Source organism: Streptomyces sp. Ru73 (assembly GCF_002920575.1).
GTDB lineage: Bacteria > Actinomycetota > Actinomycetes > Streptomycetales > Streptomycetaceae > Streptomyces.
This window is the reverse complement of sequence record NZ_PQSQ01000037.1, coordinates 1-56,137: the sequence shown is the minus strand read 5'-3', so window position 1 is coordinate 56,137 and position 56,137 is coordinate 1. Positions and strand designations below refer to the sequence as shown.

The window sequence follows — 56,137 nt, the reverse complement described above, 5'->3', positions numbered from 1 at the left end:
GCGCTGCCGAGCCCGAGGTTCTGCTCGCTGCCGAGCGCGAGGTAGTACAGGTAGACCAGCGGCGGCCGGGCGTACGGCGGATAGCCGCGCGAGTCCGAGAGCAGGTTGTAGAACTCGTCGAACGCCTGGAAGGCGTTGATGACGAGGAGCAGCACCACCGCCACGGACGTGGCCCGCAGCTGCGGGAAGGTGATGTGCCGGAAGGTCTGCCAGCCGGGCCTCGCCCCGTCCACCGCGGCCGCCTCGTACAGCCGCGGCGAGATCCGCTGCAGCCCGGCCAGGAAGAGGATCATGTAGAAGCCGGCCTGGAGCCAGAGCCGCACGGTGACGATCACCAGCCAGTACCAGGGCGGATGGGTCGTCGACAGCCACGCCGTCTGGTCAGCGCCGAACCAGCCCAGCACCGTGTTGGCCAGCCCGAACCGCACCCCGTTGAACACCGACAGCTTCCACACCAGCGACGCGACGACGTAACTGCACGCGGTCGGCAGGAAGAAGACCGACCGGAAGAACGCCTGCGCGAACCGCACCCGGTTCACCATCAGGGCCAGTCCCAGCGACAGCACGTACGTCGCGGGCACGATGAACGCCGAGAACAGCAGGAAGGTGCCCAGGCTGCGCAGGAACGCGTCGTCGCCGAGCATCGTGGCGTAGTTGTCCAGCCCGACGAAGTCCGTCGGCGTGACGGTGTTGTGCGCGTCGAAGAAGCTGAGCCAGAGGCTCCACAGCAGCGGTACGTACGTGAAGAGGGCCAGCCCCACCGCGAACGGGCCGACGAACACCCAGAACCACAGGTTGCGGTTCTGGGGGCCCAGCAGCGTGCGGATCACTTCTTCTTTACCCGTTCCAGCTCCGCGTTGGTCTTGCGCACGACCGTGCGCAGCTCCGACTCCGGGTGCGCGCCGTCCTTGATGATCCGGCTGACCGCGTCCTGGTAGGCGGTCTTCGCCGCGGTGGTCCACAGCAGCGGTTCGGCGTACCCCAGGTCGGTGGCGTACGCGACGGCCTCGGCCGCGGGACCGGAGCGCAGCTCCTTCGCCTTCTTCGCGAGCGGGACGCGGGCCGGGATGTGGAAGCCGTAGGAGAGCGCGAAGTCCCGCTGGTAGTCGGTGCGGTCGATCCACAGCCACTTCGCGAAGGCCGCCGCCTCCTTCTTGTGCTTGCTGCGCGCGCTGACCGCGGAGCCGTACGCGCCGACCGGCACGGCGTCCTTGCCGCCGGAGCCGTCCTTGGGGAACGGCAGCACCCCGAAGTCGTCCCCCAGCGCCTTCTTCACCTGCGGCAGCACCCACAGCCCCGACCACTGCATCGCGGTCAGGCCCTGGGTGAAGGCGGCCGGGTCGGACCAGTCGGTGGGCGCGCCGAGGAGCAGCGACTTGTCGGCGTACAGCTCATGGATCTTCCCGAGGGCGCGGGCCGCTGCCGGGTCGTCGAAGCCGACCTTGCCGTCGTCGGTGACGATCTCCAGTCCGGCCGCGTGCAGCGGGGTGCCGCCGAGCGCGCCCGCGCCGCCGTCGTTCCCCAGGAACAGGCCCTTGACCTTGTTCTTCTTGCCCTTGGCGGTCAGTTCGCGTGCCGCGTCGACCAGTTCGTCCAGCGTCTTCGGCGGCGCCACCCCGGCGTCCTTCAGCATGCTCTTGCGGTAGTAGAGCAGCTGCATGTCGATGACCTGGGGGATGGCCCAGATCTTGTCCTGCCAGATCTTCGGCGCGAGGACGGCCTGGTTGAAGTCGTCCTTGACGGGCTCGACGGCGGCGGTCAGGTCGACGACCTGACCGCCGCGGATCTGGTCCAGCGTCGGCCCGTTGACCTCGAAGACGTCCGGGCCCGAGCCGGTCAGCAGGGCAGCGGCGGTCTGCCGGTCGTAGTCGCCCGGCCGCCACTGGACGGTGACGCGGGCCTCGTCGTAGGCATCGGCGTACCGTTTCACCGCCTGTTCGGTGCCGGCCTCGCCGTACTGGTGGTACCACTGGCTCAGCGCGGGCCCCGAACCGCCGCCGCCCCGCCCGGTGTTGGAGCCGCAGGCCGCCAGGGCGCCGGTGAGCGCGATACCGCCGCCGGCCGCCAGCAGCCGCCGTCTGCCGATGTCCGTCATGCCTGCTGTCCCCCAGCGTTCGTCAGAAGATCACCCGGTGCGGCGACCACTCTGCCGCACCGGTGTGATGCACGCATGGCAACAACGTGAAACGCGCGGGGGATCATTCCGGCCGGGGCCGCCGCACCCCGCCGCGCACGGGTCACTCCAGTTCGGCCAGCACGTCCTGCGCGATGCCGAACGCGGCGTTGGCGGCCGGGACTCCGCAGTAGATGCCGCTCTGCAGCAGCACCTCGCCGATCTCCTCGGGCGTGAGGCCGTTGCGCACCGCTGCCCTGATGTGCATGGCCAGTTCGGCGTGGTGGCCGTGTGCGATCAGCGCGGTGAGCGTGATGCAGCTGCGGGTCCGGCGGTCCAGCGCGTCCCCGGTCCAGATCTCGCCCCAGGCGTACCGGGTGATGAAGTCCTGGAAGCGGGCGGTGAACCGGGTCTTCTTCGCCTCGGCCCGGTCCACGTGCGCATTGCCCAGCACGGCGCGGCGGACGGCCATTCCGGCGGCGCGGCGGCCCGCGTCGTCGGACGGCTGTGCGGCCGCGTCGGCAGCGGCGTCCGGCTCGGGCGCGAAGTGCGCGGCGAGCGCGGCGGTCACCGGGCCGGGCCGGTCCACGCCCGCGAGGTGGTACGCGCCGCCGACCTCGGTCAGGCTCGCGCCGGGGATGCCGTCGGCGATCTCCCGGGCGTGCGCGGGCGGCGTCGCCGGGTCCTCGCGGCCCGCGACCACCAGCGTCGGCACCGTGATTCCGGCGAGCCGGTCCCGGACGTCGTACGCCGCCAGCGCCTCGCAGCAGGCCGCGTACCCGGCCGGATCGGTGTCCAGCAGGTCCTTGATGAGCGCCTGGCCGCGCGGCGCAGCGGCGCACTCGGGCGCGAACCAGGTGCCCGGCCGGCTCGCCGCCATCGACTCCGTGCCGTCCGCGCGGACCAGCGCGGCCCGCTCCCGCCAGGTGTCCGCGCCGCCGAAGTGGGCCGAGGAGCAGACCACGGCCAGCCGGGTCAGCCGCTCGGGGTGATCGGCGGCCAGGGTCAGGCCGACCGCGCCGCCGATCGAGATCCCCGCGTACGCGAACGTGTCCCAGCCCTGCGCGTCGGCCAGCCCGAGCACGAGGCGGGCCAGGTCGGCCATGGTCGCCTCGGCGGGCACCAGCCCGGCCGCGGAACCGCCGTGCCCGGGCAGGTCCCAGCGCAGCACGCGGTGCGTCCGGGTCAGGGCCGCCAGCTGCGGCTCCCAGACGTCGAGCGAAGTGCCGAGGGACGGGCCGAGGATCAGCGGCGGGGCATCCTGCGGTCCGTCGAGCCGGTGGTGGGGGAGCTCGGTCATGTGGGGGCCTCCTCGGGGGAGTTGCGGGTACGGGCGGGGAGCGGGTGCCCGGCGGTGCGCCGGTCAGGCCCGGACGGCGGCGGCGTCCGGGCCCGTGGGCGCCGTTACGCGGCCGGGCCCGGGCGGCGCAGCGCCCGGTCGGTGAGGACGGCGGCGGAGCCGGTGTACGCGGCCGGGTCGGCGAGTTCCGCCAGTGCGTCCGGGGGCAGGGCGGCGGACACCTCCGGGTCGGCGCGCAGCACCTCGGCCAGCGTGCGGTCCTCCTCGACGGCGGCGCGGGAGGCACGGGTCAGCGCCTCCTTGGCCGCCTGCCGGCCCAGCACCGGCGCCAGCGCGGCCGACAGCCGCTCGGCGGCCATCAGGCCCTTGGTACGCAGGAGGTTCGCGCGCATCCGGTCCGGAAAGACGCGCAGCCCCCCGGCCAGCCCGGCGGCCTGCTCGGCGGCGCCGCCGGCCAGCCGCAGCAGGTCGCGCAGCGGCTGCCACTCGGCGTGCCAGGCGCCGGCCGGGCGCTCGTCCTCGGCGGCCAGCGAGGCCAGTACGGTCGCGGCCAGGTGCGGTGCCTGCCGGGCAGCGGCGGCGAGCAGCGTCGCGCGTACCGGGTTGGCCTTGTGCGGCATGGCGGAGGAGCCCCCGCCGCTGCCCTCGGCGACCTCGCCGCACTCGGTGCGGGAGAGCACCAGCACGTCGGCTGCGATCTTGCCGAGCGCGCCGGTGGTGAACGCCAGGGCCGACGCCAGGTCCGCGACGGGCGTGCGCAGCGTGTGCCAAGGCAGCACCGGCTCGGCGAGCCCGGTCTCGGCCGCGTACGCGGCGATCAGCCGCTCCCCGTCCTCGGGCGCGAACGTCTCCGACAGCGCGCCGAACGCGGCCAGCGTGCCGGCCGCGCCGCCCAGCTGGACCGGCAGCCGGACCGCCGCCAGCCGCTCGTACGCGTCCAGGACCAGCGCCCGCCAGCCCGCCGCCTTCAGCCCGAAGGTGGTGGGCACGGCGTGCTGGGTGAGGGTGCGCCCCGGCATCACCGTCTCCCGGTGCGCGTCCGCCAGCCCGTACAGCGCCTCCGCCGTACGGGCGAGACCGTCCAGCACCAGCGCCACCGTCCGCCGCGCGACCAGCATCGTGGCGGTGTCCCAGATGTCCTGGCTGGTGGCGCCGCGGTGGACGTACCCGGCGGCGTCCAGCGCGCTCTCCTTCACCGCGGCGGTGAGGTCGGCGACCAGCGGGATCACCGGGTTGCCGCCGGAGCGGGCGCGCAGCGCCAGGTCACGGACGTCGAACCGGCCCGCGTCGGCCGCTGCCGTCACGGCGTCGGCCGCGTCCGCCGGGGCCTCGCCGAGCGCGGCCTGCGCCCGGGTGAGCGCGGCCTCCGCGTCCAGCATGGCCTGGAGGAAGGCGGTGTCCCCGGTCGCGGCCTCGGCGGCCGTGCCGGCCCGGACGGGGGCGAGCAGCCCCACGTCCTCCGGCGCGGCCGTGGGTGCGGCGGGGTCAGTCGAAGGCAAGGAAGACCGTCTCCTTGTCGCCCTGGAGGTGGATGTCGAAGCGGTACGTGCGGTGCTTGTCCGCCTCGGCCCTGGCGAGAAGAGTCTCCCGCCGCGCGGGCTCCAGACCCGACAGCAGCGTGTCGCCGGCGGGTTCGGCGAGATAGGCGCGGGTGAAGAGGTGGTGCAGCAGGCCGCGCGCGAAGACGCAGACGGAAATGTACGGCGCGCCGCCGGGCGGCAGCGTGCGGACCGCGTAATGCCCGTCGGCGTCGGTCGGCACCCGCCCGAAGCCGGTGAAGTCCACGCCGTTGCGGCCGTAGAAGCCGCCGGTGACCGGGTCGCGGCGGAGCGAGCCCGGCTTCCCGGCGAGCGAGCCGGACGGGTCCGCCTGCCAGAACTCCAGCAGCGCGTCCGGGATCGGCTCACCGGCGCCGTCGTACACGTATCCGTGCAGGGTGATGGTGTCCGGGTGGCCCACGGGGGCGATCTCGCCGCCGTCGGGGAAGGGCAGCGCGTACCCGTAGAACGGGCCCACGGTGTGCGAGGGCGTGGGGGCCAGCGCGGTGGTCTGCTCGGTCATCAGCGGCCTTCCTCGATCCAGGTGGCGGACGGGCCGTCCAGGACGATGTCCCAGCGGTAGCCCAGCGAGAACTCCGGCTGGGACAGGTCGTGGTCGTAGGTGGCGATCAGCCGCTGCCGGGCCGGCTCGTCGGTCACCGAGCGCAGGATCGGGTCGTACGGGAAGAGCGGGTCGTTCGGGAAGTACATCTGCGTCACCAGGCGCTGGGTGAACGCGTCGCCGAACAGCGAGAAGTGGATGTGGGCCGGGCGCCAGGCGTTGGTGTGGTTCCGCCAGGGGTAGGCGCCGGGCTTGATGGTGGTGAAGGTGTAGCTGCCGTCGTCCCCGGTCAGCACGCGGCCCACGCCGGTGAAGTTGGGGTCCAGCGGCGCGGGGTGGTCGTCGCGCTGGTGGGCGTACCGGCCGGAGGCGTTGGCCTGCCAGATCTCGACCAGCTGGCCGCGCACGGGGCGGCCCCGGCCGTCCAGGACGCGCCCGGAGACGGTGATCCGCTCGCCGAGGGGCTCGCCGTGGTGCTGCTTGGTGAGGTCGTTGTCGAGCGCGGTGACGTCGGTGTGCCCGAAGGCGGGACCGGACAGCTCGACGGTCTCGGGGTCGCCGTGCACGGCGACCAGCGGCTGCTTGGGGTGGCGCAGCGTGCTGGAGCGGTAGGGGGCGTAGTCGCGCGGCGGGTGGTGCGCGGCGGGCGCGCCGCCGGCCAGCGCCTTGTCGTACGCGTCCTGCAGCTCGCTGACCTCGCGGTCGATGTCGGCCTGTGTGAGTGCCATGGTGGTCTCCTACCTCTTCCCTGCTGCCTTGAGTGCGCGCAGCGCGGCCAGCTCCCCGGCGGTGGGCGGCGCGGTGGTGCCGACCTCGTCCGCGACCCGCAGCTCCCAGCCGGTGGCTTCCCGCACCTGCTCGACGGTGACGCCGGGGTGCAGCTCCGAGAGGACCAGTTCGGCGGTCAGCGGGTCGGGCCGCAGCACGCCGAGGTCGGTGATGACGGCGGTCGGCCCGGCGCCCGGCATGCCCAGCGCGGCGCGGTCCTCGGGCCCGGAGCCGTGGCCGAGCGTGGTGACGAAGTCCAGCGCGCGGACGAAGTTGCGCGTCGAGTGGCGCAGCACCATCAGCACCCGGCCGCAGTTGGACGCGATCTCGGGCGCGCCGCCCGCACCGGGGAGGCGGCCCTCGGGCTTGCCCCCGCCCCGGCTGACGACCGTGGTGTTGATGTTGGCGTACCGGTCGACCTGGGCCGCGCCGAGGAAGCCGACGTCGATCCGGCCGCCCTGCAGCCAGTAGTTGAACATCTCGGGGACCGGCACCACCGCGTCGGCGGTGTCGGCCAGTTCGCCGTCGCCGATGGACAGCGGCAGCGCCGTCGGCTTGGAACCGATCGTGCCGGACTCGTAGATGAGGACCAGGTCCGGGTTGACGGTGGCGCGGGCGAGGTTGGCCGCCGTGCTGGGCAGGCCGATGCCGACGAAGCAGGTCTTCGCGCCGGCCAGCGCGCGGGCCGCGTTGACCTCCATCAGCTCGTCGCGGCTGAACTCCGCCTCGGGAGAGGGGGCTTCGGACATCAGGCGTTCGCTCCTTCGGCCGTACGGGCGGCGGACCCGGCCCCGCGTACGTGCGTCTCGATCCACTGCGTGAAGGCGTCGCGGTCCCGTGCGATGGGGTCCCACGCCTGGTAGAAGGCGTTGTCACGGACGGAGTAGCCGGTGGCGTACGAGGGGTGGGCGCCGCCGGGCACGTGGGCGACCGCGTCCAGCACCCAGGTGGGCAGGACGACGCCGCCGGGGCGCGGCTCCAGCTCGTCCACGACCTCCTCGACCGTGACCAGCACCCGGTTCGCCGCCAGCGCGGCCTCCTTCTGCACGCCGGTCAGGCCCCACAGCTGCACGTTGCCGGCGCGGTCGGCCTGCTGGGCGTGGATGACGGTGACGTCGGGGTTGAGCGCCGCGACGGCCGCCAGCTTCTCGCCGGTGAACGGGCAGGTCACGGTCGAGACGGTGTCCGTACGGCTGGGAATGTCGCTGCCGCGGTAGCCGCGCAGGACGGCGAACGGGAGCTTGGAGGCACCCGCGACGTAGCGGTTGGCCATGCCGGCGTGGCTGTGCTCGTCCAGCTCCAGCGGGCGCGGCCAGCCGTTCTCGACGGCGTCGCGGAAGCGGTGCAGCGAGCCGACGCCGGGATTGCCGCCCCACGAGAAGATCAGCTTCTTCACCAGTCCCGCGCCGATCAGCTGGTCGTAGATGACGTCCGGCGTCATCCGGGCGAGGGTCAGGTCGGTGATGCCCTGGCGGATGATCTCGTGCGCCGCTGCGAACGGGATCAGGTGGGTGAAGCCCTCCATGGCGACGGTGTCCCCGTCGTGGATGAGGTCCGCCACGGCGTCGTGGAGGCTGCGAATCTCGGCCATCGTCACTCCGCGTGTGTAGGTCCAAAGAACGTACGACGGTGAGCCGCGCACTGCCGAAGAAATGCTCAGTGCACTGATTAATTCGTCGATGGGCCGTAGACTTCCACCCAGTTCCTCATTCGTCAATGGGAGGCCACATGGCCGCGGTCGATCTCAGCACCCATCCCGGGCACCTGGCCCGGCGCCTGCAGCAGGCGCACTCGCTGCTGTGGGGCGCGATGGTGTCCGAGGAGACCACCTCCCCGCAGTTCGCCGTGCTCAACGCGCTGGTGGAGAAGCCGGACATCGACCAGCGCACGCTGAGCGAGCATGTGCACCTGGACCGCTCGACCATCGCCGACGTGGTCGCCCGGCTGGTCCGCCGCGGCCTCGTGGAGCGGGTCCGGGACCCGCGCGACGGCCGCCGCAACGTCCTGAAGCTCTCCGCGGAGGGCGCCCGGCACCACCGCAAGCTCGTCACGCGCACGGCCCGCATGAACCGGGTCTTCCTCGCGCCGCTGGACGAGGGCGAACAGGAGACGCTGCTCCGCCTGATCGCCCGGGTCGCGGACGCGGCGGAGGAGCTGCGCGGCTAGCGCTCGCGGCGGAGGAGCTGTGGGATAGCGGCTCCGCAGGCCGGGGCCGCCGTACGACGGCTCCCGGCCTGTGGCTCAGCCCGTGAGCGGCAGCCCGCCGGCCACCGTGCGGGCCGCCGCCGTCAGCGAGGCGACGAAGCGCGGCACCCGCTCGGCGGTGAAGCGCGCGGACGGGCCCCCGAAGGACAGCGTGGCGACCACCTCGCCGCCGCGCGAGCGCACCGGCACGGCCACCGACGACAGCCCCTCCTCGTGCTCGCCGTGGCTGACCGCGTACCCCGCGCGCGCCGCCTCCGCAGCCCACTCGGTCAGGGTGCGGGCGTGCCCGGCGCCGTGCGGGGAGCGGCGCGCGATCCGCTCGACCAGCGCCGCGTCCGCGCCGATCAGCAGTACGTTGGACGGTCCGCCGGCCCACAGCGGCAGCTCGTCGCCGACGCGTACGACGTGCCGCAGCGCCTGCGGCCCCTCCTCCTGCGCGATGCAGATCCGGTGCACGTCGCGCCGTACGTACAGGTGCACCGTCTCCCGGTGCTCGGCGGCCAGCTCGCGCAGCGCGCGCCGGGCGGTGGCCGGGAGGCGCCAGCCCTGGTCCGCCAGCCGGACCCAGCGCAGGAAGGTCGGGCCCGCGGTGTAGCGGCCGTGCTCGTCCAGCCAGAGCAGGCCGTTCATGCGGAGCGTCTGGAGCAGGCGGAGCGCGGTGGTCTTGGGCAGGCCGCTGCCCTCGACGATCTCGCGCAGGGTCAGCGCCGGCCGCTCCTCGCCGAAGAGTCCCAGGAGGTCGATGGCCCGCTGGACCGTCCGCATGCCGCCGCGCTCGCTCTCGCTCATGGCGACCAGTATGGGTCGAGGTCCGCTGCGCGGACCAGGGGCGGGCAATCCTGCGGTTACTCGCCGGCAACCTCTTGTAGATAGTCAGCACACGTTCTATCGTCGCCGCAGCTCGGACCGAGTGGTCCGTACAGCGGACCAGATCCGTACCGCGGACCCCGATCCGTGCAGCGGACCAGACGAAGGAGTCCCCGCATGAGTGCGACCCTGCGCCCCGCCTCGCCCCCGCCCGCCGTCCCCGACGCCGCGCGCCCCGCGCTCAGCCGCGCCCGCTACGGGCTGCTGGCCTGCCTCTTCGTCATCACGGCGATCAACTACCTGGACCGTACGAACCTCTCGGTCGCCCTGCCGCACATCAAGGAGGAGCTGCACCTCTCCGGCACCCAGCAGGGCCTGCTGCTCTCCTCCTTCGGCTGGGCGTACCTGCTCCTCCAGGTGCCGGCCGGGCGGCTCATCGACCGGATCGGCGCCAAGCTCGCCTTCGGGTACGCGCTGGTCGGCTGGTCGCTGGCGACGATCGTGGTCGCGGCGGCACGCAGCTTCGTGCCGCTGGTCGGCATCCGCGTGGCGCTCGGCGCCTTCGAGGCGCCCGCCTTCCCGTCCAACAACCGCCTGGTCGTGAACTGGTTCCCGGGCCGGGAGCGCGGCCGCGCCACCGCCACGTACACCGCGGGCGAGTACATCGGGCTGGCCGTCGCCGCGCCCGTCCTGTCGCTGCTGACGGTGCACTTCGGCTGGCGCTCGGTCTTCCTCCTCACCGGCGTCGTCGGCCTGCTCTTCTCGGTGGTGTGGTTCGCCAAGGTGTACGACCGGCCCGAGCACAGCCCGAAGGTGAGCGCGGTGGAGCTGGCGCACATCCGGCAGGCGGACGAACTGGAGTCCGCCGAGGAGATCGCGGCGGCCAAGGAACAGGCGGCCGTACTGGACTCCAGCGTCTGGTCCGACCTGCGCGTCCTGCTGAGCAACCGGCGGCTGTGGGGCATGTACATCGGCCAGTTCGCCAGCACCTCGGTGCTGTTCTTCTTCCTCACCTGGTTCCCCAGCTACCTGGTCGAGGAGAAGCACCTGGGCATCATCAAGGCCGGCTTCTGGGCCTCGGCGCCGTACCTCGCCGCGCTGGTGGGCACGCTGGCCGGCGGCGCGTGGTCGGACCGGATGCTGAACTCCGGCCGGCTCTCCCGCACGTTCGCCCGCAAGGCGCCGGTGATGATCGGTTTCGTACTCGCCTCGATCATCGTCTGTGCGAACTTCACCAACTCCGTTCCACTGGTGATCACTTTCATGTCCATCGCGTTCTTCGCACAGGGCCTGATGCAGAACAGCTGGGCGCTCTTCTCCGACGTCGTGCCGCGCCGGCTCACCGGTACCGGCGGTGGCGTCTTCAGCTTCGCCGCGAACGCCGGCGGCGTGCTGACCCCGCTGGTCATCGGCGTCATCGTGGACCGCACCGGGTCCTTCGCCTGGGCGCTCGGCTACATCGCCCTCGTCGTCCTGGCGGGGCTGCTCGCCTATGCCCTGCTCATCGACAAGGTGGAGCGGGTCGGGGGCTGAGCCGGCGCGGCCGCTTGTCATGACCCCCGTTTCTGTCGGCAGTCCGGCTCGTTGGGTGAAAGAGCGGGTCCGGGGCCTCGCCGTCCCGGCCGCGCGAGCGACATGGCAACTGACAGGCGACGGAAAGAGCCATAGTGCTTCAGGTACCCATCGAGGACGTGGAGATCGCCCCGGGACACGTCTTCGAGTGGTCGGTGGAGACCGCGCGCATGCGTGCCGCCGCCGACCCCTCGCAGCCGCGCGACGCCACCACGTACAACCAGGCGAAACACTTCGCGGTGGCCCACGAGACGCGCGATGACGACGACGCCGTCTCCGCCTACGTCGCCGGGACGTTCGAGATCTCCGGGCCGGTCGACCGGGCGGCGCTGGAGGCGGCACTGCTGTACTTCGTCCGCCGCCACGAAGTGCTGCGCTGCACGTTCCAGCAGCTCTCCGGCGACCTGTCCTGCGACGCCCTGGCCCCGGAGGACATCGAGCTGAAGTGCGTCGACGCCGGGCCGGCCGGTTCCGCCGACGAGGTCCGGGACTACCTGCACCGGTTCTTCCGGCGGGTCGACACGCTCTCCTGGCCGCTGATCATCATGGGCGCCGTGGTCAGGGACGAGTCCACCACGGTGTTCTTCGCCTGCGACCACCTGGTCACCGACGGCCTCTCGACGCCGATCGCGGTGAACGACATCGCCACCGCCTACGCGGCGTACGCACGCGGCGAGGAGCCGGACCTCCCCGAGGCGGGCAGCTACCTCGACTTCAGCCGCGAGCAGCGCCGGATCAACGAGTCGCTGGACGCCGAGGACCGCCGGCTGGACCACTGGAAGGAGTTCATCGCGCGCGGCGACTGCTTCTTCCCGCCGTTCCCGCTGGACCTGGGCGTCGAGCCGGGCCGGCTGTACCCCACGGTCAACGTCACGGAAACGCTTCTGCAGGCAGGCGAGACCGACGAACTGGCCGCCCGCTGCGAGGCCGCCGGCGGCCGCCTCTTCATGGGCGTACTGGCCGCCGTCGGGGTGTCCCTCCGCAAGGAGGGCGGGCCGGACGTCTACCGGGGCCTCATGCCGGTCAACGAGCGCGGCCGCGGCCCGCTCGCGCACACCATGGGCTGGTTCATCAACACGATGCCCATCGAATTCCCGGTCTCCGAGGACCAGGGGTTCGCGGACGTGATGGCGGGGGTGCGGGGCGCCTTCGCGGAGATGCAGCGCCACGCCGACGTGCCCTTCGTGAAGGCGTGGCACCTGCTCGCGCCGGGGGACTACACCGCGCTGCGCTACTGGCCCTACGCGGTCAACTTCTTCTCGTACCTGGACTTCCGGAAGTCGCCCGGCGCCGAGCACCACGTGGCACGGAACGCGCAGAAGCACCTCTGGGTGTCCCGCAGCAACGGCATCTGCTTCTGGTTCCACCGGAACGAGGCCGGGCTGCACATGAACGCCATCTACGTGGACACCCCGCAGGCCCGCGAGACCGCGGCAGGACTCGGCGGCACGCTCGCGCGCACCCTCACGAACATGAGGACGGCCGGGACCTTCTGAGGGCCGGGCGGCCGTCGCGGTCCGGTGCCCCGGCGGCCGACAGGTCCGCTCAGCGGACCAAGAGGCCCGTCGCGCGGTCCGGCGTCGCTAGGCTGTTCCCATGGCCCTGACACCGGAACTCCCCGCCGCCACGGCCGGCGACTGGTGGGTCACCACCGACCAGTCGCTGGCCCTCGTCCAGCAGCACGGCGCCGCCGCGCGCACCGCTCCCGACCTGTCGGCCACCCTCGCCGAGATCGGCCGCGTACGGACCGCCGCCGATGCCGCGCTCGGCGCCGCCGTACGCGCCCTGCTGGCCTCCGGGCACGACTGGGACGGGATCGCCGCCGCGCTCGGCCTGCCGGACGCGGCCGCGGCCCGCCGCGCCACCGCCGACGCGGTCCGCCGAGCGGACCAGGCACTGGAGCAGCGCCTCGGCCCGCGCGGCTGAGCCGGACCGCTTCCCCTTCCACCCCTCGCCCGCTGACCGGTGATTCGGTCGGCGGGCTCATTGACAGGCCCGTTCCAGGCTCCGAATACTGACTCACGATTCAGTAAGGTGCCGTCGTTCCCGCGTCCGGCGCGGCCGGCGCATCCGGAGAGGGAGAGCCCATGTCAGAGCTGCCCACCGAGCTGGTCCCGCTGAGCCCCGAACAACGGGACATCGTCGGCCTCACCCGCGCCTTCGCCCGCGACGAGATCCGGCCCCGGGCCCGCGAGGTGGACGAGGCCGACACCCGCACCCCCTGGGACCTGTGGCGCAAGGCCGCCGAGGTGGGCATCACCGGCTTCATGCTCCCCGCCGAGTACGGGGGCGGCGGCTTCACCGACGTCTTCACCCAGGCGCTCGTACAGGAGGAGCTGTGCGCCGGTGACCTCGGCATCGGCAACCTCCTCTGCTCCAACGGCTTCTTCGCCGACCCCGTGCTGGAGCTAGGCACCGAGGAGCAGAAGCGCATCTGGCTCACCCCGCTCACCGGCCCCGACACGCCCATGACCGCGCTCGCCACCACCGAGCCCGGCGCCGGCTCGGACGCCGCGTCGATCACCACCACAGCGTCCCGCACCGCGGGCGGCTACCTGCTCAACGGCCAGAAAGCCTGGATCTCCAACGCCGGCGAGGCCGACCGGTACGTCGTCTTCGCCAAGACCGACCCGGCCCAGCGCGCCCGCGGCGTCACCGCCTTCCTGCTGCGCAAGGACACCCCCGGCGTCGCATTCGGCGCTCCCATGCGGAAGATGGGGCAGCGCGCGATCGTCTGCCGGGAGATCTTCTTCCACGACGCGTTCGTACCGGAGGAGAACCGGCTCGGCGCCGAGGGCCAGGGATTCCACGGCCTCATGCGGACGTTCGACATCTCGCGCACGATCCTCGGCGCAGCCGCCACCGGCATCGCCCGCGCCGCCTACGAGTACGCCCGCGACTACGCCGCCACCCGGCAGCAGTTCGGCAAGCCGGTCATCGAGCACCAGGCCGTCGCCTTCCGCCTCGCGGACATGCGCACCCGCGTCGAGCAGGCCCGGCTGATGACCTGGCGCGCCGCCAAGCGGCTGGACGCCGGGCTGGACGCGACCTCCGAGGCCGCGATGGCCAAGCTCACCGCCTCGGAGACCGCCGCGTACTGCACGTGGGCCGCGGTCCAGACGCTCGGCGGCTGGGGCTACTCGCGCGAGTACCCGGTCGAGCAGTGGATGCGCGACGCCAAGCTGGAGGAGATCGAGGAAGGCACCTCGGACATCATGCGCCTCGTCATCGCGCGGGGCATGTGATGGCGGACCTGACGGGCGGCCAAGCCCTCGTCCGGGCGCTGGCGGCACACGGGGTGACGCAGGCGTTCGGCATCCCCGGCACGCACAACCTGGAGATCTACCGGCACCTGGCCGCGTACGGCATCGCGCACCTCAACCCGCGGCACGAGCAGGGCGCGGGCTACGCGGCCGACGCGTACGCGCGCGTCACCGGCCGCCCCGGCGTCGCGCTCACCACCACGGGCCCCGCGCTCCTCAACATCGCGGCGGCGGTCGGCCAGGCGTACTCCGACAGCGTCCCGCTGCTCGTCGTCTCGCCCGGCATGCCGCTGCGCCACCCGCGCCAGCCGACCGGCCTGCTGCACGAGATGCGCAGCCAGACGGACGCGCTGCGCGCGGTGGCGGCGTTCAGCCACCGGGTGTCGACGGTCGAGGAGATCGGCGCCGCGGTCGCACGTGCCTTCACCCTCTTCCGTACGGGGCGGCCGCGTCCGGCGCACATCGAGGTGCCGCTCGACCTGCTCACCGAGGCGGCGGAGGCCGGGCCCGTGCCCCTCGCGCCGCCCGCGCCATGGGCCGCACCGGACGCCGGAGCGCTCGCGGCAGCGGCCGCCGCGCTCCGGGACGCCCGCCGCCCGGCCCTCGTGCTCGGCGGCGGCGCACGCGCCGCAGCGCCCGAATGCCGGGAGCTGGCCGAGCAGTTGGGTGCCGTCGTGCTCACCACCGCCAACGGCAAGGGCACCGTCGCCGAGACGCACCCCCTCGCGCTCGGCGTCTCCCTGCACAGCCCGGCGGTCCGCGACTGGCTGGCGCACGAGTGCGACGCGCTGCTGGCCGTCGGCACGGAACTCGCCGAGTCGGACACCTGGACCACCGAACCGCTCGCCGTCGCGGGCCCGTTGATCCGCGCCGACATCGACCCGGCCCAGACGTACGCGGGCCGGCCGGCCGACATCGCGCTGGTCGGGTCGGCCCGGGAGACCGTTCGGGCGCTGCTCGGGGAGACGGCGGCGGCCGCGCGGGACACGGGTGCGGCCGTGCGGGGCACGGCGGCGGCCGCGGGCACGGTCGCGGCGCTGCGTGCCGGGCGGGACGCCGAGACGGCCGACCGGGACGCCCGCTGGCTCCCGTACCTGCGGGCACTCCGCGCGGAGCTGGCGGCCGACGCCGTGCTCACCTCCGACAGCGCCCAGTGCTGCTACTACGGCGCGCTCCCGCACCTCCCCCTCGGCCCCGAGGGCCGCTACCTGCACCCCACCGGCTTCGGCACCCTCGGATACGCGCTGCCCGCCGCCATCGGGGCCAAGACGGCGGCCCCGGAACGCCAGGTGGTCGCGCTGAGCGGCGACGGCGGGCTGCAGTTCTCCGTGCAGGAGCTGGCCACCGCCGTACAGCTGCGGCTGCCGCTGCCCGTCGTCGTGTTCGACAACGGCGGATACGGCGAGATCCGCGACGAGATGACGGCACGCGGCGACACACCGACCGCCGTCGACCTGCCACCGCCCGGCGTGCCGCCCGTCGACCTCGCCGCGCTGGCCCGCGCGTACGGCGGCCACGGCGCACGCGCCGGCACCCCGGCGGAACTCGCCGACGCGCTCCACAAGGCGCTGCGCACGCCCGGCCCCACCGTCATCACCGTCCCCGAGGAGCCCGCCCGATGAGCCCGCACGCTGCCCCTGCCCCCGCCCCCCTGACGTCCCTCACCTGGACCGATCACGAGACCGGTCACCAGGGCTTCCTGGTCATCGACCGGCTCGTGCGCGGCGTGGCCAGCGGCGGGCTGCGGATGCGGGCCGGCTGCACCCTCGAAGAGGTCACCGGGCTCGCCCGCGGCATGACCATGAAGGAAGCGCTGCACTACAACCCGGAGGGCCGGTACGTGCCGCTGGGCGGTGCGAAGGGCGGCATCGACTGCGACCCGCGCGCGCCGGAGGCGTACGGCGTCCTCGTGCGCTATCTGCGCGCCATGCGCCCGTACATCGAGCACTTCTGGACCACCGGCGAGGACCTCGGCCTCACCCAGGACCTGGTCGACAAGGCAGCGGCCGAGGCCGGCCTGGTCTCCTCCATCCAGGCCGTCTATCCGCTCCTCGACGACGAGACGGCCGCCCGGCAGCGGCTCGCCGACGCCTTCGCCCTCGACGTGGACGGGATCGGGCTGGACGAACTGGTGGGCGGCTGCGGCGTCGCGGAGGCCGCGCTCGCCGCGCTGGACCGCGCCGGCGTTCCGTACGCGGGCACCCGGGTGGCCCTCCAGGGCCTGGGCACCATGGGCGGCGCGACCGCCCGCTTCCTCGCCCGCGCCGGGCTGCGCGTCGTGGCCGTCGCCGACATCAAGGGCACGCTCGCCAACCCGGACGGGCTGGACGTCGAGGCGCTGCTCGCGGCGCGCGACGCGCACGGCACCGTTGACCGCGCCGCGCTGCGCCCCGGAGACCGCGAACTGCCCGGCCCCGCCTGGCTGTCGGCGGACGCGGAGATCCTGATACCGGCCGCGGTCTCGTACGCCATCGACGCCGGGAACCAGGCGGACATCACCGCGCGTTGGGTGGTCGAGGCGGCGAACATGCCGGTACGGGAGGAGGCCGAGGAGCTGCTCACCGCCCGCGGGGTGACGGTCCTGCCCGACGTGGTGGTCAACTCCGGTACGAACGCCTGGTGGTGGTGGACGCTCTTCGGGGACATCGGTGCCGACGCGGACGAGGCGTTCGCCTACACCCGGCGGTCGATGCGCGCCCTGGTCGACCGGATGCTGGCGCGCGCCGAAGCCTCCGGCTGCACGCCGCGCGCCGCCGCCCACGCCCTCGTCGCCGACCGGCTGCCGGTGATCGCGGAGCGGTTCGGGTGGTACCGGTGACGCCTGAACAGGACTTGAACTCGCTCTTCGACCCCCGGTCCGTGGCCGTGGTCGGCGCCTCGGCCAGCCCCGAGAAGTGGGGGTACTGGCTCGCGTCCGGGGCGCTCGCCGGACGCGAGCGCCGCACGGTGCACCTGGTGAACCGGCGCGGCGGTGCGCTGGACGGCGTGCCCTTCCTCCCGGACCTCGGCGCGCTGCCGGACCCGCCGGAGCACGTGGTCGTGGCCGTGCCGCCACCCCACGTGCGGGCCGTCGTCACCGAGGGCCTGGCGGCCGGCGCGCGCTGCTTCACCGTGATCACCTCCGGCGGCACGGACGCCGAAGCGGAACGCTCGCTGGCGTCCCTGATCCGGGCACACGGCGCCCGCCTCCTCGGCCCGAACTGCATGGGCGTCGTCGACACCACCAGCGCCCTCCGTCTGAGCTGGGGTGACTTCCCGGCCGGAGAGGTCGGCCTGATCTCCCAGAGCGGCAATCTCGCGCTGGAGATCGGCCGCCTGCTGGCCCGCGCGGGCCAGGGCTTCTCCCGCTTCGTCTCCCTCGGCAACCAGCGCGACATCGACGCCACGGACGCGCTGGAGGCGCTGGTGCGCCACGAGCCGACGCGCGCCATCGCCGCATACGTGGAGGACTTCCGCGACGGCCGCCGGCTGGCCCGCGCGCTCGCCGCTGCCCACGCGGCGGGCAAGCCGGTGCTGCTGCTGACCGTCGGCCGCAGCGCCGCGTCGGGCCGCGCCGCGGCCTCCCATACGGGCGCCCTGGTCAGCGCACGCGCCACGGTCGAGGCGGTCTGCCGCGACGCGGGCGCGCTGCTGCTGGACACGGCGGGGGAGGTGGTCGACACGGCGCTGTGCCTGCTGGCCGCGCGCGGTCGCGCCGCAGGGGCAGCCCCTGATTCACCGCCGGCGGCTTCCCCGCCGTCGCGGCCGGTCGCGCAGTTCTCCGCGCCCCTGAAGGGCGGCCGCCCCCGCGTCGCCGTCCTCGCCGACAGCGGCGGCCAGGGCGCCCTCGCCGCCGACGCCTTCGCGGCCCGCGGCCTCGACGTACCGGCGCTCTCCGCGACCACCACAGCGGCCGTCGCCGCGCTCCTCCCGCCCGGCGCAGGCTGCGGCAACCCCGTGGACCTGGCCGGCGCGGGCGAAGCCGACCTCACCACCTACGCACGCCTCACCCGTACGCTCCTGACCTGCGGCGAAGCCGACGCCGTCGTCCTCACCGGCTACTTCGGCGACTACGCCACCGACAACCCGGCCCAGGCGGCCCACGAGACGGAGATGGCCAGGGAACTGGCCGTGGCCGCCACGGCGTCCGGCCGCGCCCTGCTCGTCCACACCATGGCCCGCGACACCCCGGCCCTCACCGTCCTGCGGCAGCACGGCGTCCCGGTCTACGAACGCATCGAACAGGCCGCGGGCGCACTTGCCCATGCCGCACGCCTGCACACGGCGGTACTCCGCCCGCCCCCGCCCCTGCCCCGGTCCGCCGCCCACCGCGTCCCCGACGGCGGCTACGAAACCACCCGTGACCTGCTCTCCTCCTACGGCATCGGCTTCCCCGCAGCGGAGTTCGTCCGCACCGCCGATGAGGCGGCAGCCGCAGCCCACCGCGTCGGCTTCCCGCTCGCCCTCAAGGCCATGGGACTGGCTCACAAGACGGAGGCCGGCGGGGTCGCACTCGGCCTCGCCGACGAGGCGGCGCTGCGGACCGCGTTCGCCCGGATGACCGCGGCGACCGGCGCGGCCCGGTACGCCGTCGAGGCCATGGCCACGCCCCCGTACGCGGTCGAACTGATCGCCGGCGTACGCCGCGACCCCGCCTTCGGCCCCGTCCTGATGACCGGCATCGGCGGCGTACGCGCCGAACTCCTCGCCGACACCGCCCTCGCCCTCGCCCCCCTCACCCCGGACCACGCCCGCGCCCTGCTCCTCTCCCTCCGCCACGCCCCCCTCCTGACCGGCTGGCGCGGCGCACCCGCCGTCGACCTCACCGCAGCCGCCACCGCCCTCTGCGCCCTCTCCCACTGCGCCGCCGAACACCCCGAACTCACCGACCTGGAAATCAACCCCCTCCTGACCCACCCGGGCGGCGCGATCGCCCTGGACGCGGCGGCGGTGCGCAGCCCGTAACGGCACGGAGCCCGCAGTCGTACGGGGGCCGTGCCGCTACGCGTGCCTGGCCGTACTGCTCAGCCCTTCGCCCGCCGGGTCTTCGTGCCCAGGGCGTAGAAGGCCGCGCCGATGGCGAGGAAGAGGAGCAGGGGGACGACCTGGCTGAGGGTGTAGGCCAGGCGCTGGCCGGCGAAGGACGGCGGGAGGGAGTCCGCCGCCGAGCCGGCCGTGCCGAACCAGCCCACGCCGAAGCCCGGCCAGATCAGCACCACGACCGTGAACGCGACGAAGGCCGTGGCCAGTCCGGTGACCAGCCAGGCGCCCGCCCGGCCGCCCGGTACCGCGTACGGCCGCGGCGTGTCCGGGTACTTGCGGCGCAGCACGACCAGGCTCGGAAAGGTGATCACGTACGAGATGAACGTCGTACTGATCGTCAGCCCGAGCCCCGCCGCGAAGTACTTCTCACCATCTCCCTCGGTCAGGTTGAGCGCGAGTACGAAGAGGACGGACGCGATCACCGCGGAGAGCAGGTTCACGCGGGCCGGCGTGCCGTGCCTTTCGTCGATCTTGCCGAGCCACGCGGGACCCGCGCCGTCCGCGCAGGCCACGGCCTCGGCCCGGTGCGCGCCCATCGCCCAGGTGACGCCGCTGGTCAGCAGCCCGACGATCAGACCCGCCGCGGCGATGCCGCCGAAGACCGCGCCGGCGCCGCTCAGCGTGACCGTCCCGTCCGCCGCGATATGGCCGCCGTACACGGTGAAGACCGCCTTGCAGGCGTCGATGAATCCGCCGAGGCTGCCGATCTCCTTCCCCGGCAGCACGAACAGAATGCCGAGAATGGGCCCGCCGTAGAGCACCAGCGACGCCAGTCCCGACCGCAGGATCGACAGCGGAATGTCCCGCCGCGGATTGGTCATCTCCTCCGCCGCCGAACTCGGCAGTTCGAAGCCGACGTAATTGAAGATGAGCACGGGCACGAGCGCGATGAATCCGGCGTACGTCGGCGCGAATTCCCGTACCGGCAGCGGGTGGACGCCGTGCTCCACCGCGAAGACGACCACCGACACCAGGAAGAATCCCAGCAGCACGATCCGCGCGACGGCCCCCGCGATCGGCACCCACTTCCCGATGCGTACGGACTGCACGACGGCGAGCGCGCCGCCCCAGATGAACACCAGCCCGGCCAGGTACTTCCACGCGCCCGGCAGCGGCGTGAAGAATTCCTCCCACGTCGTCAGCGCGATGATGCACAGGCTGCCGCCGACCCACACCGGATTGGATATCCAGTACAGAATCTGGTTCAGCCCGGCCGTCAGCCGCCCGAAGGCGAGCCGCGTCCAGACGTACGGCCCGCCCTGTACGGGAAAGGCCGAGCCCAGTTCCGCGACGAGCAGTCCGTACGGCAGGAAGAAGACGACCGCGAGGACCGCCATCCACGTCAGGCCCTGCGGTCCCTGCGCCGCGACCGACCCGATCGTGTCGAGCCCGACCAGCGTGCAGATCAGGAAGAAGAGCACGTCCAGGCGACGCAGGTCCTTGCGCAGCCGGCCCCGTTGCTCTCCCCACCCCTCGGAGAGGTCGGGGGAGTCCGGCCCGCCGCGGAGGGCGTGGTCGGCCGGTGGTGCGGACGATGACGGCGGTGTCTCTGTCTCTCTCACGGCTGACTCCCTGCGCGACGGCGACTCGTACGAAGACGTGTCCGGCGTGCTCCAACTAACTGAACGGACAGTCAGTAATGCGAAGGGACTGTGGCCCCGTCGCCGCCCGGTGTCAAGGGTTCGCGCACGCTCCCGGTTGTAGGCTGACCGCGTGGCAAGAGTCCGGTTGAACGTGGCGGAGCGGCGCGAGGAGCTGCTGCGCGCCGCCATCGAACAGATCGAGGCGCGCGGCGCCGCGGCCGTCCGCGTCTCCGACGTGGCCTCGGCGCTGGGGGTCTCCAACGCCCTGGTCCTGTACCACTTCTCGACGAAGGAGAAGCTGGTCGCGGCGGCCTTCGCGCACGCCGCCGAGGCGGACCTCGCCCATCTGCGGCGCCTCCTCGGCCGCCGCACGACCGCGGTGCGTCGGCTGCGCGCGGCGGTGCGCTGGTACGCCCCGACCGGCCAGGCCAAGGGCTGGCGCCTGTGGATCGAGGGCTGGGCGGCCGCCCTCCGCGACCCGGTCCTGCGGGAGACGGCCGGCGGCCTGGACCAGGAGTGGAAGACCGCCCTCGCGGACGTGATGGCCGAGGGCGCGGCAGCCGGCGAGTTCGACTGCCCCGACCCCACGACGGCGGCCTGGCGCCTCACCGCCCTGCTGGACGGCCTCGCCGTCCAGATGACCTCCTACGGGGGCCCGTTGTCCCGCACCACCATGCTGCAATGGGCGGAAGAGGCCCTGGCCCGCGAGCTGAACCTGCCACGGGAATCCCTCACGGGCACTTCGGGGCCCTGACCGGACGCCAACGAAGGGAGCGGCTGATGGGTTCGGACCGGCCCACGCCCGAAGTGCGCGACTGGCTGACCGGAAACGGCTGGCATCCGGGGCGCGACATCGGCGAACGCGCCGACGAACTGATCCGCGTACGCGTGGACGACGCCGACCGGCAGGGAGCGCCCCTGACGCCGCCGCCGTCCGCGGTGCGCATCATCCGGACGTACGGGACGCTGCACCTCAGCCACCCCACGGTGCGGAACCGTGGCTGGGACATGGAGCCGACCGCCGGATATGACGGCGATGCGGAAGACATCCGGGAAATGGCGACCGGGCTCGATACGCGCCTCTTCCCCGTCGGCTACGAAACGTCCGAGTATGCGCTCCTCCTGGTGGACGAGAAAGGGCGGTTCTTCTACCTCCACCACACCGGTGGGTATTACCGGGGGGAGAACGAGTTCGACGCCTTCGACCGGTTCTTGCGGGGCGTCCACGCGCCGGACGTGGAAGACCTCCCCGAGTGGCGAGACCCCCCGTGCGGTTGCTGCCCCACTGACGGCAGCTAGTGTTCTGCAAAGCCTTTCGGAATCAGGTGGGGGGGGGAGACGCTGTGCCCAGTGTCAGATTCTCCTTCCACGCGGGATCGGGCGGAGTCCTGTGGGCCATGACGCCGGAGGACCGCGACGAGTGGGGCTACCCGGTGGATCTGCGCCGGCTGCCGGTCGGCGAGCCCACGAAGCCCCGGACCTCGATCGTTACCTGACCGACCCGGCCGGCTTCGTGTGCACCTGAAGGCAGTGAACCTCATCCATCCGTTCCGCGTCTTCCCTCATGATCAGCGCCGCGCACACGGGGGAACGGGTCATGAAGCACGAGGAAGCCGAGCGGAGCTACGACGACGCCCCCTGGTGGGCCGGGTTCGGCCCGGTGGGGGCCGTCGGTCTGATCGTCCTCGGGGCGGTCGTGGCGGTCTGGGTCTTCTTCCGCCTCCCCGGCACGCCGGAGAACCTGGCGGGCGGCTACTACGGCGCGGCGAAGATCATCGCCATCGGGCTGGTGGTCGCGGGCGGTGCGCTGTGGGGACGCAGCCGACGCTAAAGCGCGGCGGCCCCCGGCGCGGCCTGCACGCTGTACGCGACGAACGCGCGCCACGCGGGGGCGCCGACGGTGAGCCGCGGCCCGGCCTTGTCCTTGGAGTCCCGGACGTGGACGGTGTCGGGGCAGGCGGCCACCTCGACGCAGTCGTCGCCCTGCGAGCCGCTGTACGTGGACTTCCGCCAGGAGAGGGCGACTTCGACGCAGCTGTCGCCCTGGGAGCCGCTGTAGCTGCTCTTGAACCAGCCCAGTTCGTCGGTGCTCATAGCGCTCCTCGCATTCCTGCCCCGGTCGCCCGTCACCGTACGTATGTCCACGCAGCGGTTCAGTTCCACGCCCCGAGGGGCTCGATTGGCGCGCCTTCTGGCCGAGCGGCGGCTCGGCGAGGGGGCGTCCCGCGCGGCAGCGACGCCTCGTTCGCCACGCCTCTCCGGAAGCACCGAAGGGCGTTCAGGGCATTCACCGGCGGGCGGTCGTCTGCCCTCCCGTCGGGTGCGGTGACAGTGCGGACGGGCGCGCGCGGAGGTCGGGCGGAAATCGGTATGCGGCGGGGATTGCCGGGGGGTGAGGGCGGCGGCACGGTGGCGGCAAGGGCCGGGGCTCGGGAGCTGGGCTTTGGCCAAAGGTGCGATGCCATGGGGGCCGCCATGGACACCGAAACTCTCGACAGGCTCAGGAACGCGGTGCGGGGGCCGGTCATCGGGCCGGAGGACGCCCGGTACGACGAGGCCCGGAAGGTCTACAACGGGATGCTGGACAAGCGGCCGGCTGCCGTCGTGCCGTGCCGGGACGTCGCGGACGTGCGGGACGTGCTGGCGTTCGCGCGCGGGGAGGGCGTGGACCTCGCCGTGCGGGGCGGAGGGCACAGCGCGCCCGGGCTGGGGGTGGTGGACGGCGGGGTCACGCTCGACCTGGCGCCGATGCGGTGGGTGCGGGTCGATCCCCGGGCCCGTACCGTGCAGGCCGGCGGCGGGAGCCTGCTCGGCGACCTGGACCACGCGACGCACGCGTTCGGGATGGCCGTGCCCACCGGCATCAATTCGACGACCGGCATCGGCGGGCTGACGCTGGGCGGCGGGCACGGGTACCTCACCCGCAAGTACGGCCTGACGCTGGACAGCCTGATCGCGGCGGACGTGGTGCTGGCGGACGGCACCTTCGTCACCGCGAGCGAACGGGAGAACGCCGAGCTGTTCTGGGCGCTGCGCGGCGGCGGGGGGAACTTCGGCGTCGTGACGGCGTACACGTACCGGCTGCACCCCGTGGACACGGTCGGCGTCGGGGTCACCGTGTGGCCCGTGGAGCGCACGCCCGAAGTGCTGGCCTGGTACCGGGAGTTCCTGCCGCAGGCCGAGGAGGACGTGTACGGCTTCTTCGCGGTGCTGGCCGTGCCGCCGGGGCCGCCGTTCCCCGAGGAGCTGCACGGGCGGAAGATGTGCGGCGTCGTCTGGTGCTGGACGGGCGACCCGGCGCGCACCAGCCGGGTACTGGAGGTGGTGCGCGAGCCGGGCAGGCCGGCCTTCCACTTCACCACGCCGATGCCGTACCCGCAGTTGCAGCGCATGTTCGACGAGCTGCTGCCGGCGGGGCTCCAGTGGTACTGGCGCGGGGACTTCTTCGACCGGATCCCGGACGAGGCGCTGGAGATCCACCGGCGGTTCGGCGAGGACCTGCCGAGCGGACTGTCGACCATGCACCTGTATCCGGTGGACCGGGCCGTGCACCAGGTGGGCAAGGACATGACCGCGTGGGGCTACCGGGACGCGCTGTGGTCGGCGGTGTACGCCGGGATCGACCCGGACCCGGCCAACGCGAAGTCGCTGCGCGAGTGGTGCGTGGGGTACTGGGAGGCGCTGCACCCGTACTCCATGGGCGGCTCCTACGTGAACTTCCTCGGCGAGGGCGAGGGGGAGGACCGGGTCCGGGCCACCTACCGGGAGAACTACGACCGGCTGGCACGGGTCAAGCGCGCGTACGACCCGGACAACTTCTTCCACGTGAACCAGAACGTCAGGCCGGCGGCCAGGACGTGAACCCGCAGTCCACGCCCGCACCGGTCAGGTGACGGTGCAGCTCACGCCCGCGTCTGCGCCTGCGGCGTGAAGTCGTACGTGACGCCCGTCATTTCCTCCGAGGCGGTCCACAGCAGCTCCGACGTGACGTCGTTCCGGGTCCAGGGGGCGCGGAACGACGGAGCCGGGGCGCCGCGGAGGCCGCCCTGGGGGCCGAGGAACGCGTCGGGCTTCATGTGCGGTGCCGTCGCCGCGCAGAGCGTGGGCAGCGCACCGGCCTCGGCGGGCTGCGCGAAGATCCGGTTGCCGAGGCCGACGAGCTGCTCGGCGCGGCTGCGGCCCTCCATGCGTACGCCGGCCGTCTGGAGGTTGGTGGCGGCGTAACCGGGGTGCGCGGCGACGGCCAGGACGTCGGCGCCGGCCCGGGCGAGGCGGGCGGACAGCTCGTGCGTGAAGAGGAGGTTGGCGGACTTGGAGCGGCCGTAGGCGATCCAGCGGCGGTACCGGTGGCTCGCGTAGTGCGGATCGGTGAGGTTCACGTCGGCGAGGGCGTGGAGGCCGCTGGAGACCGTGACGACCCGGGAGCCGGGGGTGGCGAGCAGCGCGGGCAGGAGCAGGCCGGTCAGCGCGAAGTGGCCGAGGTGGTTGGTGCCGAACTGCATCTCGAAGCCGTCGGCGGTGCGGCGGTACGGGAGCGCCATCACGCCCGCGTTGTTGATGAGCAGGTCGAGGCGGTCGGGGGCCAGGTCCTCGGCGAAGGCGCGGACGGAGGCCAGGTCGGCGAGGTCGAGCGTGCGCAGCTCGACGTCCGAGGCGGGGAGTTCGGAGTGCAGCCGGGCGACGGCAGCGGCGCCGCGGTCCTTGTCGCGGCAGGCGAGGACGACCCGTGCGCCGCGGCGGGCCAGCTCGCGCGCGGTGACGTAGCCGAGACCGCTGTTGGCGCCGGTGACGACGGCCAGCCGGCCGGTCTGGTCGGGGATGTGGGACGTGTTCCAGCGGCGGGCCATTGCCTGAACCTTTCGGTACGCGGGACTCGGCACGTGTCAGTACGCGGTACCTCTGCCCGGCCGAGTACGCGGTACGTCCGTACCCGCCAGTACTCGCCGGTAGAGCGCTGTGGCCAGCGTACGCCGCCGGGGGTGACGGGCCGTACGCGACCGCCCCGCCGCGCGCCGGACAGGGCAGGGCAGGCGCGGACGGGGCGGCCGGGCTGCAGGGGCGGCCGGGGCCGTCGACACCACCGAGGCGCCGACGCCACCAGGGCTGCCGGGGCGGGGTCAGGCGGCCGCCGCCTCCGTGGCCTCCGCGGCCAGCCGCGTCTCGTACACCGGGACCGACACCGCCGCGTCGTCCAGGCATGCGCCCGTCGCCAGGTCGAAGCGCTGCTTCAGGAGCGGGGACGCCACGTACGGACGGCCGTCGGCGGAGCCGGTGAGGCCGCGGGAGAGGACGTAGGCGCCGGTGAACGGGTCGCGGTTGCCGATCGCGTACGGACGGCCCGCGCGGTCCAGGAAGAGCGCCGCCTGTCCGCCGTCGGGCAGGAGCACGGCCACCCCGCGCCCGGGGATCAGCCAGGCGGAGTCGCAGACGGGCAGCCAGCCGCGGTCCGTGCGCAGTTCGACGGTGCCGGTGGTCAGCGGACGCTCAAGAGTCTCGGTCATCGGGCGACAGTCCCTTCGAGGGTGCGTACGGGGAGGGTGGGGCCGGCCAGCAGGTCCAGGTCGGGCTTCATCTGGTCCCGCTCGGGCACGAAGCGGACGGACGGATCGGGGGCCTCGGGCGCGTTGACGAAGGAGACGAAGCGGGCCAGCCGCTCCGGGTCGTCCAGGGTCTCCGCCCACTCGTCGCGGTAGTGGGCCACGTGGTCGGCCATCAGGGACTCCAGCTCGGCGCAGAGGCCGAGGGAGTCGTGGACGACGACGTCGCGTACGTGGTCCAGGCCGCCCTCGATCCGCTCCAGCCAGGCGGAGGTGCGCTCCAGCCGGTCGGCGGTGCGGATGTAGAACATCAGGAAGCGGTCGATGAGACGGACCAGTTCGGCGTCGGACAGGTCCTGGGCGAGCAGGTCCGCGTGGCGGGGGTCGGCGCCGCCGTTGCCGCCGACGTAGAGGTTCCAGCCGTTGGAGGTGGCGATGACGCCGAAGTCCTTGCCGCGGGCCTCGGCGCACTCGCGGGCGCAGCCGGAGACCGCGGACTTGAGCTTGTGCGGGGAGCGCAGGCCCCGGTAGCGCAGCTCCAGGTCGATGGCCATGCGGACGGAGTCCTGCACGCCGTAGCGGCACCAGGTCCGGCCCACGCAGGACTTCACCGTGCGCAGGGCCTTGCCGTACGCGTGACCGGACTCGAACCCGGCGTCGACCAGCCGGGCCCAGATCTTCGGCAGCTGGTCCACCCGCGCGCCGAACAGGTCGATCCGCTGGCCGCCGGTGATCTTCGTGTAGAGGCCGAAGTCCCGGGCCACCTCGCCGATCACGATCAGCTTCTCGGGGGTGATCTCGCCGCCGGGAATGCGGGGCACGACCGAGTACGAGCCGTTGCGCTGGAGGTTGGCGAGGAAGTGATCGTTGGTGTCCTGCAGGGCCGCCTGCTCGCCGTCCAGGACGTAGCCGCTGGCCCCGAGGGTGGGTGCCAGCGAGGCGATGATCGAGCCGACGGCCGGCTTGCAGATCTCGCAGCCGTCGCCGTTCTTCGCCTCCTCGCGGCCGTGCGAGGCGAGCAGCTGCTCGTACGAGGTGAGGCGCAGGGTGCGGACGACCTCGTACAGCTCGGCGCGGGTGTGCGGGAAACAGCCGCACAGGCCCTTGTCGACGGTGACGCCGTTCAGCTCCAGCTCGTCGTTGACCAGGGTGGTCAGCGCCTTCACGCAGGAGCCGCAGCCGGTGCCGGCCTTGGTGCACTTCTTGACCTCGGGGACCGTGCCGCAGGAGTGCTCGGTGACGGCCGCGCGGATGGTGCCCTTGGTGACGTTGTGGCAGTTGCAGATGACCGCTTCGTCGGGGAGCGCGGACGGGCCGAGCGCGACGGGGGCGCCGGCGCCGGCCGGGAGGACCAGCTGCTCCGGGGCGACGGGCGGCACGGTGCCGGTGAGCGGGCGCAGCGTGCCGTACGCCTCGGCGTCGCCGACCAGGACGCCGCCCAGCAGCGTGCCGTCGGCGCCGATGACCAGCTTCTTGTAGACGCCGGAGCGGGAGTCGGCGTACACCACGTCCAGACAGCCCTCGGCGGTGCCGTGCGCGTCGCCGAAGGACGCCACGTCCACGCCGAGCAGCTTGAGCTTGGTGGAGGTGTCGGCGCCGGTGAAGCCGGGCGTCTCCTGCGCCGCGATGGCGGCGGCGGCCGTCTCGGCCATCTCGTAGCCGGGCGCGACCAGGCCGTACACCCGGCCGTCGGCGGCGAGCGCGCACTCGCCGATCGCGAAGACGGCCGGGTCGGTCGCGGTACGGCACTGCTCGTCGACCTTGATGCCGCCGCGCTCGCCGACCTCCAGGCCGCACTCGCGGGCCAGCTGGTCGCGCGGCCGGACCCCGGCCGAGAAGATCACCAGGTCGGTGTCGATGCGGGAGCCGTCGGACAGCTCCATGCCGGTCACCGTGCCGTCCGCGCCCGCGGTGATCTCCTTGCCGCCGACGCCGGTGTGCACGGTGACGCCCATGCCCTCGATGGTGCGGCGCAGCGCCTCGCCGCCGCCGTCGTCGACCTGGACGGGCATCAGCCGCGGCGCGAACTCCACGACGTGCGTGTCCAGCCCCAGGCCCGTGAGCGCGCCCGCGGCCTCCAGGCCGAGCAGGCCGCCGCCGACGACAGCGCCGGAGCGGGAGTTCTTGGCGTACTCCTCGATGGCGAGCAGGTCCTCGATCGTGCGGTAGACGAAGCAGCCCTCGCTGTCCTTGCCGGGGACCGGCGGCACGAAGGGGTACGAGCCGGTGGCCAGCACGAGCGTGTCGTACCGCACGGTGAGCCCGGACCGTGCGGTCACCGTGCGGGCCGCGCGGTCGACGGTCTCGGCGGGGTCGCCCAGGTGCAGTTCGATGCCGTGCCGCGCCATGAAGTCCGCGTCCACCAGGGACAGGTCCTCGGGGGTGCGCCCGGAGAAGTACGAGGTCAGCTGGACCCGGTCGTAGGCCGGGCGGGGCTCCTCGCAGAGCACGACGACGCGTGCCGACCCGGTCACGCCCCGGTCCGCGAGGGCCTCCAGGAAGCGCTGGCCGACCATTCCGTGGCCGACGAGCACGATCGTGGGCGTGTCGGTCGTGGCTGCGGTGTTCGCCTCGGCAGTCATGGTCAGGAGCCTCCATTGGTGAGCAGGTGGAGCACGGGAGCGGCGGGCAGCGGTTCGTCGCCCTCCCAGGTACGGGCGAGCGCGCCGACGGTGCCGAGATCGCCGAGGAGAATGCCGCCGACCAGCCGGTCCCCGCGGACCACGACCCGGCGGTACGCGCCGCGGGTGGCGTCGCTGAGCCGGACGACGTCGTCGCCGGGGGCCGGGGCCGGCTCGCCGAAGGCGGCGAGGTCGAAGGCGGGGCCGGGGCCGGGCCCGGTGCCGGTCAGGGTCAGCCGGGTGAGCGCCCGCGTGCCGCGGTAGCCGCGCGCCGCGTCGTCCAGCAACCGCGCGGCCAGCAGGTCGGCCTGTTCCAGCGCGGGCCCGGCCAGTCCGTACGTCACGCCGTCGTGCTCGGCGCAGTCGCCGATCGCGAAGACGCGGGGGTCGTCGGTGCGCAGCGCGTCGTCGACGACGACGCCGCGGCGGACGGTGAGCCCGGCGGCCGCCGCCAGGCCCGTACGGGGGCGTACCCCGCAGGCCAGGACGACCAGGTCGGCGTCGAGCGCGTAGCCGTCGGCCAGTTCGACGGCCCGGACCGCGCCGTCCTCGGTGCGCAGGCCGCGGACGCGGCACTCGGTGTGCACCTCGACGCCGAGCTGTTGCAGGTACGAGCGGAGGAGGGCGCCCGCCTCCGGGTCGAGCTGGCGCTCCATCAGGTGCTCGCCCTGGTGCGCCAGGACGACCTGGGCGCCGCGGCCGGCGAGCGCGCGGGCTGCCGAGACGCCGAGCAGCCCGCCGCCGATGACGACCGCGCGGCGGCCCCCGGCGGCGGCCAGCGCCCGGCAGTCGTCCAGCGTGCGGAATGGGTGGACGCCGCGCGGCAGGCCGTCGGCGCCGGGCGTGAAGAGGCCGCGCAGCGGAGGCAGTACGGGGTTGGAGCCGGTGGCGAGGACGAGGACGTCGTAGGGGAGGGAGCGGCCGTCGGCGCAGTGCACCCGGCGGTCAGCGCGGTCGACGCGGACCGCGCGCACGCCGCTCAGCCACCGGGCCCCGGGGACCGCGGGCAGCGCGATCACCTCGGGGGCGTAGCGGCCGGCCAGCACCTCGGCGAGCAGGACACGGTTGTACGGGGCGTGCGGCTCCTCGCCGAGCACCGTGACCGCGTACCGCGCGGCCCCCGGTCCGTCACCGAGCCGGCGCGCGAGCCGGGCGGCGGCCATCCCGCCGCCGATCACCACCACGCGCTGTTTCGAGGTCATGCAAGAAGCCTGCGGGGCGGCTGTTACCCGTCCGCATCCCGGTCGTTTCGACGGGGGAACGCTGCTCTCCTCACACGGTGGGGTGCCGTGTGAGGAGAGCGGAAGGCGTTATGCGGCCTTGGCGAGGCGGCGGGCGGCCAGCTCCGCGTAGACCGCGGCGCCGTCCGCGAGGACCGCGTCGTCGAAGGCCGCGAGCGGGGAGTGGTTGTTGGGGGAGGTCTCCGGGTCGGCGCCGGGGGGCGGGGAGCCGAGCGTCAGCATCGCGCCCGGTACCTCGGCGATCACCCGCGAGAAGTCCTCCGAGCCGTGCAGCGGCTGCGGCAGCGGCGCGTAGAACTCCTCGCCCAGCGCCTCCCGCACGGTGTGCGCCACGAAGTCCGCCTCGGCGTGGTCGTTGACGGTCACCGGGTACTGCTCGACGAACTCCGCGTCCACCTCGACCCCGTACGCCTGGGCGATGCCCCGGCAGACCTCCGGCGAGCCCTCCCTGACCCTGCGTTGCGCGGCGGGCGAGAAGCTGCGGACGGTCGCGTGGAAGGTCGCGGTGTCCGGGATGACGTTCTGCTGGGTGCCGGCGTGGAAGGTGCCCACGGTCAGCACGACCGGGTCGAAGACGTCGAAGGTGCGGGTGATCCACGCCTGCAGCGCGGTGACCATGGCGCACGCGGCCTGCACCGGGTCCTTGGCACGGTGCGGCATCGAGCCGTGCCCGCCCTCGCCGTTCACGGTCACCTTCAGCACGTTGGACGCGGCCAGCGCGGGGCCGCCACGGGTGCCGAACACGCCGCTCCGCAGGCCCGCCGACATCACGTGGATCGCGTACGCGGCGTCCGGGCGGCGGCCGGAGGCGTCCAGCACCCCTTCGGCCAGCATCTGCCCGGCGCCGTCGAAGCCCTCCTCGCCCGGCTGGAACATGAAGACCACGTCGCCAGCGAGGCGGTCGCGGTGCGCGGAGAGCAGCTTCGCTGCGCCCGCGAGCATCGAGGTGTGCAGGTCGTGGCCGCAGGCGTGCATCCGCCCGGTGTCGGCGGCGAAGTCCAGGCCGGTCTTCTCGGTGACCGGCAGCGCGTCCATGTCACCGCGCAGCAGCACGGTCGGGCCCTCCTGCGCCCCGCGCAGCACGGCCGTCACCGAGCTGAGGCCGGTGCCCGTGCTGACCTCCAGCGGAAGGCCGTCCAGCGCGGCGAGCACCGTCTCCTGGGTACGCGGCAGGTCGAGGCCGACCTCGGGGATGCGGTGCAGCGTGCGGCGCAGCTGCACGAGGTCGCCGGAGAGGGAGCGGGCGTCGTCCCGCAGGTTCATGTGTGCTCCTTCGGAGAGGGGGGTGGCAGCAACGAGAGGACCGCACCGCGGGGGCTGCCACAAGAGGGCCTACGCGGCGGGAGGGATCAGCCCCCGGACGTCCTCGGCGCGCGGATCAGGAAGGTCCCGGCGAGCGAGACGGCCGCGGCGCCCGCGGCCCACCAGGGCACCAGCGTCAGGTGCCCGGCCTTCGCCATGGCCTGCGCGAGCAGCGGGAACGTGCCGCCGAACAGCCCGATCGCGATCGTGTACGGCACGCCCATCGCGACGACCCGCACCGAGACCGGGAACTGCTGCGCGAACAGCACGTTGGTGAGCCCGATGGGCGCCGCGATCAGCGCCAGGTACACCACGGTGACCAGCCACATCGGGACGGCGCCGTGCGCCAGCGCCAGCATCAGCGGCACGGTGGCCAGGGCCAGCAGGGCGAGCCCGGCGCGCAGCGTGCGCAGGGCGCCCAGCCGGTCGGCGAGCCGGCCGACCACGACCATCGCCACGACCAGCAGCACCAGCGGGCCCAGCATCGAGGCGGCCGACTCGGTCCCGGAGACGACGCCGAGCTGCTGCGCGTACTGGGGCAGGTAGGTGGTGCCGTAGTAGTACCCGACCGTGGCGCCCACCGAGATCAGGAAGACGGCCGCCATGCCGCGCAGGTTCGACCGGTACAGCGCGCGCCGCTCGGCGCCCTTCGGGCCGTCGGCGCCGGCCTCGGCGAACTCCGCGCTCTCCCGCACGCCGCGCCGGATCCACAGCGCCAGCAGGCCGAGGGCCGCCGCGACCAGGAAGCCGATCCGCCAGCCGCCGCCGCGCACCCCGTCCTCGCCCAGCGCCACCAGCAGCAGCGTCAGCACGCCGAAGGAGAGGATGTTGCCGATCACCACGCCCGAGTACGAGATCGAGCTGTACAGGAAGCGCAGGTGGCGCGGGGCGGTCTCGGTGACGTAAGCGGCGGCGCTGGGGTTCTCGCCGCCCATCGAGAGGCCCTGGACCAGCCGCAGCAGGATGAGCAGCACGGGCGCCGCCGTGCCGATCACCGCCGCGGTCGGCAGCACCGCGATCAGCACGCTGGCGCCGGAGATCACCGTCATGCTGAGGGTGAGCGCGAACCGGCGGCCGCGCGAGTCGGCGAACCGGCCCACCACGTAGCTGCCGAAGGGCCGTACGACGAAGCCGACGGCGAAGCCCAGGTAGGCCGCGAGCAGCTTGGTCACCGGGTCGTCCCCGGGGAACATCGCGGCCGCGAAGTACGGGGCGAGTACGGCGTAGATGGCCCAGTCGAAGGACTCCACGACCCCGCCGACGGTGGCGGCGAGCAGTGCCTTGCGCCCGTTGCCGTGCGCGGTGCGCGGGGTGTCCGCGGTTCTCGCCGTGACCGCTGATGTCATCGCCAACCTCGTCTCGTAGGCCCGGACGACCGAACGTCCGGTTCTGGGCGGTGCCGGAATGGCTCGAATGGATCGCCATGCTGGCCAGCGGCCGAACGGAGAGAAACGAATTACTCTCAGGACGCAGGAAAGCGTCAAGGAGGCGTTGATCATGCAGGAAAACGTGCCCACGAGCCTGCAGGGGCTCGACGCGCAGCTGATTCACGCCCTGCAGATCGCGCCGCGCGCCTCGTGGCAGACCATCGCCCCGGTGCTCGGCATCGACCCGGTCACCGCGGCCCGCCGCTGGAGCCGCCTGGAGCGCGCCGGGCTCGCCTGGGTCACCGCCTATCCGGGCGCCCGGCGGCTGGACCGGATGTGCGTCGCGTTCGTCGAGATCGACTGCGTGGCCGGCAGCGTCGAGACGGTCACCCGAACGCTCGTGAGCCTGCCGCAGGTGGCCACCGTCGAGCACATGGCCGGCGGCCGGGACCTGGTCATCACCGTCTTCGTACCGGGCCTGGAAGCGCTCTCCGGGCTGCTGCTGCGGCGGATCGCCGAGCTGCCGGGCGTCACCGCCACCCGCGCCGCCATCGCCACCCGCGTCTACGGCGAGGGCAGCCGCTGGCGGCTGCGCGCGCTGGACGCCCGCCAGCGCGAGGCGCTGCGCACGGCCGAGGCCCCGGCGGGCGCTGCCGGGCCGCTGGACGCGCAGGACCGGGCGCTGATCACCGAGGTGTCCCGGGCCGGGCGGGGCAGCGCCGTGGAGATCGGGCGCGCGGTCGGGCTGAGCGCTCCCACGGTGCGGCGCCGCCTCGGCCGGCTGCTCGCCGACCGGGACATCGCACTCCGCTGCGAGGTGGCCCGCGAGCTGACCGAGTGGCCGATCTCGGCGACCCTGTGGGCCAGCGTCCCCGCCACCCACCTCGCCGAGACGGCGCGCGTCCTGCTGGGCCTGCCGGAGGTGCGGCTGTGCGCCGCCGTCACCGGGCGGCAGAACCTGCTCTTCACGCTCTGGCTGCAGTCCATCCAGGACGTGCAGCGGCTGGAGATCCAGCTCGGCGAGCGGCTGCCGCACCTCCAGCTGCAGGACCGGGCGATCATCCTGAAGCAGTCCAAGCTGATGGGGCGCGCGCTGGACGACCGGGGCCGGGCCGTGGACGTCGTACCGGTGGACCCGTGGGCGGTCTGAGGCGTCCGGGGCGGCAGGGGTGGTACGGGCGGCCCGGGGCGGCCGGTTCCGTACGGACGGCCGCCCCGGCAGCCGTCAGCGGTCCGCCGCTGCAGCCCGTCAGCGGTCCGCCGCGTCCCCCAACAGCTTCATGTCCGCCGCGCTCAGCTCGAGTTCCGCGGCGGCGAGGTTCTCCTCCAGGTGCGCGAGCGAGCCGGTGCCGGGCGTGGGCAGCAGCACGGGGGAGCGGTGCAGCAGCCAGGCCAGCGCGATCTGCCCGTGGCGCGCGCCGTGCCGCTCCGCGACGAGGTCCAGGGCGCGGGCCGCGCCGCCGGTCAGCCCGCCGTTGCCGAGCGGGAACCACGGCAGGAAGGCGATGCCCTGCCGCTCGCACGCCGTCAGCAGCTCCTCGGCGCCGCGGTCCAGCAGGTTGTAGCGGTTCTGCACGGACGCGATGGGGGCCAGTGCCAGCGCGGCGGTGAGGTCGGCCGGGCCGATGCTGTCCAGGCCGAGGTACCGGATCTTGCCGGCGTCCCGCAGCTCCAGCAGCGTGCCCAGCTGGTCGGCGAGCGGCACCTTCGGGTCCAGCCGGTGCAGCTGGTACAGGTCGATGGTGTCCCGGCGCAGCCGCCGCAGGCTCGCGTCGCACATGGCGCGCAGCGACTCGGGCCGCCCGTCGATGTGCCAGGCGTCCGGGCTCGTCCGGACCACGCCGCCCTTGGTGGCGATCACCAGGTCCTCGGGGTACGGGTGCAGCGCCTCGGCGATCAGCTCCTCGGCCACCGCGGGACCGTAGTTGTCGGCGGTGTCGAGGAGGTTCACGCCGCGCTCCACGGCGCGCCGCAGCACCGCCACCGCGTCCCGTGGATCGGCGTGCCGCGGCCCCCAGTAGCCGGGCCCCGCCAGCTGTGCCGTGCCGTAACCGAGCCGCCGTACCGGCAGCGCGCCTCCTAAGGCGAAGATCTCGGAGTCCATAACTGCCCACCCTAGGGCGGCCGGTGCTCCCTAAGATCACCTGGTGCCTGACATATCCCTGACGACCCTGCTCCTGCTCTGCCTGGCCGCGCTGGCGGCCGGCTGGATCGACGCCGTGGTGGGCGGCGGCGGGCTGATCCTGCTGCCCGCGCTGCTCGTCGGCCTCCCGCACGTGCCGGCCGCCTTCGTGCTCGGCACCAACAAGTCGGCGGCGGTGGTGGGCACGACGGGCGCGGCCGTCACCTACGTCCGCAAGACGCCGCTGGACGTACCGGCAGCGGTCCGCATCGGGCTGGCGGCGGCGGGCGGTTCGCTGGGCGGCGCATTCCTCGCGGCCGGGCTGGACAGCGCGGTGCTGCGCCCGCTGATCATGATCGTGCTGGTCGGCGTGCTGGCGTTCGTGCTGCTCCGGCCGTCCTTCGGGACCGCGCCCGCGCCCTCCGGCCCGGTCACCCGGCAGCGGGTGCTCGCGGCCGTGCTGATCGCCGGGCTCGGCATCGGCTTCTACGACGGGCTGATCGGGCCCGGCACCGGCGCGTTCCTGGTCATCGCGCTGGCGGCGATCCTGCACATGGACCTGGTGACCGCCTCGGCGACCGCCAAGGTCGTCAACGTGTGCACCAACATCGGCGCCCTGGCGATGTTCTCGTACCAGGGCACCGTGCTGTGGGGGCTGGGCGCGCTGCTCGCGGCGTTCAACCTGGCGGGCAGCACGGCCGGCGCCCGGATGGCGCTGAAGCGGGGCGCCGGCTTCGTGCGCGGCGTGCTGGTGGTGGTCGTGGCGGGGCTGCTGTGCTCGATGGCGTACGACCAGTGGCTGGCCTGAGCGCCCGGGAGCCGGACGCGGCCCCGCGGGCGGCTCAGAGCTTGGAGAGCGCCTGCCGGAGCGTGGCCTTGAAGGCCGGCACCGGTGCCTGCGCGAAGGTGCCCATCTCGCCCCACCGCACGACCGTGACCGTGCGGCCCGAGCGGCCCACGCCGAAGAGGTGCACGCCCGGCTCGGACTCCGGGAGCGAGGTGTGCACGCCGTACACCCGGCCGCCGTCCGCCGCGGTGACCGTGCCGTAGTCCTTCCAGGACGCGGTGCCGCCGGGCTGCTCGTGCAGCCAGTCGCCGGCGCAGCGCGCGACCTTCTCGCGCAGCCGCTCGGCCAGCCGGCGCGCGCTGTCCTCACCGGAGGTCACCACGCTGACCTGTACGGCGTTGGTGTCGTACTCGGTGTGGAAGTCGCGGTGGTATGTCCCGTCGCCGCTCGGCACGGCCCCGCCGTCGAGGCAGAACGGCTCCGGGTCCGGCAGCCCCGGGGTGACCTTCGAGGCGTACCAGGGCGAGGACGCGTGCGGCGGCAGCTCGCCGGGCGCGAGGAAGCGCGGCGGCGTGGTGGCCGGTGCCGTCGTGGCCGGGGCAGCGGCCGCCGCTGTGGTGCCGGCGGCGGTGGCGGCCAGCACGGCAGCGGCGGCGAGCGCGGTACGGCGGCGTACGGAACGGTGGCGTACGGAACGAGCGGGCATGGACGAGACCTTTCCCCCGTAGTACGACGTAGCGGAATTCTCGTCAGTGAGACCGCCGCGCCGGGGCGAAGGTTGTACCGCCCGTGCCGCTCACATGCCGTCGACGTGCGTCACCGAGGTCAGCAGCAGCGCGGAGTTCTCCACGGCCGTCACCCCGTGCTTCTCGCGCGGGATCGTGGCGACCTGGCCCGCGATCATGTCCTGCTCGCCGTGGTCCGTCGTGATCCGCACGTGGCCGTGCAGGATCTGCAGGCTGCCCGCCGGGGGCGAGACGTGCTCGTCCAGCGCGGCGCCGCCGACCAGCGCGATCACGGTCTGGCGCAGCGGCCCGTCGTGCAGGAAGAGGCGGGCGCTGCGGCCGTGCGGGTCGGCCTTGGCGTCGTCGAGCTGCTGGCGGGCGAGGGCGGTGAGGTCGTCCATGGTGAAGGGGCCCTTCGGTCGCGGATGCCGGCGGTCCGGTGGCGCGGTCCTGTTCCCCATCCTCGCGGGTGCGCGGGGCGCCGCAAGTCATCGGCGCGCCGTGGTACCCGTGGATGCGGAAGGATCAGGTACCCGTCCGTCCGCGACCTAACGTCCCCGATGCAGAAGGACCCGTTCCCGTGACCGATCAGCCCGCCGGCACCGCACCGCCCGCCTTCCTGACCGTGCTGACCACGACCGACTCGGCGGAGAAGGCCGAGGCGCTGGCCCGGGGCGCGATCGAGGCGCGCCTCGCGGCGTGCGCCCAGGTCAGCGCCCCGGTCACCTCGGTGTACCGCTGGCAGGACGCCGTCGAGACCGCCCAGGAGTGGCAGGTGCTCCTGAAGACGACCGGCTACCGGTACCAGGAGCTGGAGGAGTACCTCCGCGGGGCGCACGACTACGACACCCCGGAGATCATCGCGCTGCCGGTGGTGCACGGCGCCGCCGACTACCTGGCCTGGGTCCAGCAGGAGACCCGGTAGGGAAGCGGCTCAGCGCAGGGCCCGCGCCACCCCGTCCTCGCGCGGGCCGAGGAAGTGCGGGTCGGGCCGGAGGGCCGCGTCGGCCGCCGCCTTGCCCGCCGCGAGGATCTCCCGCACGCCGCCGTAGTACCAGGTCACGTCGTGCGCGTCGGCGGCACCGACCCCGTACGCCGTGATCCCCGCGGCGCCGCACAGGGCCAGCGCCCGCCGGAGGTGGAACCCCTGGCTGACCAGCACCGCCCGGTCCACCCCGAACACCCGGCGGGCGCGGCTGCAGGAGTCCCAGGTGTCGAAGCCGGCGTAGTCGCTGACGATCCTCCGGGCCGGGACCCCGCGCGCGGTCAGGTACCGGCGCATGGCGTCCGGCTCGTCGTAGTCGCGGGTGCTGTTGTCGCCGGTCACCAGGATCGCCCGGACGCGGCCCGCGTCGTACAGCCCGGCCGCGGCGTCCAGCCGGTGCGCGAGGTACGGGGAGGGCTCGCCGTCCCACAGGCCCGCGCCGAAGACCACCGCAACCGGCGCGGCCGGCACGTCCGCCGCGGTCCGCACCCGCCCGCCCGCCGACAGCTGCAGCCAGGTCGCGGGCAGCAGCGCGAGCACGCAGGCCGCCATCAGGGCCTGGACCGCCCGCCGCCGCCCCCGGACCGTGCGCGGCAGCCGCACCCACGGCCGCAGCCGCTCCGCCGCCCGCCGTACCGGGCCACCCGGCCGCACGCCCATCACGCCCCCCCCGTTCGCTCCGCTCGCAGGCCGGCTGTCCGACCTACCGGACAGCGACGCACGGCGGCCTGGCATGGTTGCAAGCGGGAAGAACGCACAAGAGGAGAACCGACCCATGAACGACCGGCCCGACGGCTCCGAACGGCTGCCCTTCTTCGTCTACGGGACGCTGCGACCGGGCGAGGCCAACCACGCCTGGACGCTGCGCGGCCGGACCGCGGCCGAGCAGCCGGCGAGGATCCACGGGGCGCTGCTGTACGACGGGCCCGGCTACCCGTACGCCGTCCAGGGCCCGGCCGACGCCGTGGTGCACGGCCACGTCGTCACGCCGGAGGCGGCGGCGTACGACGAGGTCCTGCGGACCCTGGACCGGCTGGAGGGCCACACGCCAGGCGCGCCGGACAACGACTACGACCGCGTCGTGTGCGAGGCCGTCCTGCCCGACGGCGGCACGGTGCGTGCCTGGGTCTACCTCGCCGCCGAACCCCTCGCCGGCCGGCTGCGTGCCACCGTCACTCCGATTCCCGGTGGCGACTGGCTCGCCACCGGTTCACGTGCCGCGGGCCCGGTGGGCCCCGGCGTCGCCGCCAACGAAGGCCGCGCCTTCGCCGCCACCGCACGGGAAGGTGCCTGAACATGACGACCCCGCACACCCCGGTCCCCAAGGCCGAACTGCACCTGCACATCGAGGGCACGCTGGAGCCCGGGCTGGCGTTCGCGCTCGCCGCACGCAACGGCGTCACCTTGCCGTACGCCTCCGAGGACGAGCTGCGCCGCGCCTACTCCTTCAGCGACCTGCAGTCCTTCCTGGACCTGTACTACGCGCTGATGGCCGTGCTGCGCACCGAGGACGACTTCGCCGACCTGGCGCACGCCTATCTCGCGCGGGCGAAGGAGCAGGGCGTGCGGCACGCGGAGATCTTCTTCGATCCGCAGGCCCACACCGCACGCGGCGTGCCCATCGGCACCGTCATCGAGGGCCTGTCCCGGGCCCTGGACGCCGCCCCTGAGACCTACGGCATCACCACCCGGCTCATCATGTGCTTCCTGCGCGACGAGAGCGCGGAGTCGGCGCTGGAGACGTTCGAGGCGGCCCGCCCGTACCTGGACCGGATCACCGCGGTCGGGCTGGACTCCGCCGAGGTCGGCAATCCGCCGTCGAAGTTCCGCGAGGTGTACGCGCGGGCCCGGGAGGCCGGGCTGAAGTGCGTGGCGCACGCCGGTGAGGAGGGCCCGCCCGCGTACGTGTGGGAGGCGCTGGACATCCTCGGCGTGGACCGGATCGACCACGGCGTGCGGTGCATGGAGGACACCGAGCTGGTGGCGCGGCTGGCCGCCGAGCAGATGCCGCTGACGGTCTGTCCGCTGTCCAACGTCCGGCTGCGGGTGATCGACGACCTGGCCGACCACCCGCTGCCCGCCATGCTGGACGCGGGCCTGCTGGTGACCGTCAACTCCGACGACCCGGCCTACTTCGGCGGCTACGCGCACGACAACTTCACCGCCGTGCGGGACGCGCTCGGCCTGGACGAGCCCACCCTGCGCACGCTGGCCAGGAACTCCTTCCGGGCGTCCTTCCTGGACGAGGAGACCCGTGCCGCGTACCTCAAGGAGGTCGAGGCGCACGGGAACGCTTGACCTCAAGTCCGCTTGAGCTCCTAGCTTCGCCTGCATACCGAACGGAGAGGGCGGAGCCATGGAGTACTCGCACAGCGACACCGAACTGATCCAGCAGCCCATCGGCTACTGGAGCTGGGCCGCGTACAAGGCGGTCGTCACCCGCACCCGCGGCGCCCTCGCGGAACTGGGCACCACCCAGCCGCAGTGGTGGGTCCTCCACCAGGTCGCCTCCGCGCCGGACGGCCGGTCCCGCGCGGAGGTGACCGAAGTGCTGCGGGGCTACCTCGACGTGGGCGACGCGCTGGCGGAGGAGATCGGCACCACGGTCGCCCGCGGCTGGCTCACCCAGGACGCGGACGGCCGCCTCCGTATGACGCCGGAGGGCGCGGCCTTCTATGCGAAGGCCGCGGCGCTCCAGGAGGAGCTGTGGGCCGAGCGCCACGAGGGCATCACGGACGAGGAGTACCTGACCACCCTCAAGGTGCTCCAGCGGTTCATCCACAACACCGGAGGGCGGGCCTGGCACCACTGAGGGCCCGCGTCACGGGCCCTCCGGGGCCAGCCGGACCGCGCAGACCTTGAACTCCGGCATCCGGGACGTGGGGTCCAGGGCCGGGTTGGTGAGGGAGTTGGCGCGGCCCTCGCCGGGCCAGTGGAAGGGCATGAAGACCGTGTCCGTCCGGATGTCGGTGCTGAGGCGGGCCGGCGCCACCGCCCGGCCGCGCCGCGACTCCACGGCGACCCGGTCGCCCTCGGCGATGCCGTAGCGCGCCGCCAGGTGCGGATGGAGCTGCACGAAGGGGCCGGGGGCCGCCGCGTTCAGCTCGGCGACCCGCCGGGTCTGCGCGCCCGACTGGTACTGCGCCAGCACCCGCCCGGTGGTCAGCAGCACCGGGTACTCCGCGTCCGGCTCCTCAGCCGAAGCGCGGTGCGCGACCGGCACGAAGCGCGCCCGGCCGTCCGGGTGCGCGAACCGGTCCAGGAAGAGGCGCGGGCTGCCGGGGTGCGCCTCGTCCGGGCACGGCCAGAAGACCCCGTCCTCGGCGGCGATGCGCCGGTAGCTGATGCCGGCGTAATCGGCGGGGCCGCCCGCCGAGGCCCGGCGCAGCTCCCCGAAGACCTCCTCCGGGTCGGCGGGGAAGCCCTTCTCGTGGCCCAGGCGGGCCGCGAGACCGTTCAGCACCGCCAGGTCCGTACGGACGCCCGGCGGCGGGTCCACGGCCCGGCGGCGCAGCAGGACGCGGCCCTCCAGGTTCGTCGTCGTCCCGGTCTCCTCGGCCCACTGCGTCACCGGCAGCACGACGTCGGCCAGTGCCGCCGTCTCCGAGAGGACCACGTCCGCGACGGCCAGGAAGTCCAGCGCGCGGATGCGGTCCTCCACGTGCGCGGCGCGCGGCGCGGAGACCACCGGGTTGGACCCCATCAGGAGCAGCGCGCGCACCTCGGTGCCGAGCGCGTCCAGCAACTCGTAGGCGCTGCGCCCCGGGCCCGGCAGGCTGTCGGGGGAGACGCCCCAGACGGCCGCCACGTGCTCCCTGGCGGCCGGGTCGTCGAGCTTGCGGTAGCCGGGCAGCTGGTCGGCCTTCTGGCCGTGCTCGCGGCCGCCCTGGCCGTTGCCCTGACCCGTCAGGCAGCCGTATCCGGACAGCTCGCGGCCGGCCCGCCCGGTGGCCAGGCACAGGTTGATCCACGCGCCCACCGTGTCGGTGCCCTTCGCCTGCTGTTCGGGGCCGCGCGCGGTGAGCACCATCGAGGAGGCGGCGTCGCAGAACATCGAGACGGCCGCGCGCAGCTGCGGCACCGGCACGCCGGTGATCCGCTCCACCAGCTCCGGCCAGTGCGCCATCGCGGCGGCCCGCGCCTCGGGCCAGCCGGTGGTGCGCTCCGCGATGAACGCCTCGTCCGTACGGCCCTGCGCGACGACGAGGTGGAGCAGGCCGAGGGCGAGCGCGAGGTCCGTGCCGGGGCGCGGCGCGAGGTGCAGGTCGGCGGCCTCGGCCGTCTTCGTGCGGCGCGGGTCGACGACGATCAGCTTGCCGCCGTTCTCCCGCAGTTCGGTCAGGTACCGCAGCGCGGGCGGCATGGTCTCGGCGAGGTTGGAGCCCACCAGGATCACGCAGCCGGTGCGCGCCACGTCCGCCAGCGGGAAGGGCAGGCCGCGGTCCAGGCCGAAGGCCCGCTGGTGCGCGGCTGCCGCCGACGACATGCAGAACCGGCCGTTGTAGTCGATCTGCGAGGTGCCGAGCGCGACCCGCGCGAACTTGCCCAGCGCGTACGCCTTCTCGTTGGTCAGCCCGCCGCCCCCGAAGACGCCGACCGCGTCGTTCCCGTACGCCTCACGGGCCCGGCCGAGCCCCGCCGCCACCCGGTCCAGGGCCTCGTCCCACGAGGCGGGGCGCAGCTCGCCACCGTCCCTGACCAGCGGTTCGGTCAGCCGAACCCGGCGGTCCAGCACCTCGGCCGCGGTACGGCCCTTGCCGCACAGCGCCCCGCGGTTCACGGGGAAGGCCGGGCGCTCGACCACCCGCACCCCGCCCTCTCCGGGGCGCAGCGACATCCCGCACTGCAGGGAGCAGTACGGGCAGTGCGTATCGACCGTAGGGGTCGTGACCTCGGCGTTCATACGGGTACCGTGCACCCCGCGGGTTTCCGGAGCAGCGCCGCGGTGTTACGTGACCGGCACGGGCCCCTCCCCGGAACGCGGCCCGCGGCGTGAGGCAGGAGAAACGACTCGTCACCCCTGCGCAACGCACCGGCAACTCTCCGCTGCCAGGCTCCCTCCATGACGGCGTCGAACGCGCACCTTCCCGCTTCGGTTCCCTTCGACAGTACGGCGCAGCTCATGACAGAGATCACCGCACAGCTCAGCACACAGCTCAGCCGGGTCAGACTCCACAGCCGCCGCACGGCGCCGGGCGGAGCCGACCGGACGCCGACGCTCGTCGCGGTGGCGCACGGCAGCCGCGACCCCCGTGCCCTGGCGACCGTCACCGCCCTGCTGGACCGGGTACGGGCGCAGCGCCCCGGGCTCCCCGTCCGGCTGGGCCACATCGAACTGAACGCGCCGCTCCTGCCCGACGTGCTGGCCCGGCTGCACGGCGACGCCGTCCTCGTGCCGCTGCTGCTGAGCCGCGGCTACCACGTCAAGCACGACATACCGGCGATGGCCGCCGCCGCTTCCCACGTCAGGACCCGCATCGCCGCACCCCTCGGCCCGCACTCGCTGCTCGCCGAAGCGCTCCACGCACGGCTCACGGAGGCCGGCACGCGGCCCGGGGCGCCCGGCACCGGCATAGTCCTGGCGGCCGCCGGCTCCCGTGACCCGGACTCCGCCGCCGACACCGCACGCACCGCCCGCCTGCTCTCCGCACGGCTCGGCGGCACGCCCGTCGTCCCCGGTTACGCGGCGGGCGCCGGGGCCACCGTCGAGGAGGCCGCCGACGGGCTGCGCACCCGTGGCCTGCGGCCCGTCCTCGCCTCGTACTTCACCGCGCCCGGCCGCTTCGCCACCGCCTCCGCCGCGGTGCTGGAGGCCGCCGCCGCGCCCCTGGGCGACCACCCGGCCCTCGCCCGTCTCGTTCTGCACCGCTACGACCAGGCGCTCCGCTCGCGCACCGGTTCCGACCACAAGGAGGCAGGTGCGGCTACCGTCGCGGTATGACGGGTACGCCCTTTCAGCCCACCGGCCGTCCCACCCACGAGGACGGCGCCGGCCCGGTCCCGCAGACCGGCGCGCGCGCGGACCGGGCGCCGCACCAGGCGCCCGACCCCGACGCGCCGCCGCACCCCACGGCGGCCGACGCGCCGCAGTACACCGGCTACACCCCGGCCGACGCCGAGCGCTGGGTGGCCGAGCCGGACAAACGCCCCGGCCGCACGGCCTTCCAGCGCGACCGCGCCCGGGTGCTGCACTCCGCCGCGCTGCGCAGGCTGGCCGGCAAGACCCAGGTCGTCACGCCCGGCGTGGAGATGTCCGGCGCGGGACGGGCGCACGCCTGGGACGCCACGCCCCGCACCCGGCTCACCCACTCCCTGGAGTGCGCGCAGGTGGGCCGGGAGCTGGGCGCCGCGCTCGGCTGCGACCCGGACCTGGTGGAGACCGCGTGCCTGGCGCACGACCTGGGCCACCCGCCCTTCGGGCACAACGGTGAGCAGGCCCTGAACGAAGTGGCCGAACCCTGCGGGGGCTTCGAGGGCAACGCGCAGTCCCTGCGGCTGCTGGCCCGGCTCGAACCGAAACGGTTCGTCACGGACGACGACGGCCGCATCGTCAGCGTCGGGCTCAACCTCACGCGTGCCGCCCTGGACGCCGCGACCAAGTACCCCTGGCGGCGCGGCGGCCACCCCCACGACCCGCACTCGCACAAGTTCGGGGTGTACGCCGACGACCTGCCCGTCTTCCGGTGGCTGCGGCAGGGCGCCCCCGAAGGCGCGCGCAGCTTCGAGGCGCAGGTCATGGACTGGTCCGACGACGTCGCCTACTCCGTGCACGACGTGGAGGACGGGCTGCACGCCGGCCACCTGGACCCGGCCGTGCTCTACGCCGACCCCGAACGCGCCGAGGTCTTCGCGGTGGCCGCCGACCGGTACGCGCCCGGCGCCGGCGACGCCGAGCTGGGCGCGGCCCTGGACCGGCTGCTGGACCAGGAGTGGTGGCCGCACGGCTACGACGGCTCCGCGCTCGCCCAGGCCCGCCTGAAGGACGCCACGAGCCAGCTGATCGGCCGGTTCTGCCTGGCCGCCGAGACCGCCACCCGCGCCGCCTACGGCACCGGGCGGCTCACCCGCTACCGGGCCGAGCTGGTCGTCCCCGAGGAGACCCGCCTGGAGTGCGCCGTACTGAAGGCCGTCGCCGACCGGTACGTGATGCAGCGCCCCGACCAGGAGGCGCTGCGCGCCGAACAGCGGGTGATCATCGCCGAGCTGGCCGAGGCGCTGCTCGCGCGGGCACCGGACGGCCTCGACCCGCAGTTCCGGTCGCTGTTCGACGCGGCCGGGGACGACACCGCACGCATGCGCGCCGTCATCGACCAGATCGCGGCCCTCACGGACGCCTCGGCGCGCACCCTGCACGCCCGCCTCACCCGTCCCAAGAGCCACACATCGACGCGGCGCCCGCCCGCGCGTGACAACTAAGGGTGACGCGGCAAGGGCCTACCCTCTTCCCCCATCACGCTCTGTGCGGGACGCTCGAACCCCCGCCGTGCTGAGAGTCGGTACGACACCGGCTCAACGGGCTCGAACGGGGGTATGGCTTTTTCGAACGGGGTACCAACGGGGGCCGAACGGGGGGCGTTCAAGGCGCAGACGGACTGCGCCGCAGCGAGGAGGAAGCAAGTGGTCGACGCACACCAGACGTTCGTCATCGTCGGCGGTGGCCTGGCCGGGGCAAAGGCAGCCGAGACCCTCCGGTCGGAGGGGTTCAGCGGCCGGGTGATCCTCATCTGTGACGAGCGCGACCACCCGTACGAACGGCCGCCGCTCTCCAAGGACTTCCTGATCGGCAAGGCCGAGCGGGACAGCGTCTTCGTGCACGAACCGGCGTGGTACGCGCAGAGCGACATCGAACTGCACCTCGGCCAGCCCGCGGTGGCCCTGGACCCGGTCGCCCGCACGGTACGGCTCGGCGACGGCACCCTCATCGCCTACGACAAGCTGCTGCTGGCCACCGGCGCCGAGCCGCGCCGCCTGGACATCCCCGGCACCGACCTGGCCGGCGTCCACCACCTGCGCCGCCTCGCCCACGCCGAACGGCTGCGCGGCGTGCTGGCCTCCCTGGGCCGCGACAACGGCCACCTCGTGATCGCCGGCGCCGGCTGGATCGGCCTGGAGGTCGCCGCCGCAGCCCGCTCCTACGGCGCCGAGGTCACCATCGTCGAGCCCTCGCCCACCCCGCTGCACGGCGTGCTCGGCCCCGAGATCGGCGGGCTCTTCACCGAGCTGCACCGCGAGCACGGCGTCCGCTTCCACTTCGGCGCCACCCTCACCGAGATCACCGGCGACGGCGGCGTCGTCCTCGCCGCGCAGACCGACGACGGCGAGGAGCACCCCGCGCACGACGTGCTCGCCGCGATCGGCGCCGCGCCCCGCACCGCCCTCGCCGAGCAGGCCGGGCTCGCCCTCGTGGACCGCGCGGACGGCGGCGGCATCGTCGTGGACGCCTCGCTGCGCACCTCCGACCCGCACATCTTCGCGGCCGGCGACGTGGCCGCCGCTGCCCACCCGGTCCTGGACACCCGGCTGCGCGTGGAGCACTGGGCGAACGCGCTGAACGGCGGCCCCGCCGCGGCCCGCGCCATGCTCGGCCAGGAGGTCTCCTACGACCGCATCCCGTACTTCTTCTCCGACCAGTACGACGTCGGCCTGGAGTACTCCGGATACGCCCCGCCCGGCTCGTACGAGCAGGTCGTCCTCCGCGGCGACGTCGGCAAGCGCGAGTTCATCGCCTGCTGGCTGGACGGCGGCGGCCGGCTGCTGGCCGCGATGAACGTCAACGTCTGGGACGTCACCGAAACGCTCCAGAACATGATCCGCTCCGGACGCGCACTGGACGCCGAGGCGCTGGCCGATCCGACGGTCCCGCTGGAGTCGTTCCTCGCGTAGCGTGCGGGCATGCAGATCCGTACCGCGTCCGTCCCGGTGGCGGAGATCTTCGACCTGCGGTGGTCGGTGCTCCGCCCCGGGCTGCCCGCCGAGGCCGCCGTGTACCCGGAGGACTCCGACCCCGGCGTCTTCCACATGGCCGCGTACGACGGCGACGCCGTGGCGGCCTGCGCGACCTTCTTCCCCGACCCCGTGCCGGGCGAGGAGGACCTCACCGCGTACCGCTTCCGCGGCATGGCCAGCGCCCCGGAGGCACGCGGGCGCGGCTTCGGGGCCGCCGTGCTGCGCGCGGGCATCGAGGAGGCGGCGCGCCGCGGCGCGGAGCGCGTCTGGTGCAACGGGCGGGTCTCCGCGAGCGGCTTCTACGAGCGGATGGGCTTCACCACGGACGGTGCGACGTTCGAGATCGTGCCGAGCGGCCCGCACCACCGCTTCGTCCTGAAGACCGCCGCCGGCTGAGCCGCCGCGTCCGGGACCGCCGGGGCCGGCGGGGGAGCGGACCCGGGAGTTGTCGGTGGTCCCCCGTAGAATTCTCGCGTGGCAGGCAGGATCAACGATGACGACGTGCGGGCGGTGCGGGACGCGGTCCCGATCGACGCCGTCGTGTCCGAGTACCTCCAGCTCCGCAACGCCGGCGGCGGCAACCTGAAGGGCCTCTGCCCCTTCCACGACGAGAAGTCCCCCTCCTTCCACGTCAGCCCCGCCAAGGGGCTGTACCACTGCTTCGGCTGCCAGGAGGGCGGCGACACCGTCGACTTCATCATGAAGGTCGACCACCTCTCCTTCGCCGAGACCATCGAGCGGCTGGCCTCCCAGGCGGGCATCACCCTGCGGTACGAAGAGGGCGGCTACGCCCCCGGACGGCAGCAGGGCGAGCGGACCCGGCTGGTCGAGGCTCACAAGATCGCCGCGCAGTTCTACATCGACCAGCTGGACAGCCCCGAGGCCGAGATCGGCCGGAAGTTCCTCGCCGAGCGCGGCTTCGACCAGGCCGCTGCCCGGCACTTCGGCGTCGGCTACAGCCCGGCCGGCTGGGACCACCTCACCCGCTTCCTGCGCGGCCGCGGCTTCACGGACAAGGAGCTGATCCTCTCCGGCCTCTCCCAGGACGGCCGCCGCGGCCCCATCGACCGCTTCCGCGGCCGCCTGATGTGGCCCATCCGCGACATCGCCGGCGAGGTCGTCGGCTTCGGCGCGCGCAAGCTCCGGGACGACGACAACGGCCCGAAGTACCTCAACACCCCCGAGACCCCGATCTACCGCAAGTCCCACGTGCTCTACGGCATCGACCTGGCCAAGAAGGAGATCGCCAAGAACAACCGCGCGGTCGTGGTCGAGGGGTACACCGACGTCATGGCCTGCCACCTCGCCGGCGTCCGCAACGCCATCGCGACCTGCGGCACCGCCTTCGGCGGCGAGCACATCAAGATCCTGCGCCGGCTGCTGATGGACAACGGCTCGGCGGGCGTCGTCTTCACCTTCGACGGCGACGCGGCGGGTCAGAAGGCCGCGCTGCGGGCCTTCGAGGACGACCAGAAGTTCGCCGCCGAGACCTACATCGCCATCGCGCCCGACGGCATGGACCCCTGCGAGCTGCGCCTCGCCAAGGGCGACGAGGCGGTCGCCGACCTCGTCGAGCCGCGCACGCCGCTGTTCGCCTTCGCCCTCCGGTCGATCGTCTCCCAGTACCAGCTCGACTACGAGGAGGGCCAGGTCGCCGCGCTGAACGCGGCGATCCCCGTGGTCGCCAAGATCAAGAACCGCACCCTGCGCAGCCGGTACGCCACCCGGCTCGGCGGCATGGTGGGCCTCGCCTCGCCCGCCGAGGAGGAGGCGGTGCGCCGGCGCGTGCACGCCCTGGCCGCGAGCTACGAGCGCGGGGGCGGCGGGGGGCAGCAGCAGCCCGCCGGGCCGCCCGGCCGCGGCGTCCGCACCGACCACCGGCCGCCGGAGCGGCCCGCGACGCCCCGCGGCCCGCGGCTCGACCTGCGCACCCCCGCCCGCCGCGTCGAGCGCGAGCTGCTCAAGCTGGCCCTGCAGCGCCCCGACCTGGTGGCCCCGACCTTCGACGCGTACGGCGCCGACGAGTTCACCGCGCCGCCGTACGTCGCCGTGCGCGAGGCCATCGCGGCGGCCGGCGGGGTGACCGCGGCCGACGCCGGCTACCTGGCGCGGGTCCGCGAGGCCGCGCCCGACGACACCGTCGACGCCATGATCCGGGAGCTGGCCATGGAGCAGCTCCTCACCCGACGGGATCCGGACGAGCTGTACGCCGGCACCCAGCTGGCCGCCGTGCGGCTGGCCGCCGTCGTCCGGCGCACCGCCGAGATCCAGGGCGCCATGCGGCGCTGCGAGGCCGGCGGCGACATGTCGGCCTACTCCACCCTCCAGCACGAGCTCTGGGTCCTGGAGCAGTACGCCCGGTCGCTGCGGGAGCGCGGCGCGGCGGCACTCTGACGGCCGCCGGCGCCGCCCCGCGGCCGGACCGGCTCGTTCTCCGTAACCGGTCGGTCACCCGCTGAATGCAAAAAGTCGCCGCACGCCCCTCGTGGCGGGAGTGTGTCGTACTCCACACTGAGGAACGGTGCCCGAGTCCTCGGAGCGCGGCGGACCCGGACGCAGCAACGTCCCGGAGCCGGACGCGCATCCGCTCGTGATGTACGGGACGGAAGGCGGCCCGGCCGCAGCCGTACCCGACCTTTGTGCCGCCTCACGCGCATTCACCCTGGAGGTCGCCCCCGTGCACACCCGGAGCCTCGCCGACGCGCCGGCCGCCGACGCGCCGGCCGCAGCGGCCGCCACCGTGCCCCAGCAGGCCGAGCCGCCCGCCCCCGAGATGCTGGCCGACGAGCCGGAGCCGGCACCGGAGCAGCCCGCGGAGCAGCCCGCCAAGCCCGACGCCGGCGGCCCGTCCTCCGACCTCTTCCGCCAGTACCTGCGCGAGATCGGCCGGATTCCGCTGCTCACGGCGGCCGAGGAGGTCGAGCTGGCGCGGCGGGTGGAGGCCGGCCTGTTCGCCGAGGAGAAGCTCGGCACCACCCCCGACCTGGACTCCCAGCTCGCCGTCGACCTCGACAAGCTCGTGGTACTGGGCCGGATGGCGAAGCGGCGCCTGATCGAGGCCAACCTCCGCCTGGTCGTCTCGGTCGCCAAGCGGTACGTCGGCCGCGGCCTGACCATGCTCGACCTCGTACAGGAGGGCAACCTCGGCCTGATCCGCGCCGTCGAGAAGTTCGACTACGCCCGCGGCTACAAGTTCTCCACGTACGCGACCTGGTGGATCCGGCAGGCCATGTCCCGCGCCCTCGCCGACCAGGCCCGCACGATCCGGGTCCCGGTCCACGTCGTGGAGCTGATCAACCGCGTCGTACGGGTCCAGCGCCGGATGCTCCAGGAGCGCGGCTACGAACCCACCCCCGAAGAGGTCGCGGCCCACCTCGACCTCCCGGCGGAGCGGGTCAGCGAGGTCCTCCGCCTCGCCCAGGAGCCGGTCTCGCTGCACGCGCCGGTCGGCGAGGAGGACGACGTCGCGCTCGGCGACCTCATCGAGGACGGCGACGCGACCTCCCCCGTGGAGTCCGCCGCGTTCCTGCTGCTGCGCGAGCACCTTGAAGCGGTGCTCTCCACCCTCGGCGAACGCGAGCGCAAGGTCGTCCAGCTCCGCTACGGCCTGGTCGACGGCCGCCCGCGCACGCTGGAGGAGATCGGCCGGATCTTCGGCGTCACCCGCGAACGCATCCGCCAGATAGAGTCCAAGACCCTCAACAAACTCCGCGACCACGCCTTCGCCGACCAGCTCAGGGGCTACCTGGACTGACGCGCCGCGCCGCCGCGCCGCGGTTCGGCCTCGACGCGGGTCAGCCCGCAGATCGCCTCCTGGCGCGCTGACGCGCTGCCGAGTGCTCGGGCGGACTGACGTGCAGCGCCGCCGTCGCGCCGGGTCGGCCTCGACGCGGGTCAGCCCGCAGATCGCCTCCTGGCGCGCTGACGCGCTGCCGAGCGCTCGGGCGGGTCTCGTCGTCGTCCGCGCGGCTGCCGCTGGGGAGTGGCCTGCCTGCGGGTGGGGGCCTCTGTGCCGGGGGCTTCGCCGCCTGGGTCCTCGGGGGTCCCGCGTCGGATGCGGCGCGCCCGTCGCGCCGCGGTTCGGCCTCGACGCGGGTCAGCCCGCAGATCGCCTCCTGGCGTGCTGACGCGCTGCCGAGTGCTCGGGCGGACTGACGTGCAGCGCCGCCGTCGCGCCGGGTCGGTCTCGACGCGGGTCAGCCCGCAGATCGCTTCCTGGCGTGCTGACGAGCTGCCGAGCGTTCGGGCGGGTCTCGTCGTCGTCCGCGCGGCTGCCGCTGGGGAGTGGCCCGCCTGCGGGTGAGCGGCCTCTGTGCCGGGGGCTTCGCCGACCGGGGCCTCGGGGGCCCAACGGATGTGGCGCGCCCGTCGCGCCGCGGGTCGGCCCCGCCGCCGCGTGGCCGCGCCATCCCGCGTGGCCGCGCCACCCCCTCGCGCGGCGCGCCAGCCCCTCGTGTCTCAGCCCGCCGAGGCCGCCTCGAGTGCGCCCGGGTAGGTCTCGTCGCGCACCGTCGCGTACTGCTGGCGTACCGCCTGGCCCACGGCCAGTTCCTCGCCCGGCTCGAACACCTGGCACGCCGCGGCCGGCCAGGCCGGGGGCTCCTGTGCCGTGTGCGTGCCGTGTGCGAGGCCCAGCGCCCACGCCGCCTGCCGGGCCGCGCCCAGCGCCGCGTAGTCCGCCGGCTGCGGCACCACGACCTGCGCGCCCAGCAGCGCCGGCGCCGCGGCCTGTACGGCGCCCAGCTCGGCGGCGGCGCCCAGCAGGAACACCCGGCGCACCTGCACGCCCCGGCCGCGCAGCACGTCCAGCGCGTCCGCCAGCCCGCACAGCATGCCCTCGACCGCGGCCCGCGCCATGTGCTCGGGCTTCATGCTCTCCCGCCGCAGCCCGTGCAGCGAGCCCGCGGTGTGCGGCAGGTGCGGGGTGCGCTCGCCCTCCAGGTACGGCAGCAGCACCATCCCGTACGCGCCGGGCGTGGACTTCAGCGCCAGGTCCGACAGCCCCTCCAGATCCGTGCCGAGCGCGTCGGCCATGCCGCGCAGCACCCGTACGGCATTGCTGACGTGCACGACCGGCAGGTGCAGCCCCGTCGCGTCCGCGAAGGACGTGATCGTCCCCGTGGAGTCGGCCAGCGCCTCGTGGTGGATGCCGAAGACCGAGCCGGAGGCGCCGAGCGACACCACCGCGTCCCCTATGCCCACGCCGAGCCCGAAGGCCGCCGCCATCGTCTCGCCCGTACCGGCGGAGATCAGCAGCCCCTCGGGGGTCACCCCGGCCGCGTCGGCCGGGCCCAGCACCTCGGGGAGCCGCACCTGGTGCCCGAGCGCCAGCTCGACCAGGTCCGGGCGGTACGCGCCGCTCGCCGCCGACCAGAAGCCGGTGCCCGAGGCCCCGCTCCGGTCCGTCGTGCGCCGCGCGGGCCGCCCCAGCAGCTGCCAGACCAGCCAGTCGTGCGGCTGCATGATCTCGGCGACGCGGGCGGCGTGCTCCGGCTCGTTCCGCGCCAGCCAGCGCAGCTTCGCCACCGGCTGGGCGGCGTGCGGCACGGAACCCACGCCCTGCGCCCACGCCGAGCGCCCCCCGAGCGCGTCGATCAGGTCGGCCGCCGCGCTCTGCGCCCGCTTGTCGTTGCCCATGAGCGCGGGCCGTACGAGGCTCCCCTCGCCGTCCAGCACCAGCAGCCCGTGCTGCTGTGCCGAGACGCCGATGGCCTGCACCCCTTCCAGGAGCCCGCCCGCGGCCGCCTCGCCGAGTGACATCAGCCACGTCTGCGGATCGACATCGGGTCCCTTCCCGTCAGGGTGCGGGGCGTACCCCTGCCTGACGACGGCACCCGTTTCGGTGTCGCAGACGACGATGCGTGTGCTTTCGGACGAGCTGTCCAACCCGGCGACTATCCCCATGCGCCTGATGATGCCGCATGGGACGGACGGTACGGAAAGCGGTCTCCCCGGGCCGCGTGGCGGCGGCCCGGGGAGACCGGCGGGTCCGGCCGGGCGCGCCCGGCTGCGGGGGTCAGGTGTTGCTGGTGCCCCAGTCGTCGTCCGCGCCCGAACCCTGCTCGCGCAGCGAACGCACGCGGTCCGTCACGGAGTTCGGCATCTTGTCGCCGACCTTGGCCGACACCGCGTCGTACGCCTTGGTCGCCGCCTGCCGTCCGGTCTGCGCCGCGGACTCGGCGGTGTTGCGTACCGCGGGGTTCTGCGCGATCCGCTGCGCGCTCTTGCGCAGCTGTTCGTACCGCTCCCGCCCGGCCCGCGTGCCGAGCACGTATCCGATGGCCAGTCCCGCGATGAACGTGAGCCGGTAGCGCATCGCTCCACCCTTCTGTCTGGTCGTTCCCGCTCGCCGGTACCCGCCGTCGAGGCGGTCAGTCGCCGGGCTGTGCTCCGCCTACCCGCGACCCGGCTGATCACCCGTGGGCATACCGATTGGCGAAGCACCCCCCTGCTTGCGCTAATGTATGTGTCGCAGCGAGCGCACGCCGTCCGGAAGCCCGGACCGGAGTGCATTCGGTGCATACGGAGCAATCCCCTGTAGCTCAATTGGCAGAGCAGCCGGCTGTTAACCGGCAGGTTACTGGTTCGAGTCCAGTCGGGGGAGCGCAGTCCCCTGTAGCTCAATTGGCAGAGCATTCGGCTGTTAACCGGAGGGTTACTGGTTCGAGTCCAGTCGGGGGAGCAGAAGGAAGAGGACCCCGCGAGGGGTCCTTTTTCGTGTCACCACCGGCCGGCGGCGGGCCACCCAGGAATCGAACATCCGGGCCACTCCAAAGAGTGATCCTCTGGGTGGAACCGAACGGTGGTGATCGCAGTCTTCACGACCGCACGCGGCAATCCGCTCCGCGCTCGGCAGCCACCCGCACGGGCAGCAGATCGTATGAGCGGCTATGCTGCGGCAGACGGCGCGCACAAATGTGCGCGGCGCGCCGTGACGGGGGCGGTAGCTCAGCCGGTTAGAGCAGCGGACTCATAATCCGTCGGCCGTGGGTTCGAGTCCCACCCGCCCCACAGCACGCTCGCTGCAGAATCGATCTGACCAGCGAGCCCACGGCACAGGAGAGCCGGGCGGCCATGGACACCATGGCGGCCCGGCTCTTTTCGTACGACCGCGGCCCGGCTCTTTTCGTACGACCGTGGCGGCGCGGGCGCCTCTCGGGGCCGGGGCGTCGCGGTGGTCGTCACGCCTCCCCGGCGTCCGGCGGTACGTCCCGGCGCAGCAGGTCCTCGTACGTTTCGCGGCGGACGACCTCGCGGGCTTCGCCAGCGGCGCAGAAGACGACCGGCGGGCGGCGGGCGCCGTTGTAGTTGTTCGAGAGGGAGTAGCAGTACGCGCCGGTGACCGGTACGGCGATCACGTCGCCGGGGCGGGGCGAGCGCAGCGGGACGTCGCGGATCAGGGTGTCGCCCGACTCGCAGTGCCGGCCCACCAGGTCGCAGGGCTCGCCGCCGCCGACCCGCGCCGCGACCGTCGCCTCGAAGCGCTGGCCGTACAGCATCGGCTCCAGGTTGTCGCCCATGCCGCCGTCGACCGCGACGAGCGTGCGCGGGCCCGGCTTCACGGTCACCGCACGGTAGAGGGTCAGCGCGGCGCCGGCCACGAGGGAGCGGCCGGGCTCGATGATCAGCCGCGCGGTCTCCGGGAGCTGCGCGCGGGCGGCGTCCGTGAGGGTGCGGACGTACTCCTCGATACTGGGCGGCGCGTCGTCGTAGGTGTACCGCACGCCGAGGCCGCCGCCGAGGTCGTACACCGCGTGCTCGCCCAGTTCGCCGAGGGCGCCCAGCGCCTCGACGGCGCGGGCGAACGGCGCGGTCTCCAGCAGCTGCGAGCCCACGTGGACGTGCAGCCCCTCCAGACGCAGCCGGCCGCTCGCGCGCAGCCGGGCGGCCGCGCGGACCGCGTCCGGGACCGCCAGGCCGAACTTCGAGCCGCGGTGCCCGGTGGCCATCGCCGCGTGCGTGTCCGCGTCGACCTCCGGTATGACGCGGAGCAGGACGCGCTGCCGGGCGCCGTCGGGCACCAGGCGTTCCAGGCGGTCGATGTCGTCCTCGTTGTCCACCACGATCGTCCCGGCGCCCGCCGCGACGGCCATGGCCAGTTCCTCGTCGGTCTTGGCGTTGCCGTGCACGACGATGCGGGCCGGGTCGGCCCCTGCGGCGAGCGCGGCGGCCAGCTCGCCGCCCCCGGCCACGTCGACGCCCAGGCCCTCCTCGGTCAGCACGCGGATCACCGCGGTACAGGGGAACGCCTTGGAGGCGAAGACGGCTTGGCTGTTCGGCCAATGCGCGGCGAGGGCCCGTACGTACTGCCGGGCGCGGTCGCGCAGGGCCGCCTCGGACACGATCACGGCGGGCGTCCCGAAACGCTCGGCGAGATCGGTCAGCCGGCAGCCGCCGACCACCAGCTCGCCGTCCTCGTCCAGGCGGGAGCCGGGCGGGAAGAGGCCGACGAGGCCGGTGGCGGGGGCCGGAACGGGTTCTTCGGTCACGGGCGCGGGGACGGTCACGGGTTCGGACTCCTGTCACTGGGGGGACCGGCGAGGGACTGCGCGGCGGACCGCACGGTGGAGTGCGGGGCGGGCCGGGGGCGGGCTGCGCGGCTATCGTGGCAGCCCGCACGGGCCGGCACCCCGGCCGATCGACGCAGGAATCGAGGGGCGCGTTGTCCGATCCCACAACGCCTGTCACGGCCCCCGTTGAGGCCGCAGGGCCGGGAGGGCAGCTCGCCGAGCCTCTGGGGGAGCGGGCCGCCGGTACGCTCCGGCTGCTCGTCGAGGGCGCGTCCGGCGTGCTCGGGCGGGTGCTGGCCGCCCCCGACGGTCTGGACGTGCCCGTACGCGGCACGGTGATCCATGACCCCGGCGATCCGCTGCCGCCTTCGCCCGCCGCCGTCCTGCTGCTCGTCGGGACGGACGTGACCGACCCGCGGGCCTGTGCGGTGCTGCGGCAGGCGGCCGGGCGCGGCTTCACCGCCGCGGTGGTCAAGGAGCGCGGCCAGGACCCGGCGCGGCTGGCCGAGACGGCCGAGGCCTGCGGGATCGCGGTGCTGGCTGCCGGGGACGCGGTGCCGTGGCGGCAGGTGGACGCGGAGCTGAGCTGCGCGCTCGCGGCGTACGGGATCGGCGGCGCGGCCGGGGCGGCGCCGGCCGGCGGGGCCGAGCTGTTCGCGCTCGCCGACACCCTCGCGGCCGTGGCGGGCGGCTCGGTCGCCATCGAGGACCTGGACCAGAACGTCGTCGCGTACTCCAAGGTGCCCGGCCAGCGCATCGATGCCCTGCGCGAGCGCGGCATCCTCCAGCGCCGGGTCCCCGACCTCCCCGAACAGCGCGGACAGTACCGCGAGGTGCTCGCGGCACCGGGCGTCGTCCGCTTCCCCGCGTACCGCGACGAACTGGCGCGGGCCGCCGTCGCCGTACGGGCCGGCGCCCTGCCGCTCGGCACGCTCTGGGCGATCGAACCGGCCGACGGGCTGTCCGACGAGGCCGTCGCCGCGCTCCGGGACACCGCCCGGCTGGCCGCGCCGCACCTGCTCCGGGCGCTCTACTCGCCGGAGACGGAGCGGCGGCTGCGCCGGGACACCTTCCGCGCCGTACTGCACGGCGCCGGACCGCCGGCGGACGAGGCGGCGGAGCGGCTGGGGCTGCGCCCCGGTACGGAGTTCACACTGGCGGCCTTCGCGCTGCCGGCCCCTGCACGCGGGTACGGTGCGGGGCCGCCCGGTGCCGTGTCGGGGGCGAAGGCGGGGCCCGGCGCGGGGGGCGGTGCGGGGCC

Annotated in this window: 50 protein-coding genes, 3 tRNA genes and 1 pseudogene (1 of these 54 cut by a window edge); 29 read left to right on the top strand and 25 right to left on the bottom strand. The window is 73.9% G+C overall.

What is annotated here, in order from left to right:
- The 8 genes from C3486_RS18015 to C3486_RS17980 form a co-directional block, all read right to left on the bottom strand.
- Nucleotides 1–830 carry the 5' portion of a carbohydrate ABC transporter permease gene (locus C3486_RS18015; protein ID WP_103833737.1) on the bottom strand. 85 nt of this gene lie to the left of the window's left edge, so 830 of the gene's 915 nt are visible here — the first part of the coding sequence; the start codon lies at nt 828–830; its stop codon lies beyond the left edge, outside the window.
- A complete protein-coding gene (locus C3486_RS18010; RefSeq protein WP_103833736.1) occupies nt 827–2,095 on the bottom strand; it encodes an ABC transporter substrate-binding protein in 1,269 nt (422 codons plus the stop codon). The genes C3486_RS18015 and C3486_RS18010 overlap by 4 nt, the downstream gene beginning before the upstream one ends.
- 142 nt (nt 2,096–2,237) lie before the next feature.
- Nucleotides 2,238–3,413, bottom strand: a complete 1,176-nt coding sequence (gene pcaC / locus C3486_RS18005; RefSeq protein ID WP_103833735.1) for a 4-carboxymuconolactone decarboxylase — start codon at nt 3,411–3,413, stop codon at nt 2,238–2,240.
- A 104-nt stretch (nt 3,414–3,517) separates the two neighbouring features.
- Complete coding sequence (gene pcaB, locus C3486_RS18000) at nt 3,518–4,912, bottom strand: 3-carboxy-cis,cis-muconate cycloisomerase (protein WP_258052844.1); 1,395 nt, start codon at nt 4,910–4,912, stop codon at nt 3,518–3,520.
- On the bottom strand, nt 4,899–5,474 hold the full coding sequence (pcaG, locus tag C3486_RS17995; protein ID WP_103833733.1) for a protocatechuate 3,4-dioxygenase subunit alpha: 576 nt from the start codon (nt 5,472–5,474) through the stop codon (nt 4,899–4,901). The genes pcaB and pcaG overlap by 14 nt, the downstream gene beginning before the upstream one ends.
- Nucleotides 5,474–6,241 (bottom strand): protocatechuate 3,4-dioxygenase subunit beta, encoded by a 768-nt coding sequence (gene pcaH / locus C3486_RS17990; RefSeq protein ID WP_103833732.1) that lies wholly within the window; start codon nt 6,239–6,241, stop codon nt 5,474–5,476. Before pcaH ends, pcaG begins: the two co-directional genes overlap by 1 nt.
- A gap of 9 nt (nt 6,242–6,250) precedes the next feature.
- Complete coding sequence (locus C3486_RS17985; RefSeq protein WP_103833731.1) at nt 6,251–7,030, bottom strand: CoA-transferase subunit beta; 780 nt, start codon at nt 7,028–7,030, stop codon at nt 6,251–6,253.
- A complete protein-coding gene (locus C3486_RS17980; RefSeq protein ID WP_103833730.1) occupies nt 7,030–7,872 on the bottom strand; it encodes a CoA transferase subunit A in 843 nt (280 codons plus the stop codon). Before C3486_RS17980 ends, C3486_RS17985 begins: the two co-directional genes overlap by 1 nt.
- Nucleotides 7,873–8,009: 137 nt before the next feature.
- Here C3486_RS17980 and C3486_RS17975 point away from each other — a divergent pair, with 137 nt between their 5' ends.
- Entirely contained in the window at nt 8,010–8,447 is a 438-nt protein-coding gene (locus C3486_RS17975) for a MarR family winged helix-turn-helix transcriptional regulator (protein ID WP_103833729.1), read from the top strand.
- 75 nt (nt 8,448–8,522) lie between these two features.
- Here C3486_RS17975 and C3486_RS17970 read toward each other — a convergent pair whose 3' ends face one another.
- On the bottom strand, nt 8,523–9,275 hold the full coding sequence (locus C3486_RS17970; protein WP_103833728.1) for an IclR family transcriptional regulator: 753 nt from the start codon (nt 9,273–9,275) through the stop codon (nt 8,523–8,525).
- 195 nt (nt 9,276–9,470) lie between these two features.
- On the opposite strand from C3486_RS17970, the gene C3486_RS17965 reads away from it, so the two are divergent.
- The 7 genes from C3486_RS17965 to C3486_RS17935 all read left to right on the top strand — a co-directional run bounded on the left by C3486_RS17965 (nt 9,471) and on the right by C3486_RS17935 (nt 19,072).
- Nucleotides 9,471–10,826: an MFS transporter gene (locus tag C3486_RS17965; protein WP_103833727.1), complete on the top strand. Its 1,356-nt coding sequence runs from the start codon at nt 9,471–9,473 to the stop codon at nt 10,824–10,826.
- A gap of 134 nt (nt 10,827–10,960) precedes the next feature.
- The gene (locus C3486_RS17960; protein WP_103833726.1) at nt 10,961–12,361 is read left to right on the top strand and encodes a condensation domain-containing protein; all 1,401 of its coding nucleotides are present in this window, start codon (nt 10,961–10,963) and stop codon (nt 12,359–12,361) included.
- Between the two features lie 100 nt (nt 12,362–12,461).
- Nucleotides 12,462–12,791 carry a hypothetical protein gene (locus C3486_RS37320; protein ID WP_103833725.1) on the top strand — a complete coding sequence of 110 codons (330 nt, stop codon included), beginning with the start codon at nt 12,462–12,464 and terminating at the stop codon, nt 12,789–12,791.
- Between the two features lie 161 nt (nt 12,792–12,952).
- On the top strand, nt 12,953–14,110 hold the full coding sequence (locus C3486_RS17950; protein WP_103833724.1) for an acyl-CoA dehydrogenase family protein: 1,158 nt from the start codon (nt 12,953–12,955) through the stop codon (nt 14,108–14,110).
- Nucleotides 14,110–15,750 carry a thiamine pyrophosphate-dependent enzyme gene (locus tag C3486_RS17945; RefSeq protein WP_103833723.1) on the top strand — a complete coding sequence of 547 codons (1,641 nt, stop codon included), beginning with the start codon at nt 14,110–14,112 and terminating at the stop codon, nt 15,748–15,750. Before C3486_RS17950 ends, C3486_RS17945 begins: the two co-directional genes overlap by 1 nt.
- Nucleotides 15,747–16,946 (top strand): glutamate dehydrogenase, encoded by a 1,200-nt coding sequence (locus C3486_RS17940; RefSeq protein WP_103833722.1) that lies wholly within the window; start codon nt 15,747–15,749, stop codon nt 16,944–16,946. The genes C3486_RS17945 and C3486_RS17940 overlap by 4 nt, the downstream gene beginning before the upstream one ends.
- Nucleotides 16,943–19,072 (top strand): acetate--CoA ligase family protein, encoded by a 2,130-nt coding sequence (locus tag C3486_RS17935; protein WP_258052843.1) that lies wholly within the window; start codon nt 16,943–16,945, stop codon nt 19,070–19,072. Before C3486_RS17940 ends, C3486_RS17935 begins: the two co-directional genes overlap by 4 nt.
- A 59-nt stretch (nt 19,073–19,131) precedes the next feature.
- On the opposite strand, the gene C3486_RS17930 is transcribed toward C3486_RS17935, so the two are convergent.
- The gene (locus tag C3486_RS17930) at nt 19,132–20,712 is read right to left on the bottom strand and encodes an APC family permease (protein WP_308461252.1); all 1,581 of its coding nucleotides are present in this window, start codon (nt 20,710–20,712) and stop codon (nt 19,132–19,134) included.
- 151 nt (nt 20,713–20,863) lie between these two features.
- On the opposite strand from C3486_RS17930, the gene C3486_RS17925 reads away from it, so the two are divergent.
- The 4 genes from C3486_RS17925 to C3486_RS17915 all read left to right on the top strand — a co-directional run bounded on the left by C3486_RS17925 (nt 20,864) and on the right by C3486_RS17915 (nt 22,564).
- A complete protein-coding gene (locus tag C3486_RS17925; RefSeq protein ID WP_181138592.1) occupies nt 20,864–21,487 on the top strand; it encodes a TetR/AcrR family transcriptional regulator in 624 nt (207 codons plus the stop codon).
- 26 nt (nt 21,488–21,513) lie between these two features.
- Nucleotides 21,514–22,032, top strand: a complete 519-nt coding sequence (locus C3486_RS17920) for an SUKH-3 domain-containing protein (protein ID WP_103833719.1) — start codon at nt 21,514–21,516, stop codon at nt 22,030–22,032.
- 44 nt (nt 22,033–22,076) lie between these two features.
- A complete protein-coding gene (locus tag C3486_RS37315; RefSeq protein WP_181138591.1) occupies nt 22,077–22,229 on the top strand; it encodes a hypothetical protein in 153 nt (50 codons plus the stop codon).
- 101 nt (nt 22,230–22,330) lie between these two features.
- The gene (locus tag C3486_RS17915; RefSeq protein ID WP_103833746.1) at nt 22,331–22,564 is read left to right on the top strand and encodes a hypothetical protein; all 234 of its coding nucleotides are present in this window, start codon (nt 22,331–22,333) and stop codon (nt 22,562–22,564) included.
- Here the strand turns inward: C3486_RS17915 and C3486_RS17910 are convergent.
- The gene (locus C3486_RS17910; RefSeq protein WP_103833718.1) at nt 22,561–22,827 is read right to left on the bottom strand and encodes a DUF397 domain-containing protein; all 267 of its coding nucleotides are present in this window, start codon (nt 22,825–22,827) and stop codon (nt 22,561–22,563) included. The genes C3486_RS17915 and C3486_RS17910 overlap by 4 nt on opposite strands.
- Nucleotides 22,828–23,208: 381 nt before the next feature.
- Here C3486_RS17910 and C3486_RS17905 point away from each other — a divergent pair, with 381 nt between their 5' ends.
- Nucleotides 23,209–24,594: an FAD-binding oxidoreductase gene (locus tag C3486_RS17905; RefSeq protein WP_103833745.1), complete on the top strand. Its 1,386-nt coding sequence runs from the start codon at nt 23,209–23,211 to the stop codon at nt 24,592–24,594.
- A 41-nt stretch (nt 24,595–24,635) separates the two neighbouring features.
- Here C3486_RS17905 and C3486_RS17900 read toward each other — a convergent pair whose 3' ends face one another.
- From C3486_RS17900 to C3486_RS17875, 6 genes are all read right to left on the bottom strand, one after another.
- The gene (locus C3486_RS17900) at nt 24,636–25,580 is read right to left on the bottom strand and encodes an oxidoreductase (protein ID WP_103833717.1); all 945 of its coding nucleotides are present in this window, start codon (nt 25,578–25,580) and stop codon (nt 24,636–24,638) included.
- A gap of 270 nt (nt 25,581–25,850) precedes the next feature.
- Nucleotides 25,851–26,234, bottom strand: coding sequence for a nitrite reductase small subunit NirD (gene nirD / locus C3486_RS17895; RefSeq protein ID WP_103833716.1), 384 nt, complete (start codon nt 26,232–26,234; stop codon nt 25,851–25,853).
- Complete coding sequence (nirB, locus tag C3486_RS17890) at nt 26,231–28,852, bottom strand: nitrite reductase large subunit NirB (protein WP_103833715.1); 2,622 nt, start codon at nt 28,850–28,852, stop codon at nt 26,231–26,233. The genes nirD and nirB overlap by 4 nt, the downstream gene beginning before the upstream one ends.
- A gap of 2 nt (nt 28,853–28,854) precedes the next feature.
- Nucleotides 28,855–30,093 carry an NAD(P)/FAD-dependent oxidoreductase gene (locus tag C3486_RS17885; protein WP_181138590.1) on the bottom strand — a complete coding sequence of 413 codons (1,239 nt, stop codon included), beginning with the start codon at nt 30,091–30,093 and terminating at the stop codon, nt 28,855–28,857.
- 108 nt (nt 30,094–30,201) lie between these two features.
- Nucleotides 30,202–31,395: a M20 family metallopeptidase gene (locus C3486_RS17880; protein ID WP_103833713.1), complete on the bottom strand. Its 1,194-nt coding sequence runs from the start codon at nt 31,393–31,395 to the stop codon at nt 30,202–30,204.
- An 86-nt stretch (nt 31,396–31,481) separates the two neighbouring features.
- Entirely contained in the window at nt 31,482–32,780 is a 1,299-nt protein-coding gene (locus tag C3486_RS17875) for an MFS transporter (protein ID WP_103833712.1), read from the bottom strand.
- Between the two features lie 151 nt (nt 32,781–32,931).
- Here C3486_RS17875 and C3486_RS17870 point away from each other — a divergent pair, with 151 nt between their 5' ends.
- Nucleotides 32,932–33,951, top strand: a complete 1,020-nt coding sequence (locus C3486_RS17870) for an Lrp/AsnC family transcriptional regulator (protein ID WP_181138589.1) — start codon at nt 32,932–32,934, stop codon at nt 33,949–33,951.
- A 99-nt stretch (nt 33,952–34,050) separates the two neighbouring features.
- On the opposite strand, the gene C3486_RS17865 is transcribed toward C3486_RS17870, so the two are convergent.
- Nucleotides 34,051–34,905, bottom strand: a complete 855-nt coding sequence (locus C3486_RS17865) for an aldo/keto reductase (RefSeq protein WP_103833710.1) — start codon at nt 34,903–34,905, stop codon at nt 34,051–34,053.
- A 40-nt stretch (nt 34,906–34,945) separates the two neighbouring features.
- Between C3486_RS17865 and C3486_RS17860 the strand changes: the two genes are divergently transcribed.
- Entirely contained in the window at nt 34,946–35,731 is a 786-nt protein-coding gene (locus C3486_RS17860; RefSeq protein ID WP_181138593.1) for a TSUP family transporter, read from the top strand.
- Nucleotides 35,732–35,765: 34 nt separating this feature from the next.
- Here the strand turns inward: C3486_RS17860 and C3486_RS17855 are convergent, their stop codons facing one another.
- Both C3486_RS17855 and C3486_RS17850 read right to left on the bottom strand, forming a co-directional pair.
- Nucleotides 35,766–36,416, bottom strand: a complete 651-nt coding sequence (locus tag C3486_RS17855) for a sensor domain-containing protein (protein ID WP_103833708.1) — start codon at nt 36,414–36,416, stop codon at nt 35,766–35,768.
- A gap of 90 nt (nt 36,417–36,506) precedes the next feature.
- The gene (locus C3486_RS17850) at nt 36,507–36,836 is read right to left on the bottom strand and encodes a cupin (protein ID WP_103833707.1); all 330 of its coding nucleotides are present in this window, start codon (nt 36,834–36,836) and stop codon (nt 36,507–36,509) included.
- Nucleotides 36,837–37,015: 179 nt separating this feature from the next.
- On the opposite strand from C3486_RS17850, the gene cutA reads away from it, so the two are divergent.
- On the top strand, nt 37,016–37,360 hold the full coding sequence (cutA, locus tag C3486_RS17845) for a divalent-cation tolerance protein CutA (RefSeq protein WP_258052842.1): 345 nt from the start codon (nt 37,016–37,018) through the stop codon (nt 37,358–37,360).
- A gap of 9 nt (nt 37,361–37,369) precedes the next feature.
- Here cutA and C3486_RS17840 read toward each other — a convergent pair whose 3' ends face one another.
- Nucleotides 37,370–38,080: a vancomycin high temperature exclusion protein gene (locus C3486_RS17840; protein ID WP_103833705.1), complete on the bottom strand. Its 711-nt coding sequence runs from the start codon at nt 38,078–38,080 to the stop codon at nt 37,370–37,372.
- A gap of 115 nt (nt 38,081–38,195) precedes the next feature.
- Here C3486_RS17840 and C3486_RS17835 point away from each other — a divergent pair, with 115 nt between their 5' ends.
- The 3 genes from C3486_RS17835 to C3486_RS17825 are packed head-to-tail and all read left to right on the top strand — an operon-like array spanning nt 38,196 to nt 40,232.
- On the top strand, nt 38,196–38,714 hold the full coding sequence (locus C3486_RS17835) for a gamma-glutamylcyclotransferase family protein (protein WP_103833704.1): 519 nt from the start codon (nt 38,196–38,198) through the stop codon (nt 38,712–38,714).
- Between the two features lie 2 nt (nt 38,715–38,716).
- Entirely contained in the window at nt 38,717–39,718 is a 1,002-nt protein-coding gene (locus C3486_RS17830) for an adenosine deaminase (protein WP_103833703.1), read from the top strand.
- A gap of 58 nt (nt 39,719–39,776) precedes the next feature.
- Nucleotides 39,777–40,232 carry a winged helix DNA-binding protein gene (locus C3486_RS17825; RefSeq protein ID WP_103833702.1) on the top strand — a complete coding sequence of 152 codons (456 nt, stop codon included), beginning with the start codon at nt 39,777–39,779 and terminating at the stop codon, nt 40,230–40,232.
- 9 nt (nt 40,233–40,241) lie between these two features.
- On the opposite strand, the gene C3486_RS17820 is transcribed toward C3486_RS17825, so the two are convergent.
- On the bottom strand, nt 40,242–42,323 hold the full coding sequence (locus C3486_RS17820; protein ID WP_103833701.1) for a molybdopterin oxidoreductase family protein: 2,082 nt from the start codon (nt 42,321–42,323) through the stop codon (nt 40,242–40,244).
- Between the two features lie 219 nt (nt 42,324–42,542).
- Between C3486_RS17820 and C3486_RS17815 the strand changes: the two genes are divergently transcribed.
- The 6 genes from C3486_RS17815 (at nt 42,543) to C3486_RS17790 (ending at nt 50,120) form a co-directional block, all read left to right on the top strand.
- Complete coding sequence (locus C3486_RS17815) at nt 42,543–43,361, top strand: sirohydrochlorin chelatase (protein ID WP_308461251.1); 819 nt, start codon at nt 42,543–42,545, stop codon at nt 43,359–43,361.
- Entirely contained in the window at nt 43,358–44,836 is a 1,479-nt protein-coding gene (locus C3486_RS17810; RefSeq protein WP_103833699.1) for a deoxyguanosinetriphosphate triphosphohydrolase, read from the top strand. The genes C3486_RS17815 and C3486_RS17810 overlap by 4 nt, the downstream gene beginning before the upstream one ends.
- Before the next feature lie 201 nt (nt 44,837–45,037).
- A complete protein-coding gene (locus C3486_RS17805) occupies nt 45,038–46,303 on the top strand; it encodes an NAD(P)/FAD-dependent oxidoreductase (protein ID WP_103833698.1) in 1,266 nt (421 codons plus the stop codon).
- A 9-nt stretch (nt 46,304–46,312) separates the two neighbouring features.
- A complete protein-coding gene (locus tag C3486_RS17800) occupies nt 46,313–46,762 on the top strand; it encodes a GNAT family N-acetyltransferase (RefSeq protein WP_103833697.1) in 450 nt (149 codons plus the stop codon).
- 78 nt (nt 46,763–46,840) lie between these two features.
- Nucleotides 46,841–48,760, top strand: coding sequence for a DNA primase (gene dnaG, locus C3486_RS17795; protein WP_103833696.1), 1,920 nt, complete (start codon nt 46,841–46,843; stop codon nt 48,758–48,760).
- Nucleotides 48,761–48,887: 127 nt separating this feature from the next.
- Nucleotides 48,888–50,120, top strand: coding sequence for an RNA polymerase sigma factor (locus tag C3486_RS17790; protein WP_103833695.1), 1,233 nt, complete (start codon nt 48,888–48,890; stop codon nt 50,118–50,120).
- 704 nt (nt 50,121–50,824) lie between these two features.
- On the opposite strand, the gene C3486_RS17785 is transcribed toward C3486_RS17790, so the two are convergent.
- Complete coding sequence (locus tag C3486_RS17785; RefSeq protein ID WP_181138588.1) at nt 50,825–52,270, bottom strand: FGGY family carbohydrate kinase; 1,446 nt, start codon at nt 52,268–52,270, stop codon at nt 50,825–50,827.
- A 112-nt stretch (nt 52,271–52,382) separates the two neighbouring features.
- A complete protein-coding gene (locus C3486_RS17780) occupies nt 52,383–52,682 on the bottom strand; it encodes a hypothetical protein (protein ID WP_103833693.1) in 300 nt (99 codons plus the stop codon).
- Nucleotides 52,683–52,897: 215 nt separating this feature from the next.
- Between C3486_RS17780 and C3486_RS17775 the strand changes: the two genes are divergently transcribed.
- The 3 genes from C3486_RS17775 (at nt 52,898) to C3486_RS17765 (ending at nt 53,377) form a co-directional block, all read left to right on the top strand.
- Nucleotides 52,898–52,970, top strand: a tRNA-Asn gene (locus C3486_RS17775).
- 5 nt (nt 52,971–52,975) lie between these two features.
- Nucleotides 52,976–53,048: transfer RNA gene (locus C3486_RS17770), tRNA-Asn, on the top strand.
- A gap of 255 nt (nt 53,049–53,303) precedes the next feature.
- Nucleotides 53,304–53,377 (top strand) — tRNA-Ile (locus tag C3486_RS17765).
- A 170-nt stretch (nt 53,378–53,547) separates the two neighbouring features.
- On the opposite strand, the gene lysA is transcribed toward C3486_RS17765, so the two are convergent.
- On the bottom strand, nt 53,548–54,873 hold the full coding sequence (gene lysA / locus C3486_RS17760; RefSeq protein ID WP_258052841.1) for a diaminopimelate decarboxylase: 1,326 nt from the start codon (nt 54,871–54,873) through the stop codon (nt 53,548–53,550).
- A gap of 155 nt (nt 54,874–55,028) precedes the next feature.
- Between lysA and C3486_RS17755 the strand changes: the two are divergent.
- A pseudogene (locus C3486_RS17755) lies at nt 55,029–56,137 on the top strand (hypothetical protein); the annotation flags it as partial.

Excerpts from the sequence above, each read along its gene's own strand:
- C3486_RS18010 (WP_103833736.1), bottom strand. The coding sequence starts at position 2,095 with ATGACGGACATCGGCAGACGGCGGCTGCTGGCGGCCGGCGGCGGTATC.
- pcaC (WP_103833735.1), bottom strand. The coding sequence starts at position 3,413 with ATGACCGAGCTCCCCCACCACCGGCTCGACGGACCGCAGGATGCCCCG.
- pcaG (WP_103833733.1), bottom strand. The coding sequence starts at position 5,474 with ATGACCGAGCAGACCACCGCGCTGGCCCCCACGCCCTCGCACACCGTG.
- pcaH (WP_103833732.1), bottom strand. The coding sequence starts at position 6,241 with ATGGCACTCACACAGGCCGACATCGACCGCGAGGTCAGCGAGCTGCAG.
- C3486_RS17985 (WP_103833731.1), bottom strand. The coding sequence starts at position 7,030 with ATGTCCGAAGCCCCCTCTCCCGAGGCGGAGTTCAGCCGCGACGAGCTG.
- C3486_RS17980 (WP_103833730.1), bottom strand. The coding sequence starts at position 7,872 with ATGGCCGAGATTCGCAGCCTCCACGACGCCGTGGCGGACCTCATCCAC.
- C3486_RS17975 (WP_103833729.1), top strand. The coding sequence starts at position 8,010 with ATGGCCGCGGTCGATCTCAGCACCCATCCCGGGCACCTGGCCCGGCGC.
- C3486_RS17970 (WP_103833728.1), bottom strand. The coding sequence starts at position 9,275 with ATGAGCGAGAGCGAGCGCGGCGGCATGCGGACGGTCCAGCGGGCCATC.
- C3486_RS17965 (WP_103833727.1), top strand. The coding sequence starts at position 9,471 with ATGAGTGCGACCCTGCGCCCCGCCTCGCCCCCGCCCGCCGTCCCCGAC.
- C3486_RS37320 (WP_103833725.1), top strand. The coding sequence starts at position 12,462 with ATGGCCCTGACACCGGAACTCCCCGCCGCCACGGCCGGCGACTGGTGG.
- C3486_RS17950 (WP_103833724.1), top strand. The coding sequence starts at position 12,953 with ATGTCAGAGCTGCCCACCGAGCTGGTCCCGCTGAGCCCCGAACAACGG.
- C3486_RS17945 (WP_103833723.1), top strand. The coding sequence starts at position 14,110 with ATGGCGGACCTGACGGGCGGCCAAGCCCTCGTCCGGGCGCTGGCGGCA.
- C3486_RS17940 (WP_103833722.1), top strand. The coding sequence starts at position 15,747 with ATGAGCCCGCACGCTGCCCCTGCCCCCGCCCCCCTGACGTCCCTCACC.
- C3486_RS17920 (WP_103833719.1), top strand. The coding sequence starts at position 21,514 with ATGGGTTCGGACCGGCCCACGCCCGAAGTGCGCGACTGGCTGACCGGA.
- C3486_RS17915 (WP_103833746.1), top strand. The coding sequence starts at position 22,331 with ATGAAGCACGAGGAAGCCGAGCGGAGCTACGACGACGCCCCCTGGTGG.
- C3486_RS17910 (WP_103833718.1), bottom strand. The coding sequence starts at position 22,827 with ATGAGCACCGACGAACTGGGCTGGTTCAAGAGCAGCTACAGCGGCTCC.
- C3486_RS17905 (WP_103833745.1), top strand. The coding sequence starts at position 23,209 with ATGGACACCGAAACTCTCGACAGGCTCAGGAACGCGGTGCGGGGGCCG.
- C3486_RS17900 (WP_103833717.1), bottom strand. The coding sequence starts at position 25,580 with ATGGCCCGCCGCTGGAACACGTCCCACATCCCCGACCAGACCGGCCGG.
- nirD (WP_103833716.1), bottom strand. The coding sequence starts at position 26,234 with ATGACCGAGACTCTTGAGCGTCCGCTGACCACCGGCACCGTCGAACTG.
- nirB (WP_103833715.1), bottom strand. The coding sequence starts at position 28,852 with ATGACTGCCGAGGCGAACACCGCAGCCACGACCGACACGCCCACGATC.
- C3486_RS17885 (WP_181138590.1), bottom strand. The coding sequence starts at position 30,093 with ATGACCTCGAAACAGCGCGTGGTGGTGATCGGCGGCGGGATGGCCGCC.
- C3486_RS17880 (WP_103833713.1), bottom strand. The coding sequence starts at position 31,395 with ATGAACCTGCGGGACGACGCCCGCTCCCTCTCCGGCGACCTCGTGCAG.
- C3486_RS17875 (WP_103833712.1), bottom strand. The coding sequence starts at position 32,780 with ATGACATCAGCGGTCACGGCGAGAACCGCGGACACCCCGCGCACCGCG.
- C3486_RS17870 (WP_181138589.1), top strand. The coding sequence starts at position 32,932 with ATGCAGGAAAACGTGCCCACGAGCCTGCAGGGGCTCGACGCGCAGCTG.
- C3486_RS17865 (WP_103833710.1), bottom strand. The coding sequence starts at position 34,905 with ATGGACTCCGAGATCTTCGCCTTAGGAGGCGCGCTGCCGGTACGGCGG.
- C3486_RS17855 (WP_103833708.1), bottom strand. The coding sequence starts at position 36,416 with ATGCCCGCTCGTTCCGTACGCCACCGTTCCGTACGCCGCCGTACCGCG.
- C3486_RS17850 (WP_103833707.1), bottom strand. The coding sequence starts at position 36,836 with ATGGACGACCTCACCGCCCTCGCCCGCCAGCAGCTCGACGACGCCAAG.
- C3486_RS17840 (WP_103833705.1), bottom strand. The coding sequence starts at position 38,080 with ATGGGCGTGCGGCCGGGTGGCCCGGTACGGCGGGCGGCGGAGCGGCTG.
- C3486_RS17835 (WP_103833704.1), top strand. The coding sequence starts at position 38,196 with ATGAACGACCGGCCCGACGGCTCCGAACGGCTGCCCTTCTTCGTCTAC.
- C3486_RS17830 (WP_103833703.1), top strand. The coding sequence starts at position 38,717 with ATGACGACCCCGCACACCCCGGTCCCCAAGGCCGAACTGCACCTGCAC.
- C3486_RS17825 (WP_103833702.1), top strand. The coding sequence starts at position 39,777 with ATGGAGTACTCGCACAGCGACACCGAACTGATCCAGCAGCCCATCGGC.
- C3486_RS17820 (WP_103833701.1), bottom strand. The coding sequence starts at position 42,323 with ATGAACGCCGAGGTCACGACCCCTACGGTCGATACGCACTGCCCGTAC.
- C3486_RS17815 (WP_308461251.1), top strand. The coding sequence starts at position 42,543 with ATGACAGAGATCACCGCACAGCTCAGCACACAGCTCAGCCGGGTCAGA.
- C3486_RS17810 (WP_103833699.1), top strand. The coding sequence starts at position 43,358 with ATGACGGGTACGCCCTTTCAGCCCACCGGCCGTCCCACCCACGAGGAC.
- C3486_RS17800 (WP_103833697.1), top strand. The coding sequence starts at position 46,313 with ATGCAGATCCGTACCGCGTCCGTCCCGGTGGCGGAGATCTTCGACCTG.
- C3486_RS17785 (WP_181138588.1), bottom strand. The coding sequence starts at position 52,270 with ATGGGGATAGTCGCCGGGTTGGACAGCTCGTCCGAAAGCACACGCATC.
- C3486_RS17780 (WP_103833693.1), bottom strand. The coding sequence starts at position 52,682 with ATGCGCTACCGGCTCACGTTCATCGCGGGACTGGCCATCGGATACGTG.